The organism is Paenibacillus barengoltzii NBRC 101215, assembly GCF_004000745.1.
GTDB lineage: Bacteria > Bacillota > Bacilli > Paenibacillales > Paenibacillaceae > Fontibacillus > Fontibacillus barengoltzii.
This window is the reverse complement of sequence record NZ_BILV01000057.1, coordinates 1-40905: the sequence shown is the minus strand read 5'-3', so window position 1 is coordinate 40905 and position 40905 is coordinate 1. Positions and strand designations below refer to the sequence as shown.

Genomic DNA, 40905 nt, shown 5'->3' with positions numbered 1-40905 from the left:
GGGCCCGGACCCCGCGCCATGGGCAGCGCTGCTGCCCGGCGTGCGGGGGGCGGCGACGGGGCTGGCGCTCGTCGCCGAGCGGGTCATGCAGCGGGCGGAGGCACTCGCCGCCCCGCTGCGCCGCAAGCCGGACTGACCGCTGGGCATGGTCAGTCCGGCCTCCCGGTGCCGGCGCCTAGAAGCCGCGCTGTAGCATGCGCGTCCCCTTCTTGGCCGCGTCCTCGCCACACCCACCCCGAAATATTCGCTGCGGCCAGCAGGGAAGCGCCAAGGGGCATGTGAGTCCCTAAATTGGAGCTGGATGGCCGCGGAGAACCCGAAGAGGCCGCTTCCTGAGTCGCAGGACGGTTTCATGGGGCTGCAAAATCTGGTATGATTATGAATATTTCGCGGGGAGGAATCATGTCATGAAAATTTTACAACGCTTGAAAGACGGTGCGGGCAAGGTTACCGATCGCGCGCAAAATGTCGTGGAGATTAGTAAACTAAACACTCAAATTTCAAATATCGAACGTGAGCTTGATTTATATTTTCATAAAATGGGCGAAGTGTTCTATGAAGCTTATCGGAAGAAGGATATGGCTGCAGCGGAGAAAGAGATGCTCGAACTGGCCAAAACCTGCGATCTGCTGACGGAGGAACGCGACGAGATTCGGATGAAAATCGCCGAGCTCAAGAATGAGCGCTTATGCGGCGCCTGCGGTCGGAACGTCGCGGAGGATGCCTTGTTCTGCCAATACTGCGGCCATAAGCTGGCCGTGGCGAAGCGAGCCGTTCCAACCGAGCTGCTGAAGCCGGTCCAGGAGCCGGTGAAGTCCCCGGCAGCCAGCGAGGCCGCCGCGAGTGTCGAGCCGCCTGTGATGAAGCAAGTCGAGGTGGACGAGATGGATACGCTGGAGCTTGCTGCGTCCCTTGTTCGGGAGAAAGCGGAGCAGCGGGAGCCAGAGCCCGTATCGGAAGCGGTGAAGCCGATCGATCCTGAGGAAGAAGAGCGTCTCCAGCGCGAGCTGGAGCGGGAACGCAGACGTCAGGAGGAGCTGGATCGCCGTATTCGCAGCTGGAAGCAGGACGCTGTCGCTCCACAACCGGAGAATTTGGATGAACCTGAAGTGATCATCGGCGGAGTGGCTACGGTGAAATGCCAAATCTGTTCGTCGACGCTGGTCAAAGGGACAAAATGGTGCCCGCATTGCGGCTCTGAACAAATCTAGCGTCGTACTGCGGGAACGGCTGGTTGCTTCAAAAAGTTCATCAGGTTGTCAAAAAGTATACTGCCGCAGCCGCACGCTGATTCGTAAGTATAGTTAAGAGCATGCGGTCTACGCCGGTACGGCGGCCCAGGGGCTGGGTTAGGGAATCCCAGCAGCTCCGCAGCTGTCGTGCCGTTTTTCTTATCGCGGGCGCTCGGCTTCAAGTGGATGCGACTGCCTGCTGCAGGAGATGCTATACCGCATAGAACAGGATACAGGAGCGTGCAGCACATGGAATGCATTGTACATTTTGACGTCGTACATAAGGATGAAGTGAAGCACCTGCGCGGATTGCTTTTTCTCGATCAAGGAAAGACGCCAACCGAAGCGGACTATCTGCAAATGTTCGATGAGATGGGATATAAGCTGCGTTTAGAAGATTGGGAGCATCTGGTGTTTAAGCCGACGGAAGCCGGTGCTGATTACAGCGAGATCCGGGTACGCCGCCTTGACACAGGGGAGAAGATGTACAAAGAAGACGGCGAGTTAAAAACGTTGCTCACCCATCTATTGCCGCAGGAGCCGAAGCCGCTGTAAACCAGCTCTGGTGCGGTTAGACGGCACTGCTTCGCGCAGGGCTTTGCAAAGTTTTCACAGAACCCTAAAAGATTCCTCTTTCTCTACCCGGGCGGAATGCGTTATACTTCTAGCATTGTGTGTTATATATGAATCCATGAATTTTCCGTATAAGTGCAGGAATGGGCCTGCACGTCTCTACCTGATCACCGGAAATGATCGGACTACGGAAAGTACCGCCTCGCATGTGCTCGGGAATCAAGGGGATCAGCTTTGGGCTTCTAGCCGTCCTGATCGCTTGGTATTGCTGTTCGGGCTTATTCGGTGCTTTCTAAATTTAAAGTCCATTTCCGTTGAGAAATGGGCTTTTTTGCGTTTAGTTCATGTGATGAATGATTGAAGGAGAGGGGAAACAGGAGTGAAACTGCTAAAAGACAAAGTGATGGCAGAAGGGATTGTTCTGGGCAACCAGGTGCTGAAGGTCGACTCGTTTCTTAACCACCAAATGGATCCGGTGCTGATGAAGGAAATAGGGGCCGAGTTCGCCCGGCGCTTTGGCGAAGAAGGGATTACGAAGGTGCTGACGATTGAATCGTCAGGGATTGCCCCGGCGATTATGACCGCGTTGGAGCTGAATGTGCCGATGATCTTTGCCCGCAAGCATCAATCCTTGACGCTGAAGGACAACATTTTTGTGGAAAAAGTCTACTCGTTCACCAAGCGGGAAACCAACGAGATCACGGTGTCGAAAAAGTTTCTGCATGCAGCCGATCGAGTGTTGATCGTGGACGACTTTTTGGCGAACGGTGAGGCAGCCTTTGGATTGACCCGCATTGTAGAGAAAGCCGGGGCTTCGGTCGCCGGCATCGGGATCGTCATCGAGAAGTCGTTTCAGCCGGGAGGACGGTTGCTTACGGAAGCGGGGTACCGCGTTGAATCGCTCGTTCGGGTGGCCTCGTTGGAAGACGGTGCGGTGACGTTCGTGGAAGAAACACCGAATTATTCATGAGATGAACTATTAAATCGGGGAGGAACCAGATTTTTATGAAACGGGAACGTATTTTTCAGAAACACCGTCATCCGCTTAAAACCTTTTCATTAGGACTGCAGCACGTACTGGCGATGTATGCCGGGGCTGTCATCGTCCCGTTGATCGTTGGGGGAGCGCTTGATTTTACTAATCAGCAGTTGACTTACCTGATCGCCATCGACCTGTTGGCCTGCGGTGTCGCCACGTTGCTTCAAGTCTGGGGCAACCGCCTGTTTGGCATCGGGCTTCCGGTCATGCTGGGCTGCGCATTTCAAGCGGTGTCGCCGATGATTACCATCGGGCTGACCGACGGCGCAGGGGTCTCCGCGATTTACGGCGCAATTATTGCCTCCGGGCTGTTTGTTTTCCTGTTTGCCGGTTTGTTTGGCAAGCTGATTGCGTTGTTTCCGCCGGTGGTTACCGGCTCCGTGGTCACGATTATCGGCGTTACGCTGATCCCGGTGGCGATTACGGATCTTGGCGGCGGCAGTCCAGGGGACAATCCCGACTTTGGGAGTCCGCTGAATCTCGCGCTGGGCTTTGGGGTATTGCTGTTCGTGATTTTGATGAACCGTTTTGCCAAGGGCTTTCTGCGTTCCATCTCCGTCTTGCTGGGGCTGATTGCCGGGACGCTGGTGGCGGCGCTTGCCGGTAAAGTGGATTTGACGCCGCTGAAGGAAGCCAGCTGGTTTCATGCGGTACAACCGTTTTATTTTGGTGCACCTACGTTTCACGCTTCGGCGATTTTGACGATGATTCTGGTCGCGATCGTGAGCGTTGCCGAGTCGACCGGCGTCTTTATGGCGCTTGGCAAAATCGTGGATAAAGAAATTACGGATAAGGATTTGACGCGGGGGTATCGGGCGGAAGGGCTGGCGATCATGCTTGGCGGGATTTTCAACTCGTTTCCGTACACAACGTATTCTCAAAATGTCGGGCTTGTCCAAATGAGCCGGGTGAAAACCCGGGACGTCATCGTAGTAGCCGGTGCGCTGTTAATCTTGATCGGCTTCGTACCTAAGATCGCTGCATTAACGCAGCTCGTGCCGACGTCGGTGCTCGGCGGAGCGATGATCGCGTTATTTGGCCTCGTGTTGTCCTCCGGTGTTCGGATGCTGGGGGACCAAGTGGATTTGAACCGGCATGAAAATCTGCTGATCATCGCTTGTTCCGTCGGCATGGGGCTGGGTGTGACCGTGATGCCGGAGCTGTTCGACCAACTGCCAGCTAAGCTGCAGATTCTGGTGGACAATGGTATCGTTGCCGGCAGCTTTACGGCGATTGTGCTGAACTTGCTGTTTAACGGCTGGAAGGGCCAACGCAAGGCAGCTGAGCTGAATGGGGCTGCTGAACCAAGCGAAACCGCCAAAGCTACCGCATAAAATGTGCCTCGGTCTCGCGGGTGAATTACATCCGTTGCAGCTGTTTTTCTGCGAGTTCGCCGATCCAAGGCAGCTTCAGCCATTTGCCCTGGAGCGCAGCCAGCATCATGACCACCCAAAGGGTAACGCCCAGCACGGTCAAGAGCAGATTGACGACCACGCCGATGACCGGTAGAAAGCCGGACAAGGCATGAGCCAGCATCAACCCGCCAAACAGCATAACCGACTGCAGGGCGTGGAACAGCACGTATCGGCTGCGCTTCTCGAGCACGAGAAACGCAACTCCACCCACAAACGCAAGCAAGTAGCACAGGAAGCCGGCGACATTTTCGTAGAGGCCGGTGGATGATTTAAAAGGGGACATCAGGACGACACCTACTTTCAGGAGAGGATTGTCTTATCCTAAATGTATGACGAGCCCCCTTATGAAAGAACTAGCTCGGCCTGCTTGGGCGCGAACCACTGCTCTAAAATATCGTCTGCAATCACCTCCGCGGCTTCCGGCCGGCGGAGGTTTTCTATTTTTTGGCGAAGCTCGGTTAGCCGGTGTGGATCTTGGAATAGCGCATCGATTTCCTCGGTCAGCTCTGCAGGGGTTCGGGTGATGCAGGCCACGCCCTTTTGGGCCAAATAACGTGCATTATTGAGCTCTTGCCCGGGAACAGGACGATAGACAAACACCGGCAGTCGGCAAGCCAGCGCCTCGGACAAGGTGATCCCTCCCGGCTTGGTTACGATGCAGTCGCATTGTTGCATCAAGGCAGCGACCTGATCAACATATTCCAAGAGGTGCACGTCTGAATGGGGAGGGAGCTGCTCATGCAGTGCACGGTAAAGCTCACGGTTTCTGCCGCAAACGGCGATCACACGGTAATGTTCCAGTGCTATAAACCGCTCTATTACTTCGCGTACCCCCTGCATGGAACCGTAAGCCCCTGCCATCAGCAGGACGGTGGTTTTGTTGTTGGTGTGATTTTTTACGAAAAGCTCTTGAAGTGGACCAGGGAGGCGTTCTTGTCTGTCCGGATGCTGCAAATGAAACTCCGGCTTCACCGGGATGCCGCTGACTCGGATACGTTCCTCGGGGATTCCCCGGCTGACCATTTCTGCCTTCAAGTCCTCGGTGGCGACGTAATAGCGGTCGACTCCGGAGTGGATCCACCGTCCGTGCAGGTCAAAGTCGGTGATGATATTTGCCATCGGCAGGGATTGGCCGGTCCGCTTCAGCAGTCTAGGCATGGCAAGCTGGGGGAAGGTGTGGATGATCAGATTCGGCTGGGCTTGTTGCAGGGTTTGCTGCAGCTTGTTCATGCCCAACGAATTGATGACCTCGAGCAGCGGCGCTTCTTGCGGCATCTGTTTGGTGGCGTTATAGACCCAACCGTAGAGGCCGGGGATGGTTTTGAAGCTCTGCATATATACGAACTTCGTCAGTCCGTTAATCAGCGGATGCGCTTCGGCCATCAGATCAAGCAGTGTAATGTCGGATACGCCTCGGCTTCGCAAGCTGGCTTCCACCGCTTTGGAGGCTTGGTAATGTCCATCTCCGTAGCTGGCATATAAAATCAGAATTTTTGGAGATTGGGAAGTCATGGATGTATCCCTCCTCTTCAAGTCCAGCAATGACATTCAACTGCTTGTAGTTTGCCCCTGCACCCGTTTATAAATAGTATTAGGTGAAGCGGATAAAAAATGTACGATTGGAAGAAAGCTGAAACCTTCTTCTGAATATGTTACAATAAGGGAATAGGAGGTCTTTCCATTACAACTAAATAGCCGGCATAGCTTCATGAATCTGAACCCGCACTTTTCGGCATCGCAAAATCGGAGCATTTACCTTAAGCGTTCTGGGAGGGAATCAGTATGGCAACAAAAGGTCATGATGAAGTGAAAGAAAGTTTACGGGAAATGACCCGAATCTTCAGACCGAAAGATCCGAAGAAGTTCGTGAAAGAATATGTACGCAAGTATCGGATTATGGGCGGCTATGAAGAGGAATTGACCCACCTGGTTGAGCATGAGCTCGGGAAATTGGACTCGTCTGTTTCCTGAAGACCATTTGAATCGAAGCATATTCGCCGTTCCGGCGCCTTGGGCGTTCGGGACGGTTTTTTTCTGCTGTTCCCACATATATTAAACTGACGGGAACATCACGAAATCAATCGTCGTGCGGCAGCGGAAGGAGAACAAGATGTGAAGGTACGCATAAAAACCAAAGAGGAAATCAAGCGGATCCGTGAGGCGGGACGGATATTGGCCGAGTGCCACCGCGAAATCGCCAAAATGATCGGACCGGGAATTACGACCCTGGAAATTGATGCTTTCGTAGAGTCGTTTCTGGCGAAGCGAGGAGCTAAGGCGGAGCAGAAGGGATACCACGGCTTTCCGTTTGCGACATGTGCGTCGGTTAATGACGTGGTTTGCCACGGGTTCCCGGGCGATCGGAAGCTGGCGCTAGGAGACATCGTCACAATCGACATTGTCGTAGGCAAAAACGGCTGGATGGCCGATTCCGCCTGGTCTTACCGGATCGGTCAAGTGAGCGCTGAGGCGGAGAAGCTGTTGACGACCACCGAGCGGGCGCTCATGGCTGGCATTGCGCAGGCCGTCCCCGGCAACAAGATCGGGGATATCGGATATGCGGTGCAGCACGTAGCGCAGGCCGCGAACATCGGCATTGTGAAGCCGCTCATCGGCCACGGCATCGGCCAGTCGATGCACGAAGCGCCGGACGTGCCGAACTTCGGCCGGCCGCGCACGGGAGTGACGCTGCGACCGGGGATGGTGATCACGATCGAGCCGATCTTCACCGGCGGGGAAACCGGTGCGGTGTTGTGGGAGGACGACGGCTGGACGATTCGTACCGCGGATGGCAGCCTTGGCGCGCATTATGAACACACGCTGGCGATCACGGAGGATGGACCGTTGGTATTGACCAACGGGGAATAATGTGGACGAAGAGAGCGGAAGCTCTCTTTTTCTTTTGTTCTAACGGAACATAGAGCCGTTATTTGGCCAGTAGGCCGGCGCCTTGATTTCTAATGGAACCAGGAGACCTTATTTGGAGCGGGGATGGGGAATTGGCAGCCCATAACGTGGAATAAGGTCATCTGGTTCCGTTACAGCGGGAAATAGCCGGGAAATGTGTAAATAAGGTCGCTACGTTCCGTTAGAGTTACATGTTTCGCAGCAAACCACTCGTTTCTCACTATTTCAACAAGTTTAGCGCCGCAGATCGCACCACCACGTTCCCCCATAGCCACTTTTTTCTACTACTCGCAGCACGGCAATGTAACTCTCTGCAGCACAACTTCAAACTCCCAGACTCCCCCTGCATGCACCCGTACAGCCACCGCACAGCTCCCACGTCTTCATGCCTAACCTGAAGAATGTTTAAATTTCTTCTGCTGAAATGAAATAAAGTTTGAAGAAATGTCAAAAATGAAGCAGAGCAGGCAATCGTCACAATTCACCGAGTTTTGTTCAAAATTGGCAGCCTTTTCACTTGGTGTCGAACTGGGGAAAACGTTCACAAAACCTTTTGTGGTGCGGGTTTTCGGATTTTTGAACAATTTGTGAACTGCCCCTGAATCATTGACAAACGAGGGGTTCAATCATATATTTAATAGGTGATTGTTGTAATTGACAGGAATGTAGTTTCCGTGATAGACAGGTAGATTTTTGAGCTGCGCAGGCTGGAAATCTCTGTGATGCTGCGGAAGAAAACGTAAGAAGTGGGGTAGATCAATGATGAAACCTTGGAAGGCTGTTAAGCGGCTAGTACCTTTGTTTGCCATGCTAGCGTTGCTCTTGTCCGCATGCGGCCGTGAAGACCTGTCCGTGCTCAGACCACAGGGTCCAGTAGCTGAAGGGCAGCTCGGATTAATTAAACTGTCGATTACGATCATGATTGTAGTCATGCTGATCGTATTCGGGATCGCGGCTTACGTGTGGATCAAGTATCGCCGTAAACCGGGGCAAAACGACATTCCCAAGCAAGTTGAAGGCAACCATAAGCTGGAGATCATCTGGACTGCCATTCCGTTGGTTCTGGTTCTGATTCTGGCGGTTGCAACGGTGCAGAAAGTTTTTGCCTTTGGCGAAGATTATTCGAAGGATGCCAATGCGGTGAAGGTTAAAGTCACTTCGCATTTGTTCTGGTGGGAGTTCACCTATCCGGATTACGGCATTACGACTGCCCAGGATATGATTATCCCTACGGGCAAGAAGATTGCGCTTGAGTTGAAGACTGCTGATGTGCTGCACTCCTTCTGGGTGCCTTCACTCGGCGGCAAAACGGATACGAATACGGACGGAACGATTAACAAAGCTTGGTTAGAAGCCACGAACGAAGGGGTTTACCTCGGGAAGTGCGCCGAGCTGTGCGGGAAATCCCATGCTTTCATGGAGTTTAAAGTCAAGGCGGTTAGCCCAGAGTCGTTTGACCGTTGGGTTGAAGCGATGAAGGCGCCGGTACAAACAATTCAGGATCCAGCCGTTGCGGAAGTATTTAAGACGCAATGCTTGAGCTGCCACGCGATCGGTGATCAAGGCGGGCCACTGGGACCGAACTTGACGGGGATCGGCAGCAGAGAGACGGTTGCGAGCATTTTACATAATGCAGAAGCGTCCGGCAAACCGATCGACGGCAAACCGGTTAAGGATAATTTGGTGGAATGGCTGACGGATCCGCAAAAGGTAAAACCGGGTAACAAAATGCCAAATCCGAAGGAAGATCTCGGATTAACGGATGCTGAAATCGAAGCCATCGCCGACTACTTGGCTAACAGCAAATTATCTTATTAATCTTGCGTGCCTCTATGGACGGCATAGATGGATAGGAATTAATAGAGGGGGTACAAACCTTGGCTCATGCTCACACTGTCAAGCGGCACAAGGGGTTAATGGACTGGTTGACGACGGTCGATCACAAGAAAATCGCCATTTTGTATTTAGTGGCGGGCGGTTTGTTCTTTGGGATCGGCGGCATCGAAGCATTGCTGATCCGCGTGCAGCTGGCAAAACCGATGAATGATTTTGTATCGGCACAGCAATTTAACGAATTGATTACGATGCACGGCACAACGATGATTTTCCTTGGCGTTATGCCGGTAATCTTCGCCCTGATGAACGCGGTTATCCCGCTGCAAATCGGGGCTCGGGACGTCGCGTTCCCTTTCTTGAACGCTCTCGGATTTTGGACATTCCTGTTTGGTGGACTGCTGCTGAACCTGAGCTGGTTAATGGGCGGTGCACCGGATGCAGGCTGGACCTCGTATACGCCGTTGTCGAGTACGACGTACAGCTTGACACACGGGGTTGACTTCTACACGATCGGCTTGCAGATCGCTGGTCTGGGGACGCTGATCGGCGGTATTAACTTCCTAGCGACGATCATTACGATGCGTGCGCCGGGGATGTCCTTTATGCGGATGCCGATGTTTACTTGGACCACATTTGTAACGTCTGCGATGATCTTGTTCGCTTTCCCGGCGATCACGGTAGGTCTCGTTCTGTTGACGTTTGACCGGATTCTCGGCGCAAACTTCTTTAATGTAGAAAGCGGCGGCAACCCGGTATTGTGGCAACATATTTTCTGGATTTTCGGACACCCTGAAGTTTACATTTTGATCTTGCCAGCGTTTGGGGTCATCTCCGAAGTTGTAAGTACGTTCTCGCGTAAGCGGTTGTTTGGTTATAGCTCGATGGTGTTCGCTACGATCCTGATCGCCTTCCTGGGCTTCATGGTTTGGGCGCACCATATGTTTACGACAGGGATGGGGCCGGTGGCCAATGCGCTGTTCTCCATCGCTACGATGCTGATCGCCGTTCCGACGGGGATCAAAATCTTCAACTGGTTGTTTACGATGTGGGGCGGCCAAATCCGCTTTACGACGGCCAACCTGTTCGCTTCCGGTTTTATCCCAACGTTCGTTATGGGTGGGGTTACCGGGGTAATGCTGGCTTCGGCGCCAGCAGACTATCAATACCATGATACTTACTTCGTCGTAGCGCACTTCCACTACGTTATCGTAGGTGGTCTGGTTCTGGGCTTGTTCGCCGGACTACATTACTGGTGGCCGAAGATGTTTGGCCGCGTCTTGAATGAGAAGCTTGGCAAATGGGAGTTCTGGACGTTTATTATCGGCTTCCATATGACGTTCTTCGTACAGCATTTCCTTGGCTTGCTAGGGATGCAACGCCGCGTCTTTACGTATTTGCCGAACCAAGGCTTTGACCTGTTGAACTTGATCAGTACGATCGGTGCCTTCTTGATGGGCGTTGGGGTGATCTTGTTCCTGGTGAATATTGCAATTACGGCAAGACAACCGAAGGGCGTTCCGGGTGATGTCTGGGAAGATGGACGTACGCTGGAATGGTCGATTGCTTCTCCGCCAGAGGAATACAACTTCAAGCAAATTCCGCTGGTTCGCGGGATTGATGCTTTCTGGAAAGAGAAGATGGCTGGCAACAAAGAAATGACGCCGGCGGAGCCGGTTGGTCCGATTCATATGCCTTCGCCGACGATTCTTCCATTTATAATGTCGGTAGGTTTGTTTATTGCTGGTCTGGGCTTTATGTTCGCGAACGATGATTTTGGTAACGGTGCGATGAACTTCCTGTTCAACAATTACATCGTAGTTGGCCTCGGCTTAGCGATTACGTTCTTGTCGATGCTGCTCCGTTCCTTGTTTGACGATCACGGCTGGCACATCGAACCGGATGAACTGAATGGGAAGGAGGTCAAAGCATGAGTGCACCAAACACATCGCATGTAGCAGGTACGCTGCCGCACGAACCAGAGAAGGCAACGCTGGAAGGCCGTAATAAAATTTTGGGCTTCTGGTTATTCCTTGGGGGCGAGGCCGTCCTGTTTGGTACCTTGTTTGCAACCTTCCTTACCTTGCGGAATCAAATCGCCGATGGCCCGTCCGCTAGTGAGCTGTTTAATTTGGGGATGACGGCCGCTGCAACCTTTATCCTCTTGGTCAGCAGTTTGACGAGTGTGTTCGCCATTCAAGCGATGCACCGCGGAGACAAAGGGAAGCTGGCAGGCTGGCTGGCTGTAACTGTTCTGCTTGGCCTGGCCTTCCTTGTGCTGGAGATTTATGAATTTGCTGAGTATGTCCTGCATGAAGACTACGGCATGACCACAAGTGCGTTCAGTTCGGCGTTCTATACGCTGGTAGGCTTCCACGGCGCGCACGTGTTGTTCGGGATTTTGTGGATTTCCTTGCTCATTGGGCAACTCTTCAAAAAAGGTCTGACCGTCGTCACGGCACCGAAGATTTACGTGTCGGCTATTTACTGGCACTTCATCGACGTTGTCTGGGTGTTCATTTTCACGGTTGTCTACCTGCTCGGAAAGGTGGTCTAACGGATGGTCAATCAGGAATCAAACGGTTCACCGACGGTAAAGCACCGTCAGCGGCATGAAGGTCCGGAGAAACACATTGTCGCGTTTATTTTCTCCATCGTTCTGACCTTGATCGCTTTTGCAGCGGTTGCAGCCGGCGGAGTGAATACCGCGTTCACCGTCATTTTGTTGCTGTTGATGGCGGTACTGCAGGTGCTGGTTCAATTAGGTTACTGGATGCACATGAAGGATAAGGGCCATTTGATCCCGATCATCTTCATGGCTGGTGGATTTTTCGTTGCATTTACCGCGATTATTGCCGCTTTATATTGGATGTGGTGGTAAGAGAAGAAGAGGAGGCTCTCGCCAGATGGCGGGCCCCCTCTTTTGCGGGTTCAACTGCATAGTTAAGATAGGTATAGCACAAAAACGGTACCTTCCCGCTTGGGATGCTGTCACCGTTTTTGTCGTATTTACCCCCTTGTTCACAATTTGGACAGAACTAAGCGCGCTGCGGAAGGAGGGTTTGCCGTGCTGGGGTTAGAATATTTTAATTTCACAGCGGTCTGGAGTCCGGTTTTCTTGGCTTTCATGCTGCTGGTGACAGCCGGATATTTTGTGTTGATTGGGCCGGGCGCTGAGAAATGGGCTGAAGGTGATGTCCACGTTCCCGTGGGACGGAAAGTGTTGTTTGTCACCGGGATGCTGTTGCTTTATCTAGCACAAGGCGGTCCGGTGGAACTGCTCGGCCATATGATGTTCAGCTTCCATATGCTCAGCATGGCGATGTCCTATCTGTTGGCGCCGCCGCTGTTAATGCTGGGGCTGCCCCCTTGGGTTTGGCGCCGTGTGACAGCGTTTCTGGCTTCAAGCCCGCTCAGAGTATTGAAGTTTTTGGCTCGCCCGGTGGTGGCAGCTGTCGTGTTTAACGGGTTGTTTTCGTTTTATCATCTGCCGGTCGTGCATGACTATGTGATGCTTCATTTTGGCGTGCATCGAGTGTACTATGTCATTTTGTTTATCGCCGCAGTTCTCATGTGGTGGACGCTGGTCAATCCGTTGCCTGAGCGGGCAGGAGTTCAGGGCCTGAAGAAAATGGGCTTTATCTTCCTTAACATGGTGCTGCTCACACCAGCCTGCGGCTTAATTATTTTTGCGGACGAGCCGCTGTACGCGACTTACAGCGATCCGGCTGTCTGGGCGCGGGCGATGGGGTATTGCGTGACTGGAGACCCGGCGCAGCTGCTTCGTCAGTTCGGCGGACCGCAATTTTTTGGCTACTTGCAGCCGAACATCGATCAGCAGGTTGGTGGAATCCTGATGAAGTTCATTCAGGAATTCATCTTTGCGTCGATGCTGGCGTACGTGTTTTATCATTGGTACAAGCAGGAAAACCGCGAGAATGACCAGGAAGAAGCGGAAGGGGCTGCTTTGTCTAACTCTACGCTGAATCCACCTCCGCCTCAGACCGGATCTTAAGTCAACGGGATGGGAGGCCGGCCGGCGATCTTGGGTTGGAAGGCTATCTCACAAAACGTTTAGGGGGATGCAAATTGGATCTGTTCACGTTATTTCCGACGCTTAGCACATCATTTATCGTCATTAGTGCCGTGCTGGTAGCGATCGGGTGGGGGCTTATCATTAAAGGGAAACGGGAAGCTCACAAGAAGACGATGATTGCGGCGGCTGTGGCTGCGCTTCTGTTCTTCCTGATCTATATGTCGCGAACTGTATTTATCGGCAATACGTCGTGGGGCGGACCGGATAGCCTCAAAGGCTATTATCAGACGTTCCTCACCTTCCATATCGTTCTAGCGACCGTTGCAGCCGTATTTGGCATCACCACATTGGTGCTTGGCTTTAAGGAGAAGTACGCCAAACACCGCAAGTGGGGACGGGTCACCTCGGTCATCTGGTTTTGCACGGCGATTACGGGGGTTGTCGTTTATGTGCTGCTGTATTTGCTGTATCCAGGCGGCCATACGAAGCCGGTATGGGAAGTTATTTTGGGTATGTAAATCATCGTAAGTATACTGGATCTATCTACGGCCAATGGCCGATTCGTAAAGAATCGCGCTGTTGGCTTTTTTTTGTGGATGAAAGAAGCATTGACATCGAAATAAGCACAGATTATACTGTGTATAAAGATATAAACAGTAAGCACAGTGGCCATCATATCCTGTCGATGATCGAAGGATGAAGATGGGAATGAAAGAGGTTGATGAACGATGGATAGTTGGAAAGGCGCTTGGGTGATTTTCAGAAGAGATTTGCAAAGTGATCGGATGTATCTCATTTGGAATGTCATCTTTATGCTGTACATTGCGCTGATGCTCGGCATCTTTATTGGAACACAAGAGCATGTCCAGTACGTGATGAATCCGATGAGCGACTTCCTCATGTTGATCATGGTTCCTTTCACAGGTTTCTTTTTTACTCGGCGGTCATTTAACTATATTCGGGAAAATTCGTATACCCAAATGCTGAGATATTATCGCGTGTTGCCAATTTCGGTGAAGACGGTGCTGAGAAGCAGGCTGATTCAACTGGGAGCGGCGATGCTGCTCAACGGGATTCTGTTCTACGGCGGCCTTTATCTGGTCACGTATCTGATGGATAGTATGGTGTGGGATTTTGGAGCCTTTCTTGTGTTTTGCTTCACCTGGACGGGATACAGCTTACTGATTAACGGATTGTTTATTTATTGCGAGCTTCTGATGAGCGGCAAAGTATATTTAGGGTTAACATTCCTGCTCATGCTGTTGCTGGCGGGAGCCGCTTTTGTCATGAATTGGCTTGACGTCAACCTGCTGGCGTTCATCTTGGAAAACTCCCGGCGTTACACCATACTCTCACCAATGATGTGGTGCTCCATAGCTGTCGGCGGTCTCGGGTTCACTTACCTGTTATCGCTGACGCGGCGAAGACTAATGAAGCGGGATTTGACTTAAGGATGGCAGAGAAATACGGGAGTAAGGCGGAGGTGAGCAAGAAAGGTGTGGATTCCCATTCAAATCAACGAAAATAGTGCAGCGCCGCTGTATCATCAAATTGAGTCGCAGCTTCGCTCCCTAATCGTCAGCGGCCAAATCGCAGAAGGTACGTTGTTACCTTCGATTCGGGAATTCGCCGGCGCCTTAAACTGCAGCGTCATTACCGTCCGCCGGGTCTATCAAGATTTGGAGGCGGAGGGACTGCTTCGGACGCGGCAGGGAACAGGAACGTTTGTCGCCAAGGTCGGCGCGGACGAACGGGATGAATACCGCACCGCTGTAGTGAAGGAAGCGTTGGAGAAGGCGGTAGATACCGGAAAATCGATGCAATACGGGGCGGAAGAGTTGAAGCAGCTATTTTTGCAGGTTATGCAACAGAAATATAACTCAAATCCAGACAAGGAGGGGACGGATGAATGACACAACCGATGGCGATTGAGCTGATTGGAGCGCTGAAACGGGGACGCCGTAAAACGATCGGGCCGTTACATTTGCAAGTGCCGAAGGGGTATATCGTGGCTCTCGTAGGGCCTAACGGCTCTGGCAAAAGCACGATGATGCAATTAATTCAGCAAATGCTGCAGCCAGATGCGGGGGAAATTCGTTGGTTCGGCCAGTCGTGCTCCGGTGAGTTGCCCCTTGAGCTGCGCCAACAAATCGGATATGTCTCGGAAGCGCCCGAACCGGAAGAAAATTATATGACCGCCGAGCGCGCAGCGGAGTTCCGATCACAATGGTATCCAACTTGGGATCAGCAGCTCTTTGAGGATCTCATGAACCGGTTTGACGTCCCGAGAAATGAACGGTTAAACCGGATGTCCAAGGGGGAGCGGCGGAAATACGAGATCGCGGCAGCGTTGGCTGCCCGGCCGAAGCTACTATTGCTCGACGAGCCCTCCTCAGGGCTGGATCCCTTCGCATGGAAGGGCATGATCGACGAGCTCCGGGACTTTATGGAGGGCGAGGACATGACGATCTTGATCGCGACCCATATCGTGGAGGAAGTGAAGCGGCTGGCTGACTACATTGCTTTGATTCACCAGGGGAAGATACTCGGAATGGCCGAGAAGGATCAGTTATTTAGCAGCTGGAAGGAGATTTGGATCCGCAGCAGCGATTGCTCGCCGGGCGACCTGCCCGAGGGAACGATTCTTCGCGTAGATGGACCGCAGGTGACGAAGCTGATCGTTCAAGAGCAGTACGAAGGAGAACTGCAGCAGAGTCTAGCCGCCAAAGGCCTGCAGGTGATGCAAACCCGCAGCCTCGAGTTAGATGAGATTTTGCAGTTGTGGATTCAAGGGCATTCACCGGCGAAGCTGGTAACCCCATCCACGGCGACATTGGTTTAATCGCATCAATTATTTTGTAGCGAAGAAGGAGAGGGAATATGGCGAAACCATTGGTACTGGACAATGTCATGAAGCAGTTTGGCGAGAAAACGGCGGTCAACAACATTTCGCTTCAGGTAGAGGAAGGCGAGATTTACGGTTTGCTGGGCGCCAACGGTGCTGGGAAGACGACAACGATGCGGATGGTGCTGGGGTTGATCTATCCGGACGGCGGACAAATTCTGTACAACGGCAAGCCTTACAGCCGGGAGCTGCAATCGCAAATGGGGTATTTGCCGGAGGAACGCGGGTTGTATCCAAAGGTGAAGGTCAGCGACCAAATCATCTACCTGGCCCGCTTGCGCGGCATGTCTGCAGCAGAGGCTGACAAGAGCCTGAAATACTGGCTCGAGCGATTTGAAGTGCCGGAATACTACGATAAGAAAATTGAGGAGCTGTCCAAAGGCAATCAGCAAAAAATGGGCTTTATCGCCGCGGTTGTTCATAAACCTAAAATTGTTATTATGGACGAAGCGTTTAGCGGCTTGGACCCGGTTAACGTCGAGCTGCTGAAGGCGACGGTGAAGGAGCTGCGCGATCAAGGCACCAGCATTCTGTTCTCCACTCACCGGATGGAGCATGTGGAGGAGCTGTGCCGGAACATCACGATTTTGCACCGTTCAAATACCGTGCTGCAGGGCAATCTGCAAGAGATCAAAAAACGTTATCCTCGCGAAGAAGTGCTCCTGCATACAGCCGGAGAAGTAACAGGGCTCGAGCGGATCGCAGGCGTGGAGAAGGTGGAGCGGAAAGAACGCGGCTATCTGGTACGGATCTCGCAGGTATCGGCAGCACAAGAGATTTTGCGTAGAGCGATGGAGGTCAGCGAAGTAGAGCATTTTGAAATTAAGGAGCCTACGCTGAATCAGATCTTTATTAAAGAGGTAGGTGAATCCAATGAATAAAATGGGGACGGTCGTTGGCTTTACGTTCATGAATAAAGTGCGTACAAAATCTTTTATCATTACGACGCTGGTCTTGGCGCTGCTGGTGACGATCGGGCTGCATGTGCCTTATTTTATCGATAAATTTACCGGCGGGGATGATCAACCAACGAAGATTGGCCTTGTGTACGAAGGGCAACCGGAGTTGGCGAAGTCGCTGGAAGCCTATACAGAGAAGCAGCCGGCAGCAGGCTACACGTTGGTTCCTTACGAGCAAGCGGACAAAGCCAAGCTGCAAGCGGCAATTGAAGCCGGGGAGATCGATGGGTATCTGCAGTTTGCTGAAGGAGACGGCGGTGTCTTCCCAGCAGTAACCTACACCTCGAAGAAAGACAGCTTGGGAATGGGGCTGCAAAATGCGCTGCAAGCGGCACTCCAGAACGTCAAGGCGGAGTATATCACGAAAGGCATGCTGACAGAAGAGCAAATCGCTGCGTTAAGCACGCCGATCCAAATCAATGCGGTGAAGGCTTCACCGGATTCTGGTGCGGGCGAAGGCGGCAATCCGACGGAAGCGATGGGGGCAATTAATTACGTTATCGTATATGTACTCATCATCCTGTTCTTCATGACCATAATGATGACGGGGAATATGATCTCGGCGGAAGTCACTGCAGAGAAAAGCTCGCGCATTATGGAGATTCTTATCACCAGCGTATCGCCGCTCGCGCAAATGTTCGGGAAGATTATTGGGATGTTTTTTATCGGGCTGCTGCAAATTGCTGTTTTTGCCGCAGTGATTGCGATTAATATCTCGCTGCCGTACAACCAGCCGGTGTTGGCGGATTTCAATCTGCATCTGTCTGATATCCGCGTGGAAGTATTAGTGCTTGGCCTAGTATTCTATATTTTGGGTTACTTCTTGTATGCTACACTGTTTGCCGCGGTCGGCTCGCTGGTCAGCCGGACCGAAGAGCTGGGGCAAGCGGTGATGCCGATTACGATGCTGTCGCTGGCGGCATTCTATATCGGGATCTTCAGCTTGGGCACGCCTAACTCGCTGCTCATGAAGGTCAGCTCCTTCATCCCGTTCGTTTCACCGGTGTCGATGATCGTACGGATTGGCCTCGGGGAGCCGCCAATTTGGGAAATTGCGGCTTCGCTGATCGTCCTGGCTATTGCGATCTTCGTGTTCGGCTGGCTGTCGGCGAAGATTTACCGCACCGGTGTCCTGCTGTACGGTAAGCGTCCAACCTTCAAAGAGCTGCGCAAAGCAATGAAAGCCTATAAGATCTAGTTCATAAGTGCAATAAGCCTTGGTAGACTGATGTTCGTCTATCAAGGCTTTTCTTTTAAGCAAAGTTATGTGGTGCAAGGCACATCAGATGCTGAACCGTCATTATTTGGGGAAAATCGCTTTACAGGTTGGTGAAGACTTCACAGCCTGATTGTCAATGTTAGATAGAAAACCAATGCATAGAACTAACGGGATACCTGAGCAGAGGCTTTCTGCGATCAGCGGAGCGCCTCTTTTTTTTTCTTGGTCACGTCAAGTTCACACGGCAGACACATCACTGCTTTATACTTGGTTTTGCAAGGAGAAATGGAGGTGCCGACCGAGTTCATAGAAGGGGAATGAATAGGCTAGAATAGGAGCAAGGTGATGTCGGGATGAAACGAAGTATATTGCTGGTGGAAGACGACGCACTGATGCGTGAGTTTATCACCGATTATTTTAAAAAAGAACAATGGGAAGTCCACGAAGCCGAGAACGGCCGCATCGCGCTGGACATTTTCGAGCAGACCCCTGTTGATCTGGTCGTGCTGGACATCATGATGCCTGAAATGGACGGTTGGTCCGTCTGCCGGCGAATTCGCGGCAAATCGGATGTACCGATCATCATTATGACGGCTCGAACCGAGGACGACGATCAGCTGCTCGGATTCGAGCTGGGCGCCGACGAATATGTGACAAAGCCGCTGAGCCCCCGGGTGCTCGTCGCCCGCGCCACGGCCTTGATGAAACGAAAGGAAGGCACGGTTGGCCGGACCAGCGAGGTGCAAGTGTTCGGCGACTTGTCGATCAATCGCGAAGCACATGTCGTGGCCGTCAAAGGGACCGCGGTGAATTTAACGCCCAAGGAGTATGAGTTGCTGATCTTTCTGGTCAAGCATGCTGGCAAGGTGTTAACCCGGGAGGCCATTTTGGATGCGGTCTGGGGATACGATTATTTGGGCGACTCACGTACCGTGGATACCCATATCAAAAAATTAAGAGCCAAGCTGGGAGACGAAGGTCGGTACATCGTTACCGTGATCCGGTCAGGCTATAAATTCGATGTGAACATATGAGAAGGCATAGCGTTGTTTTTAAGTTGTTCATTGTCACTTCGGTGCTGGTGTTATTGGCCTTCTCGGTCGTCATGGTGGCTGAAGGCATGTTCTTCGAGCGCTTCTATCGGGAGACCAAAATCAACCGGTTGGTCGAGAGCATGCGGAGCTTTGCCAAGCAGTTCAGCGAGCATCCCAACGATGACCAGCAAGTCTCCCGGCTGTTAGGCGAATACATGAACCGGCACGACGCCAGTATCGCTATATTAAGTCGAGAATTTGTGCAGCTTCACTATGAACCTTATTATATCGATTTGCAGACGTTAAGCGGGAAGAAGATCAAGGTCGTCATTCCGACGGAAGGGACAACCTGGGAAGAGATTCCGAAATTTGTGAAAGGCGATCAGCTGACGGTCGACGGGATGTTTATGGATCAGCTGGATACGATTATGAATCCCGTGGAGATTCATTTGTCGGCAGAAGCGAGTCGTGAGCCTGATCTCGGGCTGGTGCGGGTGGAAGGCAAGGTAGAGGATCTGTTGCTGCCGGAGCCCCATTCTCGCTCATATAATCCGTTTTATCAGGATTCGTTGATCGATGATGCGGTTCAAGCTTGGAGAGAGCAAATTTACAGAACTAATTCCTCCGAAACGGAGCTGCTTCAAGAGGGACTCGTTCGATTCGAATGGCGGGATCCGTGGAGCGGTGTCGAGTACGCTGTACTGCTTCAGCCGCTCGCCAACGAAGAGCAGAGGGGTCCGCATTACATGATCGCATTAAGCTCATTGCAGCCGGTTGGAGAAGCCGTGGACATTCTTCAAAATTATGTGATTGTGCTGGCTCCGCTGATCCTTGTGCTGGTCGTTCTGCTGTCCCTGATCTTTTCGCGGCTGGTGTCCCGTCCGTTGCTTGCCTTGAATCGTACGGCTGCCCGCCTGGCGGAGTTGGATTTCTCTGTAGTGCCGGAAGCTCGGTCCAAGGACGAGTTCGGCGAGCTGTCCCGCAATCTGGCCCGGCTGTCGCGCAATTTGGACGAAGCGTTGAAGGAGCTGACCCTGGCTAATCGTCAATTGCAGCAGGATGTAGAGGAGAAGCGGAAAGCAGAGGAGCTGCGCAAAGAGCTCGTCGCCAACATATCTCACGAGCTGAAAACACCTCTAGGCATCGTTAAGGGGTTTGCGGAAGGGCTGCAGGACGGAGTGGCAGACGACAAAAAAGAGCGTTATCTGGCATTGATCGTCAGCGAAACCGATCGAATGAACGCCTTGATTATGGATATGCTGGAGCTGTCCAAATTTGAGGTGAAGAAGATCCAACTGCAACCGCGCAGCTTCTCCTTGTCCCGCCTCGTCAAGCGGGTAGCCGAGTCCTTTGATCAGCAGCTGGAAGCCAAGGGGCTTCAAATCAAGTTGACACTTAGTTATGAGAAAAGCGGACTGCATTCATCCCATGTGGAGGAGATGACGGTTTGGGCCGATCCGAGACGGATTGAGCAGGTAGTCCTGAACTTACTAAGCAACGCCGTTCGCCACGCCCGGGAGGAAAGCATCATCTGCATTGAACTGCATCGGGAAGTGAATGGAAAGATCACGGCGACGATCGAAAATGTAGGCCCCACGATTCCTGAGGCGGATCTGGCCCGGATTTGGGACCAATTTTACCGGGCAGAACGTTCGAGGGACCGCAAATCCGGCGGGACCGGGCTGGGGCTGGCGATCGTGAAGCATATTTTGGAGCTGCATGGCAGTGAATACGGTGCTCGGAATACGGAGCAAGGTGTAGCGTTCTATTTTACCTTAGCCCATCAAGATCACATAAACGGAGGAGAAACTCATGATGAAAAATAAAACACTGGTACTTTTGATGGCAGCTCTGACTGCGGTATTGATGCTGAGCGCATGCGGGAATAAATCATTAAGTGGAGCGCCGCAAGAGCCAACAACAAACGACAATTCTGCCAATACGTCTGATGATAACGCCAGCACGGAGAATGCGGCCAACGGCGACATTCTGATCGTCATCGATCAAACCCCGAAACCGCTGGCTGAAGGGGGAAGCTTTGACTTCACGGTCAAAAAAGCACCGGAAGGCTACATGCTGAAGGAGATCCATTGGACATCCGAGAAAAACAACATCGTAAATACGTTGGAGGAAGCCATTAAGCATGGTCAAGAAGGCGGAAACGGATTCTATATCAGCGGTAACGGACAGTTTATGGGCTTCATTTATCCTGACGAAATGAAAGACGAAACTGGCAAGGTCACCTTTGTTTTCGCGAATGATCAAGGTAAGGAAGTGACCTGGGAGAAAGAAATTACGTTAAAATAAAAAGAAGACCCAAGCCATCATTGGAATGAATGGAGGCTTGGGTCTTCTTTTTGGAAATGCACAACGGTGTACCGTTCGGCTTAAGCCTTGACAGCTCCTTGCGTAATCCCACTAATGATCCATTTCTGCAGGAACAGATAAACGATAACCATCGGCAGCAACGCCAGTAAATAGGAGGCGAAGGCCAAATTATAGTCCGTGCTGAATTGGCCTTGGAACACGTATTGCACGAGCGGCAGTGTATATTGAGTTGGATCAGCCAGCAAAATGAGCGGCAACAGGAAGTCGTTCCACGTTGACAGGCAGGACAGAATCACAACTGTAGCGCTGATTGGCGCTAGCAGCGGGAAGATGATCCGCCAGAAGGTCCCCCAGGTTGACGTCCCGTCGACGGTTGCGGCTTCCTCCAGCTCAATAGGTATGGAGCGAATGTAACCGACATACACGAAGACGTTAAACGGCAGACCATAAACGATATATAGGAGGATCAGGCCGGGAATGTTGTTCATGCCTAAGTCCGTTGTTACTTTAACAACAGGCAGCATAATAATTTGAAACGGAATGAACATCGCGCTTATAAAGTAAAGGTAAAGCCCTTTAAAGAACTTGCGGTTCATATTCCGGGCGATCGCATAAGAGACCAGCGAGTTGGTCAATAGAATAAACACAACCGATACGGCAGTAATGACAAAGCTATTGCCAAGGGCTTGAAAGAAATTGGTAGCTTCGATGGCCCGTTTAAAGTTGCTGAAATGGAGGCCAGTCGGCAATGAGAATATCGACGCCGCCATTTCCTCCGGATTTTTCAAAGCGATGCTCACGGTCATATATAGCGGGAACAAAATGAAAAGGGAGCCAAGCGCAATGAGTATCGTTGCGAGCCAATTGGTTTTCTTAGTCATAGTTGATCCAACTCCCGTCTTTGTAGAACTTTAATCTGGAACAGAGAAATGGCGACGATCACGATAAAGTAGATGACCGCATTTGCTGATTGATAAGCGAATTCACCGCCAGTAAAGCCACCTTGGTAAATCAATAACGCGATCGATCGGGTGGCTGTACCCGGTCCGCCTCCGGTTAATGCAACGATTTGGTCAAATACCATTAATCCGCCCTTCATGGCCAGGACCATGTTGATGGTGAAGAACGAGGCCAGCATTGGAAAAGTGATTTTCCAGAACTCTTTCCATTTGGAGGCACCATCGAGACTCGAAGCTTCGTACAGGTCGGCAGGAATTGTCTGCAAGCCGGCCAAGTAAAGAATCGTATTATAGGCTATGGCCTGCCAAACTCCGACGATGACGACACCAACCCAGGCCCAGTCAGGTTTTCCAAGAAGGTTAATCGAGAGAAAATCGCTACCTAACTTCTCGCCCAAGATCGGGAAGGCGTTGGAGAACAGGTAGTTAAAAATATAACCGATGATCAACACACCAAGGACGTTTGGCAGAAAATAAAAGGCGCGAAAAAAGTTTTTAGCCTTAATTTTCGCATTAAGTCCCAGTGCAATTAACAAGCTGAGTACGTTAATCAGGATCGTGGCTGTAATCGCATATTTGAACGTAAAGATATATGAATCCAGGACATTCGAATCCTTAAATACATTAATAAAATTCTTCAGACCGATGAAATCATAACTTTTGCTGAAGCCGTCCCAGTTTGTGAAAGCATAGAAAATGCCTTGAAGCGCTGGATAGGTGTGAAAAGCAAAAAATAACACGAGAGCGGGTAAAGTCATCCAATAAAAGGCCGTACGGCGTTTCGTCATGTTTATTCCTCCTTAAGAAATGCTTGAATCCTTAGTTACTAGTAAACGTTTACGTACCCTTGAAAAAAAGAACGTGAGCGAGCACTTAGATCATTGACCATCAGGCTATCGCTTACGTTTTTGGATTATGGATATCCCGCTTGTCATGGGAGCTAATCGCCCGTACCGTCTGTCTTTCGACGATGGAATGGGCTACGATGCAGCTGCTTTCGGCTTTCCCCGTTTTGATCATGTGAATCAGTTTCTGAGAGGCTAGATTGCCCATATCGTACAATGGTTGTCGTACGGTAGTCAAAGGGGGAACCGACATCTGGGCCAGCTTCAGATCATCGTATCCGATAATGGACAACTCATCAGGCACCTTAATCCCATACTTGGCAGCTACAGAGATTGCAGCAATTGCCATCTCGTCGCTCGCTGCAAAGATGGCGGTGATATCAGGGGCCCGGCTTAAGAGTTCTTCCATCGCTTTATAGCTTACGTCGAATAAGAAATCTCCATAGGCGATATAAGATTCGTTAATCGGTATGCCGTGGTTCTCAAGGGCTTTCTTGTAACCTTCAATTCTTGGAATCCCGGCGATCGTATCGTGCTTAGTACCGCTCAGCAAAGCGATTTTGCGATGGCCGAATCGAATCAAATACTCTACGGCATCATAAGCGGCCTGAAAATCGTTGACCTTGATATACGGTACATGATCATAGCCGGATTCCGTCGAGACGAGGACATAGGGAATTCGCATTTGCTGAAGTGTCTGATAGTATTCTTCTTTCAGGACTTCGCTGGAAAAGATCAAACCATCAACCTGCTTCTCACGCAATACCTGTAAGTATTTGAGAGTCCGCTTTCCGTCTGAATCGGTATTGCATACCATAACGCTGTATCCGTTATCCTGAGCAAAGTCCTCCACACCGTGGAGAATCTCAGAAGAGAACAGGCTTGATACAGTCGGAAACATCACGCCGATCGTCTGGGTTTTCTTATTGATCAGTCCCCGGGCGATGGCGTTAGGCTGATATCCGATTTCCTCGATGGCTCGGTAAACCTTGGCTTTCGTTTGATCCGAATAGCCTTGCAAATTATTGAGTACACGGGATACGGTGGCTATAGAGACATTGGCCTTTTTGGCAACATCTTTGATGGTAGGGTTCATGATATTACCCGCCTCATTCGTTTCAATTTTGTCCTACTATTTTCGTAGACGAACGTAAACGCTTACTCGATTTTAGAACTTGTGCTCGTATTTGTCAACGATATTTTTAGGAGAAATGGGGCTAGAGGCCTGCAGATAAAGGTGGTTAAAATTGGGTGGCCAAAAGAGCATTGACAAACCTATCACACAGGGATATATTTAGGTAAGCGTTTACGTTCCGAGCGTTGGATTTTGAATGAGCGCAAATGGATAACTATTGGCTTACACTTGTCATAGTTCGTAAACGTTTACCTTGCAGGTTCCCATTCATTTATGAAACCAAAGCAAAGAGGTGAAGTCAGGAACTAGGTGAAGTCAATGCAGTGTTCAGATTTATTTCCGAAGAGGGGCTTAAAGTAGGGACTAAAGGATACATATTGAACATGGAGTAAACGTTTACGTATCCTCGTAACTTCTATTTTCTGTCCTAAGTCAATGATGAAAATTTTATGTTCAGGGGGACAAAACACGATGAAAAAAATCATAGCACCCGTATTAGCAGGGTTAATGGCCATCTCGATGCTTAGCGCTTGCGGTAATGGTGGAGGGAATAACGCAGGAACGGCATCCAACAACGGATCAACTGCCACTTCCGACAAGCAAGTTGAAATCGAATTTTTCCAAAATAAAACGGAAGCGAAGGATACCTTCGACAAGCTGATTGCGAAGTTTAACGAAGCGAACCCTAATATCAAGGTGACGCAAGTAAACCCGCCTGACGCGGAAACCGTATTGAAGACAAGAGCGGCAAAGGATGAAATTCCGGATGTTGTAGGTATGGGGGCAACGGATACTTACAAATCGTTGGCTGCCGGCGGAGTGTTCAGAGATTTCACAGGCGACGAGCTTCTCTCCTCGATTCAACCTGCTTATATTCAAATGATGAACGATTTGACCGGAACGGATGTAGTTAACGGCATCCCATTCTCGGCGAACGCCAGCGGCGTGATTTATAACAAAGCGATCTTTGCTGAAGCAGGCGTGGAAGTTCCAACAACTTGGGATGAGTTTATTGCTGCGGCAGAGACGTTCAAATCTCAAGGGATAAATCCTTTTTATCTGACCTATAAAGATGCATGGACCGTGTTAGTGCCGTTCAATGCTTTGGAACCAAGTATCGTGGGTACGGAAATCTTCAAACAACGCCAAGAGGGTTCGGTGAAGTTTGCTGACGCCTTTAAAGAAGTGGCTGAGAAACAGTTGAAGCTTCTGGACTACGGGCAAAAAGACATTTTTGGCAAAGGTTATAATGATGGAAATGCCGGGTTCGCTAAAGGCGAGTCTGCAATGTATATGCAAGGGGTATGGGCAATTCCGGAAATTCAGAAGGCGAACCCTTCCATCGAGCTGGGCGTGTTCCCGATGCCGGCCACCAATGACCCGACGAAGAACAAAGTCATTTCCGGCGTGGATACGCTGTTGACGGTTGCTAAAAATACCAAACATCCGGAAGAAGCTATGAAGTTTGTCCAATTCTTGCTGGAACCGGAAAATGTACAACAATATATCGATGAACAAAAAGCGTTCCCGGCGATCACCGGCGTATCGCAAAGTGATCCAATTATGGACGGTTTCAAAGAAGCCTTTGCAGCTGGACAAATCTCTGATTTTGCGGATCACTATATTCCAAGTGCCATGAAGCTTGACGCTTTGGTTCAAGAGTTCCTGCTTAAGAAGGATGTCAATGCATTCCTGAAAAACTTGGATACGGAATGGGATAAAGTTGCCAATCGGAAATAAGCCGAATATGTAATCATGCTGAAGGGCGGAGATTAGTCTCCGCCCTTTTTGTATTTCGCTCACCGTGCAAGGTTGACGAGGGGGTGACTTTCATCTATTATGTATACCCGTGGGGGTATCCGCTTGAACGAGATGTCAGGCACGATGAATGATGGAAAGGAGTGCAGGACATGGCTGAGGAACATCTCTATGCGGAAGAAGTCAAACGGAGATTGAAACGAATCGAAGGTCAGGTGCGCGGAGTGCTTCGTATGATGGAGGAAGGGAAGCCCTGCAAGGAAGTGGTAGTTCAGCTTTCTGCAGTGCGGAGTGCTACGGATAAGGCTTTGGCCCAGATCGTTGCGGATAACTTGCAGCAGTGTATCTTGGAGGAGCAGGCTCAAGGGGGCGACACCGCCCATTTGGTGAAGGAAGCGGTAGAGCTGCTGGTCAAGAGCCGGTAATTTGAAAAGGAGACGATAACGATGGCGTTTCAGCCACAGAAGGAAATAACCCCGGACGAGCTGGCCGCGCGGTTGAAGCGGGGCGAGCAGGTCCATGTGCTGGATGTGCGTGAGCCATTGGAGTGGGCTGAAGGCCACATTCCAGGGGCTAAGCATATTCCGTTGGGACAGCTGCTAGAGCGGTTAGCAGAGCTGGATCCGGAGGAAGAGGTAATCGTCGTCTGCCGCAGCGGCGGGCGGAGCAGTCTGGCCTGTGAGCTGCTTAGTGAGAGAGGCTACCGTGTAGTCAACATGACCGGCGGAATGCTGACTTGGCAGGATGAAGTGGAGTGAGTGACATGCTGATCACGGCAGGAGGATTGTTGCTTGCCGCCTGGATAAGCGGATATGTACTTCGGTTGGTATGGCCTGTCCCGGGCCTAAAGTTCGTAGGGGAGAAGGGCTTACGCGGGTTCGACCTGCCGCCGCAGACGAAGATGCTGGATGTCCGGGACGCGTCTTATTATGAAGAATGCCATCTGGATGGAGCGATTAACATTTCGTTAGGTCGATTGCCGTTTCTATGGCATAAGGAGTTATCGCCATCTTGTCCTGTTCTGATCATTGCAAACCGTCGATCTGCGGTGTTAAAAGCAGCACGAATTTTACGCAGACGAGGCTTCAAGCAGCTCTACGCCTTGCGCGGAGAAGCTTGCCGGGAAGGATCTTCGCGGAAGCCTTGCTTAGAGAAGGGCCCCGCCTGTTGATGCAGGCGGGTTTTTGGTGTACAGTGAAGCGATCATGGTTCTCACGCGCTTGAGTGTGAGGTTGAAACTTTCAGACTAATATGAACGTTTATTGTACAGCAAGTATATTAGAGAGCAGGGGAGAGACAAGCATCATGCCAACGCCTACATTACCCAGCCGCGCGAGCCGGACAAGCCGGACAGGCCGCGCGTCGGCCAAGCGGGGAACGGGGGCTAAGAAGCGTACGTCCGCTAAGAAACGGCGGAAGCGTGGATTTTTCTATCTGATGTCCCGGCTGATTATCGCGATGATGCTGATCGGGACGGTGGCCTTATTCTGGTTGTTCTTTACCCCGTCAGGGAACAATATGCGCTATTTAATGGCCGATACGCTGATTACGACGCAGCATCGCCATTGGGCCAAATATATCATCGGACAAGCCGAGCTGGACAAACGGGTCGCCGCTTACCAGGCGCAATTCGAGCAGATGGGAACGGAGAAGGACACCCATACGATTGATTTGCCCGACCCGGAGGATCAAGAAGACACACAAGCGGAGAAGCCGCTCATTGAAATTGAAGAGGTCTCCGGCAAAAGCTATCACGGGTACGTGCTTACTGTAAACGACCCGACCAAAATCCGTTTGGGGGTTCCAGCGAAACGGGGCAAAGGGGAGAAGGTCTCCAGCATGGTCGCGCGGACCGGTGCCATAGCCGGCGTGAACGGCGGCGGCTTTGCCGACCCGAACTGGAAAGGCAACGGCTTCAAGCCGATTGGGGTGGTCATTTCCCAAGGGAAGCTGTATTACAACGGCATTAGTTCAGGGGCATCGACGCAGATCGTGGGCCTGGACAAGAAGGGCAAGATGATCGCCGGTAAATATACGCTGGAGGAATTGAACAAGCTGGGGATTCAGGAAGCGGTGACGTTTCAGCCGCGAATTATCGTAAACGGCAAAGGACAGATCCGCAGTCAAAAAGAAGGCTGGGGCATCGCGCCGCGGACGGCCATGGGGCAACGCGAAGACGGTGCGATCCTGTTCGTTGTCATCGACGGGCGTCAGCCGGGCTACAGCATCGGCGCCAGCCTGTACGATGTTCAGCAGATTATGCTGGAACGCGGCGCCGTGATCGCCGCCAATTTGGACGGCGGGTCGTCTACCGTATTGGTGAAAGAAGGCGGGGAGATCGTGAACAAGCCTTCGTCCGAATACGGAGAGCGGTATTTGCCAACCGCGTTTCTCGTCTTTGAGGATCCGTCCAAGGTGAACATCCCGAACATTTGGGAAGGCTTGCGTCCACAGGACATTGATCCCGGGAAGAAGTGAGGCGGCAGAAGCAGAGGCCGAGCAGAGGGGAGTATCCCTTTTGCCCGGCCTCTTTGTTATGTAGTAAATCCGTTAGTCCTTGCTCCAAGTAAAGCGCTGACGATATTTTCGCGGGGACATGCCTTCGGTCTTGCTGAAGCAAGCGGTGAAATATGCGGCCTGGTTAAATCCCACTTGTTCGGCGATCCGTTCGATGGTCAGATCGGTTTGCACAAGCAGCAGCTTAGCCTGCTGGATGCGCAGCCGTTGCAAGTAGACGGCAGGCGAACAGCCGAACACCTTCTGCATACAACGGGCGATATAGACCGGATGGAAATTGATACTCTCCCCAAGCTTTTGCGCGGAGAAGGGTTCGTTATAATGCTCGCGCAAATAGGAGGCTGCCTTCTCGGCGCAGGCTGACTGCGGAGAGAGTCTGGCATTGGATGAGGAGGCCGACAGTTCGACGATTACATCTTGAAATAGGGCCTGCTGGCGCAATCGGACGCTGTCCAAATGGAGATCTCGATTCAAATCCGTCAGTTCCTTCAGCAGCGCGATCATTTTCTGCGGCTGGGCCAGCTTCGCGTATTGGGGCAGAGGGACGGTATACGATGTCGCCGTGAACGGAGGCAGTGAAATTGAACCAGGGGTGCCCTGATCCGTCAGGCTGCATCCGCAATGCTGGTAATCTTCCTCCTCAACGACGCGCCATTCGCCCAAGAGTTGAAAATGCAGCCAATGGTGCAGCGTATCCTCCCGGCAGCCTTCCAGCGCATAGTGGTAACAGTCCGGGCGGAGGATGAGTGAGTGTCCGGCGGGCACTTCGTAATCACGGCCTTCTTCGCTGATATATAAACATCCGTACTCGACGACCAGCAGGTCGAAGGCGCCGATATTTTGCCGGCTGGGATGCTTGCCGCCGACCGGGATCACCGCTGAGCCGCTGACGATGTAGTGGGGAAGTGGCGGCGCGGTAAATTCAATGATGGGAGGCAAAGGATACCCACTCCTCTTAGGTTGGAATATTGAAAAATCGAGTTGATTCAATGATACATCAAAACGAAATTACCATCTATAATGTGTTTCATGCTAACACGATGATAGGGAATCCGCGGGATTCTCCGAACTTCAGGAGGTTGTAATAATGAAAAGTAACAAGGGCGGCGAGAAGAATAAATTCTCTCTCTGGCTGCTCGCATGGCCTATATTTATCGAGTTGTTTCTGCAAATCTTGCTGGGAACCGTCGATACGCTGATGGTCAGCCGTATTTCCGACAATGCGGTGGCGGTCGTGGGCTTCTCCAACCAGTTGTTTAATGCGCTGACAACGCTGTTTGCTACCGTCGCTAGCGGGGCGGGGATTGTAATCGCCCAGAAGATCGGTTCAGGCCGCGAAGAGGATGCGCGGACCGTTGCGATCATCGCCTTCAAAGTGACGGCAGGAATTGGTCTTATTCTCAGTATTTTGCTGATCGCTGTTCCTGGTCCCATCGCTACGATATTGCAGCTTCCGAATGAACTGCTGCCGCTGGCGAAAATCTACATCTCCATTGTTGGCGGAGGGATGATTCTAACCGCGATGATTTCCCTGCTTGGCACTGCGATCCGCAACACTGGAAATACGAAAGGCCCGATGTACACGGCGGTAGGCATGAACGTTTTGCATATCCTGATGAACTATTGCTTTATCTTTGGAGCGTTTGGATTTCCGCAATGGGGGCTGACTGGCGTGGCAATTTCAACGGTAATCAGCCGCTTCGTTGCTACGATTGTGTTGTTGTTCATTTTCCTCGGTACGTTTCAGCGTCGAATCGGATTTAAGGACATGTCTGTCTACGATGGCAAGCTGTTTAAGGAGGTGCTGGTCATCGGCTGGCCGCTGGGGGTCAATTCGGCGAGCTGGGTGTTCTCGCAGCTGGCGATTTTCTCCTTCCTGGCGATGCTTGGCGCAACCGAGTTGGCCGCCAGAACCTATATGAATACGCTGGAGTCGTTCTGCTTTATGCTGGGCTTCTCGCTGGCGATGGCGGCGCAGATCCAGATCGCTCACCTGTACGGTGCAGGCAAAACCAAAGAAGCTTACCGTGCCGTATACCGCGTGCTGGCCTTTGGGCTGCCGCTCGTGATCGTCAACGCATTTATCCTTGTGCTGTTTGGTCCGAAGCTGTTGGGGCTGTTTACGCAGGATCCCGAGATTTTAACCCTCTGCGTGGCCTTGCTCTGGCTCAATCTGTTGCTGCAGCCGGGCAAAATGATCAACATGGCCCTCGGCAACTCGTTAAATGCAGTCGGGGATACGCGGTACACGATGATCATTTCCTTGATCTTTATGTCGGTTGTCGCAACCGGCTGCTCGTATTTGTTTGGCGTTTCGATTGGCTGGGGCATTATCGCCATTTACGCTTGCATGATCAGCGACGAATATATTCGCGGCGTCTTTTCGTTCTTCCGTTGGAGAGGGCGTAAGTACCTGCGCAGAAAAGAGCAGGAGCTGCTGCAAGAACGGGGATGGGCCCAGGAAGACCAAGGACAGGGGCAAGGGAATCAGACGATGGATGGCGTTGCTCCTTCGGCATTATAGAATGTGCAAATAAAAAAAAGAGTCGCAGGGCGGCCCGGAAGGGCGCCTGCGGCTCTTTCTGTTTTTGTGCGAACTCCTACTCTTTCTCTCGATCAGGCAGCTGCTTGACGTAGCTGTCGCTGAGGCGGAGCAGTTCAAGCGCACGGTTATATTCGCTTTCCGTTGTTAACGCTTGGGTCACGCCATCCTTAGGGAGCGGATACTTCGTACCGTCATCATACCATACCCCAGGGATAAACAGCGCCTGGTCATTGATGAACGATCCGGAAGGCAGATAGTAACGCTGCGGTAACAGGTTGTAAGATGTTTGGTTCAGCAGATCCTCACCAAAGTGAATATGGTTATCAAGATTGATCCCAAACAGATTGGCTACCGTCGGCAGGATATCGACTTGACCGCCTACATTGTCCATGACCTCAGGCAATTCGGTACCCGGCACATGAAGGAGCATAGGGATATTGATCATATCAATGTAGCTGTAATCCCGTCCGTAAATTTCTTTCATCAGTTCAAGTCCATGTTTATCCAGCGAATACATCGGTAAGCCGAGATGGTCCCCATAAATGACAACCACACTGTTGTCCCAGATGCCTCTTTGCTTCAAATCCTCAATAAATTGGCCGAGGGCGTAATCCGCATAGCTTTGCGCCCGCAAATAATCGCCAACCATATTGTCTTGGTAACGCTCAGGCAGCTGAATTTTATCCTTGTCATGCGGTGTTGTAAACGGATGGTGCGCCGTCATCGAGATCACTTGAGTGTAGAACGGCTGTCCCGTTTGCTGCATGCGATCCAACTCTTCAATGGTCTTCTTGTAGAGCACTTCATCCGAAGGTCCAAAGAAGACGGTATCTTCGGTACCAAACCATTTCTGGTCATAATAGCGGTTGAAGCCAATCGCTTTGTACAATTCCCCGCGGTTCCAGAAATCAACGACATTCGTATGGAACGTTGCCGTATCATACCCTTGATCACGCATCAGCTTCGGCAAGCTTGGCAGATCTTTGTCCGGGTAGTTTTGCGTTGCGGCCTCATTGTACGGGATGTAGAACGAGGTGTTCACCACAAACTCGGCATCTGAGGTATTTCCTTGTCCGACCATTTGATAGAAATGGCTGAAATAGGTGTTTTCCTTAACCAGTTTATTCATATTTGGCGTAACTTCCTGACCATCGATCTTCAGGCCAATCAGGAAGTTCTGGAACGATTCCATCTGAATGATGATTAGATTCTTGCCTTTGGCCGCACCAAAATATTTCGGTTCAGCCGGAGGGGTAATGCCTTTCAAGTTATTGATTTTCGCCTGGGAGATCTCGTTCTTGTCAACCAGCTCTTCCTTCTTGGCGCTGGAGAAAATCGTGTACGTTTCATAGTTCAGGATGCCCATTTGCTCAGCCTGCTTGATCTCATTCATGCTGGCCCGGTTCGGCCATACATTAAAGATACACAGCAGCAGGGAGAAAGCGAAAATCCCGGTAATGACGCCGGTGCTGGCTTTTCTTAGATTAAATAAAGCTTTCAACTTCTCTGCGCGTTTCTTCCGGAACAACCAGAAGCCGATCACCACGATATCCACAAAGATCAGCAGATAATAAGGGGCGAGCAGCGAGAACACGCTGTTCTTCACCGCGGTAACCTGATTCACCTGCTGCAGGGCCGTGTAGTTCACGATAACCCCATAATATTTATGGTACATAACAGCGGCGAAGAATACGGCTGTAACGATGAGATTGACGGTTAAATAAAGGCCGATCTTACGTTTGGAGGAGAACCATTCAATCAAGCAGAACAAAATCCAGATAAACGGGATTTCCTTCAACAATGGCCCCCAAGCGGGTACTACATCAAAGATAGCCGTCCAGACAAGATAAATCTTGAAGATCATGATGACAGAGAAGAAGACAAACGGCTTGATGCTGGCGAGCCGGATGCGATTGAACTGTGACACTTCGTTTCCTTCCTTTCCGTAAAAACTCCTTAGTTAGAATTAATGCCGAGTTTACAATTTTAACACCTCATATATAATACATGAAATAGCCGCAAGAATAAAATTAATCAATTCACTCAATTAGCAAGATATTCCACTTAAAGTGAGACGCAACGCGTCGAAAGCCGTATTATTGACGGATAACGCCCCTTTTTGGTAAATTAAAGGTAATCTTTCTTTTCGGAAATGTTGCTTCGTGATCGAAAGATGACTTTTAGAACCACCCGATTTAATGAAAGTTCTACAAGTCAGGTTTGGAGCACCGAGAAGGTTGAATGAAGCTAGGGACTGAGTAGCAGAGCGTAGCTGGAAGCTACGTGAGCAACGGAAGGCCCGGGTGAATTCAAGATTCGATGTCGAGTAAACTTCGATGAGTTAGCTTCGTGATCGAAAGATGACTTTTAGAACAACCTCTAAAGAGGAGAGATATTGATGTCGGTGAAGGTTCTTAACTAGTAATCTCATAGAGACGGTTACACAGGGTACAGAACGTGCCGCTTGAGCTATAAGCGTGCATGTATTTTCCCGTACGCTTGTTTCGGTCTATGAAGTAGTTAAGAACACACACGAAAGCATCTTGCAGCTCATCCGAGTAGCTGCCGTTATCTGTATAACGATGAAGCCGTGCTGTTTTCAGCACGGCTTTTTTGATTATTTAGATCGGCAGCGAGCGGGAGGAGTATAGGCAAAGGATGGCATACGTGCGTCCTTTGCCTTTTTTATTTCCGAAAAGAAGGAAGATTAACCCCATTTGAAGGAGGCTTTCCCTTGGAAAGATTTTCACTAAGCACATTGGAATATGAAAGCATCAAACAGGAATTGCTGAGATATGCAGTATCTTATGCTGGTCGAAAACGCATCGAAGAGCTCGCACCGATGATGGAGAAGCGGGCCGTCGAGCGGGCGATGGCGGAAACGGCGGAGGCGCTTGCCCTGTATGGAAAAGGAGCCAGTGTCCCGCTGCCTTCGCTGGAAGGGATCGAGCAGGTCGTCTCTTTGCTGGGCACAGGCTATCTGTTCACAGAGCAGGATTTGACGGCGGTGCAGATGTTCCTGCACAGCTGCGGGCAGCTTAAGAAATATATGGCCGCCAAAGGCGAGCTGGCCTGGAGAATCGGTGTCTATGCGGCGGATTTGCAGGACTTGCCTGCTCTGCAGCAGGAGATTCTCCGCTGCATCCGGCACGGAGTGATTATGGATGACGCCAGCCGGGAGCTGGAGAAGGTACGCAAAAAAATCAGCATCGTCAAAGAGCGGATCCAGAAGCGGATTCAGGCCGTCATGGCTCGGCATGCTTCGATTTTGCAGGAGAACATCGTCAGCGTGCGCGGCGGCAGATATGTGATTCCGGTGAAAAAAGACTACTACAAGCAAGTTAACGGCCGGATGCTGGACCAATCGACCAGCGGGCAGACCGCGTTCATCGAACCGCAGGAGGTTGCTGCCTTGCAAGGCGAGCTGGAGCTGCTTCAAGGCGAAGAGGCGCGGGAGGAAGCGAAAATCCTCGGATACCTTGCCGGATTGGTCGAACGGGAAGCGGCTGATCTGATCCGGAATATCGAGATTACAGGGTTGTATGATTTTATTTTTGCCAAGGCGAAATACGCAGCGGCGATTGGCGGGATCGAGGTGCAGCTCAGCGAGACCGGAGAGACGGTGATTCGCGGGGCCAAGCATCCGAAGCTTCTGCAATTGATGGTTCCCCTGGATATGGCAATCGGAAGAGAGTACCGGACGCTGATTATCACCGGCCCCAATACCGGCGGGAAGACGGTCGTTCTGAAGACGTTTGGCCTGCTGACGTTGATGGTGCAGTCGGGGCTGCTGGTACCGGTATCACCGGGCAGCCGCTTTGCGGTGTACCAGGGCATTCGCGCCGTCATCGGGGACGGTCAGAACCTGGAACAGTCGCTCAGCACGTTCTCCGCTCAGATTGGCGCACTGGTGCAAATTCTGAAGGAGGCGGGGCCTGCAACCCTGGTGCTGGTCGATGAGCTGGCGGCGGGGACCGATCCCGGCGAAGGGATCGCCTTGTCGATCGCGATTCTGGAAGAGTTCGCCCGGAAAGGGTCAACGGTTATGGTCACGACCCATTTCAACGAACTCAAGACGTTCGCCTCCCGGGCGGAAGGATTTGAGAACGCGCGGATGGAATTCGACGCCGAGACGTTGCGTCCGCTGTACCGGCTGACCATCGGGCAATCCGGTCGCAGTTATGCGATCGAAATCGCCCGCAAGCTCGGGATGTCCGGCGGGATCATCGAACGCTCGCAGCATATTGTCAGCCGCCAGCAATCCCCCGATGGCTCTGGCAGCGGCGGTCTGCGCTGGGATGAGATCGTTCCGGCGAAGCCGGCAGCGGAAGCGAGAGATGGGCGAGGCAAGGCGTCTTCTGTGCCCGGGAGCTCGCGAGAAACGGGACAGCGGGAGAAGGAGGCGGGAGTGACGGCACAACCGGAAGCCTTGCGAGCAGGCTTGAACGGTCAAAGAAAGGAGGACGGAGGGGGCGCAGGTCAACCTGCTGACGCCGGGGCGTTAACCGGAGAAGCAGCCCTTTCGCTTCCCCGTAAGTTTGAGGTGGGTGACGCCGTTCTCGTCACCTCCATCGGGAAGATTGGCATCGTCGTGGAACCGCCGGATTTTCGCGGTATGGCGTTAGTTCAGGTCCAGAAGCAGAAAATCAAGGTGAACCATAAACGCTTAAAGCCATATCTCAAGAGCGAGTCTCTGTATCCGGAGGATTACGACTTGGACATCGTCTTCGATTCGAAGGAAAACCGGAAAAAGCGCAAGCTGATGAGCAAACGGCACGTGGAAGGATTAATGATCATTAAGAAACCGGGGGAGGATGGACTTTGAACGGGAATTAGCCGGCGTCGGCGCCGGGTATAGGTGAAAAAGCGCGAGCTTAGATGGCCGTTTCGTTTGGCCCTAGGCTCGCGCTTTCGTTTACTTGTGGCGGTTTTTTTTTTGCTCATTTCCGGAAATTCGGCGTTTCGAGCGAGAAAAACTGCATTTTTGCAGGAATCGTAACCTGGCGCAGTCAGTGTAAGCTTCGGTTATCCGCCTTTAAGCGGGAACTGGCAGCTGTTGAACCAGCGTCGCCACGAATTGCTCAAGAAACGCTTGGTCTTCTGCGTCAAACCGACCTTTCCGCGGACTATCGATGTCCAGAACGCCGATCAGCCGGTCCTCCTTCACGATGGGCACGACGATCTCGCTGTTGGATGCTGCATCACAGGCAATGTGGCCTGGGAAAGCGTGGACATCCTCCACCCGCAGCGTTTCGCGGCGTTCTGCACTGGTGCCGCAGACTCCTTTGCCAAGCGGGATCCGAATGCAGGCCGGTAGGCCCTGAAACGGTCCGAGCACGAGCTCGTTGCCGTCGTATAAGTAAAAGCCCACCCAGTTGATATCGTCCAGGTAATGGTTCAACAGGGCAGCCGCATTAGCTAAATTGGCTACCTGGTTCGTTTCTCCGCTGATGAGCGCTTGAAGCTGCGACAAGACAGCTTGCTGCTGCTCTTTGCGGGTACCGCTATATTCATTGGCATGAAACATGCATCATTCCCTCCTTAAAACTGACGGCGTGATCAGGTTGCCGGCAGCGATAGGTCTATTATAAAGGAGTTTTTTGTCGAGTGATAGCACCCAGATGGAAAGGGAACGTTAAAATCTTACAAAGTCCGACACTGAGTGCTATTTTTTATCAAATTTGCAAAATATGTTTTTTGGCATCATGCGATAAAATAGGGACAAGATTAATGAAAAGGTGATTTTTATGGTACCTCAATCTCTCCGAAGCGCAAGCTGTACCAATAATAAAATCAGCAACGACTTGAAGGCAACCATCGAGCATCTGCGTATGGAGTTGATGAATGCCGCTACCCAAGATGACTTCAGCAGCGGCACCATTCTGGAATTAAGCCAGCGTCTGGATCAGTATATCGTGATGGCCCAAAGTCAAATGCTTGGCAAATAAGCGGTCGCCTCAGGCATTTCTGCGCCAAGAGCCTTCTCGATGAAGGCATGGACCACCTCGGTATACCGCTTCGGATTGATGCCGTATGCATTGGCATGAACCGCGCCTTCCACGAGCAACAGTTCTTTAGGTTCAGGCTTCACTTGATACATCTCCCGGCTCATATAAGTGGGAACGTAGTTGTCCTCCGTCCCGTGGATAAACAACACCGGCAGCGTGCTGTTCTCAACGGCTTTAATCGGGCTGACCTGATGCAGACGGAAGCCGGCTTTGCGATGCAGCAACTTATCGACCAGCGGCAAGAGCGGTTTGGCTGGAAGCTTGTTCAGCTTGCTGATCTGATGTCGAATGAGCTCTGTCAAATCCGAGTAAGGGCAGTCCGCGATCACAAATCTCACGTTTGGATGGGCGATGGTAAGATACTCCAGCACCGTTCCACCCCCCAACGATTGGCCATGCAGGCCGATCACACTCTTTTCCCCGTAATGCTCCAAAATCCAGTTGACCCAGGCTTGGACATCGTATTTTTCCTGATATCCATAGGTCGTGTAATCCCCCTCGCTGCCGCCATGTCGACGTTGATCGACCAGCAGAATGTTAAACCCTGCCTTCCGGAACACGTCAATGTATTGCGTGGAAGCGAGCAAGGAAACCGTATAGCCGTGGACGATGATCATCCAGCGTTGGCTTCCCGGAAACAGTTCCAGAACATACCCGTTAAGCTTCAGCCCATCTCGGGATCGGACTTGAACTTGTCGTTTCGGCAGCCGTTCGAATTGGTCGCGCGTAAATACCCCGGTTCGTTCCAAATACTCGTAGATGCTCTCGTTCGTCTGCAGTCGCATCTGGGTGATTTGGCGCACCGCAAAACGCGGCAGACCAGTTACGAATGCCAAAACAATCAGCATGAAAAACAAAATAACGATCGTAAATACCATGTTGCTGGTTCCTCCTTGCGAGCCTATCCATGAAGCTCTCTTACGCTTTTATAGTATCACCGAAAAGTTGGAAGGAAAATCGCCGTAGGGAAAATTTCTCCTGTCCCTTTGACGTGCCCATTCCGATATGATTAGCTAGTTAAAGATGCTGCGATCCATGACCACAAGTGGAAAGGGAGGAAGGCGAACGTGTACAAATGCGGCGGAGACATACCTGTGCTGGAAAGCGAACGGCTGCGGCTGCGGCGGATGGAGCGAAGCGATGCCGAGGTGATGTTTCGGTATTGGAGCGATCCGGAAGTCACTAAGTATATGAATGTTCCACCGTTTGCTTCGGTGGAGGATGCTTGGGAAATGATTAACCTGCTGAACGGTTTATCCGAGAGCGAGGATGCGCTCCGTTTCGGTATTGAGCTGAAGGAAGAACAGAAGCTGATCGGCAGCTGCGGTTATAATGTTTGGGAGCTGGCCGGGGCTTATCGCGGGGAAATCGGCTATGACCTGGGCCGCGAATATTGGGGGCACGGGTATATGTCGGAGGCGCTGCGAATGTTGCTTGCGTACGGCTACGAGACGATGGGACTGAACCGGATTGAAGCGCTGGTCGATCCGCGCAACGACGCTTCCCGTAAATTGCTGAAAGGATTTGGGTTTGTGGAAGAGGGGTTGCTTCGGGAATATCAGAAGACGGAGAAAGGTTTTGTGGATTTGTTGATGTATTCTTTGTTGAAGAAAGAGTATTACTCGGGAGGAGCAACTTAAGCGATGAGGAAGTCTGAGCAGAAATATAGCGGCGGCCTGCTGCACCGCTTGGATCCGCTAAGCAAGCTGGTCGCGTTAGCTTGTATTGCTACGCTTGCCATGCATTGGGACGAGCTGGAGCGGCAGGTGATCTTGTTGCTGGCATTGGCAGCGGGGGCCAAGCTGGGGGCCGGAATCGGCTGGGGGCGGTTATTGCGGCGTATCGCCTGGATTTTGGGCTTTGGCCTGCCGTTATTTGTGGTTACTGCGCTGGCGGTGCAACTTCAAGAGGGAGGTGCCGGAGGCGGAGGAATCCTGCCAATTTCAGGCCGTGCGCTGGAGGACGCTGCCGCCGTGACGTTGCGGCTGGTGAATTTATTTTTGTCCTCGCTGGCGTATATTGAATCCACGAATCCCAAGGATTTTGTTGTGATGATGTCGACTCGTTTAAAGCTGCCTTACCGGTTCGTATTTGGCGTATCGCTGGCAATGACGTTCTTGCCGTTGCTTGCGGAGGAAGGAAGACAGGCGGCCGCCGCCCGTAAACTTCGGTTGGGTCGCAAACCGCGGGGGATTGCCGAACGGCTAGCGCAGTGGCGGGGCCAGTTGGTCACGGTGTTCACCGGGGCGATCCGCCGTGTGGAACAAACCGCAGGAGCGATGGATGTGAAGGGATTTGGTGCGTATCGGGAGCGTACGTTTTTGCGAGATGTACCGCTGAAGGCGGCGGGGGTATGGACGATGCTGGCAAGCTTGGTGCTGACGGCGGGCCTGTGGATGCTGTAACAGAATTTGACTCGTTGGAGGGCGGTTTTTACAGACATGCAGGCCCTGAGGGTAAGGGCAGTTCCGGCTTTAATTTGAAAAAAGGACTTGACGCGAGTTGATTGTTAACCTAGATTATTAATTGTGGTTAACAATTGTCGCGCTGAATAGGGGATTGCCTGGGGAGTACGCAAATATGTATGAAATTTCGAATACAATTTGCCCCAAGGTTGTAAAACGCAGAAATGTAGTGTGATTTTTTCGAATGGATGAGAGGATGGTTCAAATGAAAGAGAGAAATTCCGGCAAAGTGTTTCAGCGCTTTACGACGCTTGATATTGTGCTTATGGCGATGCTGGCCGCGGCGAATGCGGTCATGACGGTGTTTCTGTCGCCGGTGAACCAAGCGCTGAATGGGCTGGGGGGACCGATCCTCACCTCAACGATTACCGGTTTGTATATGATTTATGGCTTGCTGGCGTATTATATTATCCGCAAACCGGGGACAGCTCTGATCACTTATGGGATCGGTGCGGTTGTCCAAGCGTTTATGGGGACGGCCTATGGCATTTTATCTTGTTTTGTGGCCGCGGCTTGTTATTTGGTGATTGTGGAAGCCGCTTTTGCCCTTGTTCGTTATAAAAATTGGAGCTTGCCAATGCTGCTCATTACCGGCGGGGCGATGGTGCCGTTGTGGTTCTTTTTTGCGGCGCAAATGTATGGTTACACGAAGTGGGGCATAGATGTCCTGCTGATCGCCCTCGTCGTTCGGGTACTCAGCGGCATGATTCTATGCGGGCTGTTGGTCAAGCTGCTCGGCGATGCGCTGGCGAGCAGCGGGCTGCTGCGCCGCTTCGCGGTCGGCGGCCGGGCGGAGGCGTAACATGCCGCAACCGGCATTGGAGCTGGCGAACGTCAGCTATGCTTTTGAGCCAGGCGGCGCCCCGGCGCTGCGCGACGTGACGCTCACCGTGGAACGCGGGGAGTGGGTGGCCGTTGTCGGCGCGAGCGGCAGCGGCAAATCGGCCCTGGCGCAGCTGATCAGCGGTTATCTCCCCCGTGCGGGGGGAGGGAGCCGGTCGGGCCGAGTGCGCGTGGACGGCGTCGATCCCGCAGAAGCGGCGATCGGCGAGGTGGCTCGGCGCGTCGGGGTCGTGTTCCAGGACCCCGACGCGCAGCTCGTGCAGGGCCGGGTCGAAGACGAAGTTGCCTTCGGCCCGGAGAACCTGCGCGTGCCCGCCGCTGAGCTGGAACGGCGGGTCGCGGACGCGCTG

The 40905-nt window shown here is 51.8% G+C and carries 41 protein-coding genes and 1 riboswitch; of the genes, 32 read left to right on the top strand and 9 right to left on the bottom strand.

What is annotated here, in order from left to right; genetic code table 11:
• Positions 1-407: 407 nt before the first annotated feature.
• From PBA01S_RS16025 to PBA01S_RS16010, 4 genes are all read left to right on the top strand, one after another.
• A complete protein-coding gene (locus PBA01S_RS16025) occupies positions 408-1211 on the top strand; it encodes a zinc ribbon domain-containing protein (RefSeq protein ID WP_085279499.1) in 804 nt (267 codons plus the stop codon).
• Between the two features lie 270 nt (positions 1212-1481).
• Complete coding sequence (locus PBA01S_RS16020) at positions 1482-1787, top strand: hypothetical protein (RefSeq protein ID WP_127576330.1); 306 nt, start codon at positions 1482-1484, stop codon at positions 1785-1787.
• A 125-nt stretch (positions 1788-1912) separates the two neighbouring features.
• A riboswitch (purine riboswitch) is annotated at positions 1913-2013 on the top strand.
• A gap of 171 nt (positions 2014-2184) precedes the next feature.
• Positions 2185-2775 carry a xanthine phosphoribosyltransferase gene (locus PBA01S_RS16015; protein WP_127576329.1) on the top strand — a complete coding sequence of 197 codons (591 nt, stop codon included), beginning with the start codon at positions 2185-2187 and terminating at the stop codon, positions 2773-2775.
• A 35-nt stretch (positions 2776-2810) separates the two neighbouring features.
• On the top strand, positions 2811-4178 hold the full coding sequence (locus tag PBA01S_RS16010; protein WP_028538081.1) for a nucleobase:cation symporter-2 family protein: 1368 nt from the start codon (positions 2811-2813) through the stop codon (positions 4176-4178).
• 25 nt (positions 4179-4203) lie between these two features.
• Here PBA01S_RS16010 and PBA01S_RS16005 read toward each other — a convergent pair whose 3' ends face one another.
• Both PBA01S_RS16005 and PBA01S_RS16000 read right to left on the bottom strand, forming a co-directional pair.
• On the bottom strand, positions 4204-4542 hold the full coding sequence (locus PBA01S_RS16005) for a DUF4870 domain-containing protein (protein ID WP_028538080.1): 339 nt from the start codon (positions 4540-4542) through the stop codon (positions 4204-4206).
• A 59-nt stretch (positions 4543-4601) separates the two neighbouring features.
• Entirely contained in the window at positions 4602-5771 is a 1170-nt protein-coding gene (locus PBA01S_RS16000) for an MGDG synthase family glycosyltransferase (protein WP_127576328.1), read from the bottom strand.
• A 270-nt stretch (positions 5772-6041) separates the two neighbouring features.
• Between PBA01S_RS16000 and PBA01S_RS15995 the strand changes: the two genes are divergently transcribed.
• The 16 genes from PBA01S_RS15995 (at position 6042) to PBA01S_RS15920 (ending at position 21459) form a co-directional block, all read left to right on the top strand.
• Complete coding sequence (locus PBA01S_RS15995) at positions 6042-6230, top strand: hypothetical protein (protein WP_009224055.1); 189 nt, start codon at positions 6042-6044, stop codon at positions 6228-6230.
• Between the two features lie 141 nt (positions 6231-6371).
• Positions 6372-7127: a type I methionyl aminopeptidase gene (gene map, locus PBA01S_RS15990; RefSeq protein ID WP_028538078.1), complete on the top strand. Its 756-nt coding sequence runs from the start codon at positions 6372-6374 to the stop codon at positions 7125-7127.
• A gap of 798 nt (positions 7128-7925) precedes the next feature.
• A complete protein-coding gene (coxB, locus tag PBA01S_RS15985) occupies positions 7926-8984 on the top strand; it encodes a cytochrome c oxidase subunit II (RefSeq protein WP_016313618.1) in 1059 nt (352 codons plus the stop codon).
• 98 nt (positions 8985-9082) lie between these two features.
• Complete coding sequence (ctaD, locus tag PBA01S_RS15980; protein ID WP_051135009.1) at positions 9083-10933, top strand: cytochrome c oxidase subunit I; 1851 nt, start codon at positions 9083-9085, stop codon at positions 10931-10933.
• The gene (locus PBA01S_RS15975) at positions 10930-11556 is read left to right on the top strand and encodes a cytochrome (ubi)quinol oxidase subunit III (RefSeq protein WP_016313616.1); all 627 of its coding nucleotides are present in this window, start codon (positions 10930-10932) and stop codon (positions 11554-11556) included. The genes ctaD and PBA01S_RS15975 overlap by 4 nt, the downstream gene beginning before the upstream one ends.
• Before the next feature lie 3 nt (positions 11557-11559).
• Positions 11560-11880 carry a cytochrome C oxidase subunit IV family protein gene (locus tag PBA01S_RS15970; RefSeq protein WP_028538077.1) on the top strand — a complete coding sequence of 107 codons (321 nt, stop codon included), beginning with the start codon at positions 11560-11562 and terminating at the stop codon, positions 11878-11880.
• A 186-nt stretch (positions 11881-12066) separates the two neighbouring features.
• Complete coding sequence (gene ctaG, locus PBA01S_RS15965; protein ID WP_028538076.1) at positions 12067-13014, top strand: cytochrome c oxidase assembly factor CtaG; 948 nt, start codon at positions 12067-12069, stop codon at positions 13012-13014.
• Between the two features lie 74 nt (positions 13015-13088).
• Complete coding sequence (locus PBA01S_RS15960; RefSeq protein ID WP_016313612.1) at positions 13089-13553, top strand: DUF420 domain-containing protein; 465 nt, start codon at positions 13089-13091, stop codon at positions 13551-13553.
• Between the two features lie 210 nt (positions 13554-13763).
• Positions 13764-14486, top strand: coding sequence for a hypothetical protein (locus tag PBA01S_RS15955; protein ID WP_127576327.1), 723 nt, complete (start codon positions 13764-13766; stop codon positions 14484-14486).
• 45 nt (positions 14487-14531) lie between these two features.
• Complete coding sequence (locus PBA01S_RS15950) at positions 14532-14948, top strand: GntR family transcriptional regulator (protein WP_016313610.1); 417 nt, start codon at positions 14532-14534, stop codon at positions 14946-14948.
• Positions 14945-15877: an ABC transporter ATP-binding protein gene (locus PBA01S_RS15945; RefSeq protein ID WP_085279494.1), complete on the top strand. Its 933-nt coding sequence runs from the start codon at positions 14945-14947 to the stop codon at positions 15875-15877. The genes PBA01S_RS15950 and PBA01S_RS15945 overlap by 4 nt, the downstream gene beginning before the upstream one ends.
• Before the next feature lie 38 nt (positions 15878-15915).
• Positions 15916-16821 (top strand): ABC transporter ATP-binding protein, encoded by a 906-nt coding sequence (locus PBA01S_RS15940; protein ID WP_009224066.1) that lies wholly within the window; start codon positions 15916-15918, stop codon positions 16819-16821.
• Complete coding sequence (locus tag PBA01S_RS15935) at positions 16814-18097, top strand: ABC transporter permease (RefSeq protein WP_085279493.1); 1284 nt, start codon at positions 16814-16816, stop codon at positions 18095-18097. Before PBA01S_RS15940 ends, PBA01S_RS15935 begins: the two co-directional genes overlap by 8 nt.
• 374 nt (positions 18098-18471) lie before the next feature.
• Positions 18472-19152: a response regulator transcription factor gene (locus tag PBA01S_RS15930; RefSeq protein WP_127576326.1), complete on the top strand. Its 681-nt coding sequence runs from the start codon at positions 18472-18474 to the stop codon at positions 19150-19152.
• Positions 19149-20978 (top strand): sensor histidine kinase, encoded by a 1830-nt coding sequence (locus tag PBA01S_RS15925; protein ID WP_028538071.1) that lies wholly within the window; start codon positions 19149-19151, stop codon positions 20976-20978. The genes PBA01S_RS15930 and PBA01S_RS15925 overlap by 4 nt, the downstream gene beginning before the upstream one ends.
• Positions 20968-21459, top strand: a complete 492-nt coding sequence (locus tag PBA01S_RS15920; RefSeq protein WP_028538070.1) for a hypothetical protein — start codon at positions 20968-20970, stop codon at positions 21457-21459. The genes PBA01S_RS15925 and PBA01S_RS15920 overlap by 11 nt, the downstream gene beginning before the upstream one ends.
• 80 nt (positions 21460-21539) lie before the next feature.
• Here the strand turns inward: PBA01S_RS15920 and PBA01S_RS15915 are convergent, their stop codons facing one another.
• The 3 genes from PBA01S_RS15915 to PBA01S_RS15905 all read right to left on the bottom strand — a co-directional run bounded on the left by PBA01S_RS15915 (position 21540) and on the right by PBA01S_RS15905 (position 24380).
• Positions 21540-22361, bottom strand: coding sequence for a carbohydrate ABC transporter permease (locus PBA01S_RS15915; protein WP_085169593.1), 822 nt, complete (start codon positions 22359-22361; stop codon positions 21540-21542).
• Complete coding sequence (locus PBA01S_RS15910; RefSeq protein ID WP_016313602.1) at positions 22358-23227, bottom strand: carbohydrate ABC transporter permease; 870 nt, start codon at positions 23225-23227, stop codon at positions 22358-22360. Before PBA01S_RS15910 ends, PBA01S_RS15915 begins: the two co-directional genes overlap by 4 nt.
• Positions 23228-23339: 112 nt before the next feature.
• Complete coding sequence (locus tag PBA01S_RS15905; RefSeq protein WP_085169594.1) at positions 23340-24380, bottom strand: LacI family DNA-binding transcriptional regulator; 1041 nt, start codon at positions 24378-24380, stop codon at positions 23340-23342.
• A gap of 510 nt (positions 24381-24890) precedes the next feature.
• On the opposite strand from PBA01S_RS15905, the gene PBA01S_RS15900 reads away from it, so the two are divergent.
• The 5 genes from PBA01S_RS15900 to PBA01S_RS15880 all read left to right on the top strand — a co-directional run bounded on the left by PBA01S_RS15900 (position 24891) and on the right by PBA01S_RS15880 (position 28655).
• Positions 24891-26159: an ABC transporter substrate-binding protein gene (locus PBA01S_RS15900; RefSeq protein ID WP_127576325.1), complete on the top strand. Its 1269-nt coding sequence runs from the start codon at positions 24891-24893 to the stop codon at positions 26157-26159.
• 170 nt (positions 26160-26329) lie between these two features.
• On the top strand, positions 26330-26602 hold the full coding sequence (locus tag PBA01S_RS15895) for a metal-sensitive transcriptional regulator (RefSeq protein ID WP_036699430.1): 273 nt from the start codon (positions 26330-26332) through the stop codon (positions 26600-26602).
• Between the two features lie 21 nt (positions 26603-26623).
• Positions 26624-26935 (top strand): rhodanese-like domain-containing protein, encoded by a 312-nt coding sequence (locus PBA01S_RS15890; protein ID WP_028538065.1) that lies wholly within the window; start codon positions 26624-26626, stop codon positions 26933-26935.
• 5 nt (positions 26936-26940) lie between these two features.
• A complete protein-coding gene (locus PBA01S_RS15885) occupies positions 26941-27348 on the top strand; it encodes a rhodanese-like domain-containing protein (RefSeq protein ID WP_051416840.1) in 408 nt (135 codons plus the stop codon).
• Positions 27349-27614: 266 nt separating this feature from the next.
• Positions 27615-28655 (top strand): phosphodiester glycosidase family protein, encoded by a 1041-nt coding sequence (locus PBA01S_RS15880; protein ID WP_232228293.1) that lies wholly within the window; start codon positions 27615-27617, stop codon positions 28653-28655.
• A 72-nt stretch (positions 28656-28727) separates the two neighbouring features.
• Here PBA01S_RS15880 and PBA01S_RS15875 read toward each other — a convergent pair whose 3' ends face one another.
• Entirely contained in the window at positions 28728-29633 is a 906-nt protein-coding gene (locus PBA01S_RS15875) for a helix-turn-helix domain-containing protein (RefSeq protein ID WP_127576323.1), read from the bottom strand.
• 148 nt (positions 29634-29781) lie between these two features.
• Between PBA01S_RS15875 and PBA01S_RS15870 the strand changes: the two genes are divergently transcribed.
• On the top strand, positions 29782-31218 hold the full coding sequence (locus PBA01S_RS15870) for an MATE family efflux transporter (protein WP_127576322.1): 1437 nt from the start codon (positions 29782-29784) through the stop codon (positions 31216-31218).
• Positions 31219-31294: 76 nt separating this feature from the next.
• Here PBA01S_RS15870 and PBA01S_RS15865 read toward each other — a convergent pair whose 3' ends face one another.
• The gene (locus PBA01S_RS15865) at positions 31295-33166 is read right to left on the bottom strand and encodes an LTA synthase family protein (protein ID WP_016313593.1); all 1872 of its coding nucleotides are present in this window, start codon (positions 33164-33166) and stop codon (positions 31295-31297) included.
• Positions 33167-33973: 807 nt separating this feature from the next.
• Here PBA01S_RS15865 and PBA01S_RS15860 point away from each other — a divergent pair.
• Positions 33974-36064: an endonuclease MutS2 gene (locus PBA01S_RS15860; RefSeq protein ID WP_127576321.1), complete on the top strand. Its 2091-nt coding sequence runs from the start codon at positions 33974-33976 to the stop codon at positions 36062-36064.
• A gap of 210 nt (positions 36065-36274) precedes the next feature.
• Here the strand turns inward: PBA01S_RS15860 and msrC are convergent, their stop codons facing one another.
• Positions 36275-36766, bottom strand: coding sequence for a free L-methionine (R)-S-oxide reductase MsrC (gene msrC, locus PBA01S_RS15855; protein ID WP_016313591.1), 492 nt, complete (start codon positions 36764-36766; stop codon positions 36275-36277).
• 220 nt (positions 36767-36986) lie between these two features.
• Between msrC and PBA01S_RS15850 the strand changes: the two genes are divergently transcribed.
• Entirely contained in the window at positions 36987-37187 is a 201-nt protein-coding gene (locus tag PBA01S_RS15850; RefSeq protein ID WP_028538059.1) for an aspartyl-phosphate phosphatase Spo0E family protein, read from the top strand.
• Here PBA01S_RS15850 and PBA01S_RS15845 read toward each other — a convergent pair.
• Positions 37169-38125: an alpha/beta hydrolase gene (locus PBA01S_RS15845; protein WP_085278695.1), complete on the bottom strand. Its 957-nt coding sequence runs from the start codon at positions 38123-38125 to the stop codon at positions 37169-37171. The genes PBA01S_RS15850 and PBA01S_RS15845 overlap by 19 nt on opposite strands.
• 249 nt (positions 38126-38374) lie before the next feature.
• Here PBA01S_RS15845 and PBA01S_RS15840 point away from each other — a divergent pair, with 249 nt between their 5' ends.
• From PBA01S_RS15840 to PBA01S_RS15825, 4 genes are all read left to right on the top strand, one after another.
• Entirely contained in the window at positions 38375-38887 is a 513-nt protein-coding gene (locus PBA01S_RS15840; RefSeq protein WP_232228292.1) for a GNAT family N-acetyltransferase, read from the top strand.
• Between the two features lie 3 nt (positions 38888-38890).
• The gene (locus tag PBA01S_RS15835; RefSeq protein ID WP_028538057.1) at positions 38891-39652 is read left to right on the top strand and encodes an energy-coupling factor transporter transmembrane component T family protein; all 762 of its coding nucleotides are present in this window, start codon (positions 38891-38893) and stop codon (positions 39650-39652) included.
• A gap of 256 nt (positions 39653-39908) precedes the next feature.
• The gene (locus tag PBA01S_RS15830) at positions 39909-40514 is read left to right on the top strand and encodes an ECF transporter S component (protein ID WP_371859539.1); all 606 of its coding nucleotides are present in this window, start codon (positions 39909-39911) and stop codon (positions 40512-40514) included.
• A gap of 1 nt (position 40515) precedes the next feature.
• A partial coding sequence (locus PBA01S_RS15825) for an energy-coupling factor ABC transporter ATP-binding protein (RefSeq protein ID WP_174844495.1) occupies positions 40516-40905 on the top strand: 390 nt, incomplete at its 3' end.

Excerpts from the sequence above, each read along its gene's own strand:
- PBA01S_RS15970 (WP_028538077.1), top strand. The coding sequence starts at position 11,560 with ATGGTCAATCAGGAATCAAACGGTTCACCGACGGTAAAGCACCGTCAG.
- msrC (WP_016313591.1), bottom strand. The coding sequence starts at position 36,766 with ATGTTTCATGCCAATGAATATAGCGGTACCCGCAAAGAGCAGCAGCAA.
- PBA01S_RS16025 (WP_085279499.1), top strand. The coding sequence starts at position 408 with ATGAAAATTTTACAACGCTTGAAAGACGGTGCGGGCAAGGTTACCGAT.
- PBA01S_RS15885 (WP_051416840.1), top strand. The coding sequence starts at position 26,941 with ATGCTGATCACGGCAGGAGGATTGTTGCTTGCCGCCTGGATAAGCGGA.
- PBA01S_RS15880 (WP_232228293.1), top strand. The coding sequence starts at position 27,615 with ATGTCCCGGCTGATTATCGCGATGATGCTGATCGGGACGGTGGCCTTA.
- PBA01S_RS16005 (WP_028538080.1), bottom strand. The coding sequence starts at position 4,542 with ATGTCCCCTTTTAAATCATCCACCGGCCTCTACGAAAATGTCGCCGGC.
- PBA01S_RS15940 (WP_009224066.1), top strand. The coding sequence starts at position 15,916 with ATGGCGAAACCATTGGTACTGGACAATGTCATGAAGCAGTTTGGCGAG.
- PBA01S_RS15910 (WP_016313602.1), bottom strand. The coding sequence starts at position 23,227 with ATGACGAAACGCCGTACGGCCTTTTATTGGATGACTTTACCCGCTCTC.
- PBA01S_RS15930 (WP_127576326.1), top strand. The coding sequence starts at position 18,472 with ATGAAACGAAGTATATTGCTGGTGGAAGACGACGCACTGATGCGTGAG.
- PBA01S_RS15840 (WP_232228292.1), top strand. The coding sequence starts at position 38,375 with ATGGAGCGAAGCGATGCCGAGGTGATGTTTCGGTATTGGAGCGATCCG.
- ctaD (WP_051135009.1), top strand. The coding sequence starts at position 9,083 with ATGGACTGGTTGACGACGGTCGATCACAAGAAAATCGCCATTTTGTAT.
- PBA01S_RS15905 (WP_085169594.1), bottom strand. The coding sequence starts at position 24,380 with ATGAACCCTACCATCAAAGATGTTGCCAAAAAGGCCAATGTCTCTATA.
- PBA01S_RS15925 (WP_028538071.1), top strand. The coding sequence starts at position 19,149 with ATGAGAAGGCATAGCGTTGTTTTTAAGTTGTTCATTGTCACTTCGGTG.
- coxB (WP_016313618.1), top strand. The coding sequence starts at position 7,926 with ATGATGAAACCTTGGAAGGCTGTTAAGCGGCTAGTACCTTTGTTTGCC.
- PBA01S_RS15870 (WP_127576322.1), top strand. The coding sequence starts at position 29,782 with ATGAAAAGTAACAAGGGCGGCGAGAAGAATAAATTCTCTCTCTGGCTG.
- PBA01S_RS15890 (WP_028538065.1), top strand. The coding sequence starts at position 26,624 with ATGGCGTTTCAGCCACAGAAGGAAATAACCCCGGACGAGCTGGCCGCG.
- PBA01S_RS16010 (WP_028538081.1), top strand. The coding sequence starts at position 2,811 with ATGAAACGGGAACGTATTTTTCAGAAACACCGTCATCCGCTTAAAACC.
- PBA01S_RS16020 (WP_127576330.1), top strand. The coding sequence starts at position 1,482 with ATGGAATGCATTGTACATTTTGACGTCGTACATAAGGATGAAGTGAAG.
- PBA01S_RS15835 (WP_028538057.1), top strand. The coding sequence starts at position 38,891 with ATGAGGAAGTCTGAGCAGAAATATAGCGGCGGCCTGCTGCACCGCTTG.
- PBA01S_RS15895 (WP_036699430.1), top strand. The coding sequence starts at position 26,330 with ATGGCTGAGGAACATCTCTATGCGGAAGAAGTCAAACGGAGATTGAAA.
- PBA01S_RS15830 (WP_371859539.1), top strand. The coding sequence starts at position 39,909 with ATGGTTCAAATGAAAGAGAGAAATTCCGGCAAAGTGTTTCAGCGCTTT.
- PBA01S_RS15845 (WP_085278695.1), bottom strand. The coding sequence starts at position 38,125 with ATGGTATTTACGATCGTTATTTTGTTTTTCATGCTGATTGTTTTGGCA.
- PBA01S_RS15850 (WP_028538059.1), top strand. The coding sequence starts at position 36,987 with ATGGTACCTCAATCTCTCCGAAGCGCAAGCTGTACCAATAATAAAATC.
- PBA01S_RS16000 (WP_127576328.1), bottom strand. The coding sequence starts at position 5,771 with ATGACTTCCCAATCTCCAAAAATTCTGATTTTATATGCCAGCTACGGA.
- PBA01S_RS15915 (WP_085169593.1), bottom strand. The coding sequence starts at position 22,361 with ATGACTAAGAAAACCAATTGGCTCGCAACGATACTCATTGCGCTTGGC.
- PBA01S_RS15995 (WP_009224055.1), top strand. The coding sequence starts at position 6,042 with ATGGCAACAAAAGGTCATGATGAAGTGAAAGAAAGTTTACGGGAAATG.
- PBA01S_RS15920 (WP_028538070.1), top strand. The coding sequence starts at position 20,968 with ATGAAAAATAAAACACTGGTACTTTTGATGGCAGCTCTGACTGCGGTA.
- PBA01S_RS15900 (WP_127576325.1), top strand. The coding sequence starts at position 24,891 with ATGAAAAAAATCATAGCACCCGTATTAGCAGGGTTAATGGCCATCTCG.
- PBA01S_RS15945 (WP_085279494.1), top strand. The coding sequence starts at position 14,945 with ATGACACAACCGATGGCGATTGAGCTGATTGGAGCGCTGAAACGGGGA.
- PBA01S_RS15935 (WP_085279493.1), top strand. The coding sequence starts at position 16,814 with ATGAATAAAATGGGGACGGTCGTTGGCTTTACGTTCATGAATAAAGTG.
- PBA01S_RS15955 (WP_127576327.1), top strand. The coding sequence starts at position 13,764 with ATGGATAGTTGGAAAGGCGCTTGGGTGATTTTCAGAAGAGATTTGCAA.
- PBA01S_RS15975 (WP_016313616.1), top strand. The coding sequence starts at position 10,930 with ATGAGTGCACCAAACACATCGCATGTAGCAGGTACGCTGCCGCACGAA.